44 protein-coding genes and 2 pseudogenes (1 of these 46 only partly in view) are annotated in these 57,671 nt (G+C 61.4%); 12 read left to right on the top strand and 34 right to left on the bottom strand.

Annotation, left to right across the window (positions count from 1 at the left end; translation table 11 throughout):
* The first annotated feature begins 5 nt into the window (after positions 1 to 5).
* Positions 6 to 401: an acyl-CoA thioesterase gene (locus B0G76_RS37070; protein WP_120297667.1), complete on the top strand. Its 396-nt coding sequence runs from the start codon at positions 6 to 8 to the stop codon at positions 399 to 401.
* A 161-nt stretch (positions 402 to 562) separates the two neighbouring features.
* Here the strand turns inward: B0G76_RS37070 and B0G76_RS37065 are convergent, their stop codons facing one another.
* Positions 563 to 898, bottom strand: coding sequence for a DUF4148 domain-containing protein (locus B0G76_RS37065; RefSeq protein WP_120297666.1), 336 nt, complete (start codon positions 896 to 898; stop codon positions 563 to 565).
* Between the two features lie 214 nt (positions 899 to 1,112).
* Entirely contained in the window at positions 1,113 to 2,018 is a 906-nt protein-coding gene (locus tag B0G76_RS37060) for a LysR substrate-binding domain-containing protein (protein WP_120297665.1), read from the bottom strand.
* A 176-nt stretch (positions 2,019 to 2,194) separates the two neighbouring features.
* On the opposite strand from B0G76_RS37060, the gene B0G76_RS37055 reads away from it, so the two are divergent.
* The gene (locus B0G76_RS37055) at positions 2,195 to 2,791 is read left to right on the top strand and encodes a glutathione S-transferase (RefSeq protein WP_120297664.1); all 597 of its coding nucleotides are present in this window, start codon (positions 2,195 to 2,197) and stop codon (positions 2,789 to 2,791) included.
* Positions 2,792 to 2,839: 48 nt separating this feature from the next.
* Here the strand turns inward: B0G76_RS37055 and B0G76_RS37050 are convergent, their stop codons facing one another.
* Positions 2,840 to 5,950, bottom strand: a complete 3,111-nt coding sequence (locus tag B0G76_RS37050; protein WP_120297663.1) for an EAL domain-containing protein — start codon at positions 5,948 to 5,950, stop codon at positions 2,840 to 2,842.
* A 192-nt stretch (positions 5,951 to 6,142) separates the two neighbouring features.
* Positions 6,143 to 6,619 (bottom strand): nitrate reductase associated protein, encoded by a 477-nt coding sequence (locus B0G76_RS37045; protein ID WP_120297662.1) that lies wholly within the window; start codon positions 6,617 to 6,619, stop codon positions 6,143 to 6,145.
* A gap of 158 nt (positions 6,620 to 6,777) precedes the next feature.
* Here B0G76_RS37045 and fdhD point away from each other — a divergent pair, with 158 nt between their 5' ends.
* Complete coding sequence (gene fdhD, locus B0G76_RS37040) at positions 6,778 to 7,617, top strand: formate dehydrogenase accessory sulfurtransferase FdhD (RefSeq protein WP_120297661.1); 840 nt, start codon at positions 6,778 to 6,780, stop codon at positions 7,615 to 7,617.
* Positions 7,618 to 7,676: 59 nt separating this feature from the next.
* On the opposite strand, the gene B0G76_RS37035 is transcribed toward fdhD, so the two are convergent.
* The 19 genes and pseudogenes from B0G76_RS37035 to B0G76_RS36945 form a co-directional block, all read right to left on the bottom strand.
* Positions 7,677 to 8,447: an enoyl-CoA hydratase gene (locus tag B0G76_RS37035; RefSeq protein WP_120297660.1), complete on the bottom strand. Its 771-nt coding sequence runs from the start codon at positions 8,445 to 8,447 to the stop codon at positions 7,677 to 7,679.
* 124 nt (positions 8,448 to 8,571) lie between these two features.
* Positions 8,572 to 9,772 (bottom strand): annotated as a pseudogene (locus tag B0G76_RS37030) (acetyl-CoA C-acyltransferase).
* A gap of 26 nt (positions 9,773 to 9,798) precedes the next feature.
* Positions 9,799 to 12,234 (bottom strand): 3-hydroxyacyl-CoA dehydrogenase/enoyl-CoA hydratase family protein, encoded by a 2,436-nt coding sequence (locus B0G76_RS37025; RefSeq protein ID WP_120297659.1) that lies wholly within the window; start codon positions 12,232 to 12,234, stop codon positions 9,799 to 9,801.
* A 124-nt stretch (positions 12,235 to 12,358) separates the two neighbouring features.
* Complete coding sequence (locus B0G76_RS37020; RefSeq protein WP_120297658.1) at positions 12,359 to 14,146, bottom strand: acyl-CoA dehydrogenase C-terminal domain-containing protein; 1,788 nt, start codon at positions 14,144 to 14,146, stop codon at positions 12,359 to 12,361.
* Positions 14,147 to 14,243: 97 nt separating this feature from the next.
* Positions 14,244 to 14,843: a TetR/AcrR family transcriptional regulator gene (locus tag B0G76_RS37015; protein ID WP_120297657.1), complete on the bottom strand. Its 600-nt coding sequence runs from the start codon at positions 14,841 to 14,843 to the stop codon at positions 14,244 to 14,246.
* Positions 14,844 to 15,070: 227 nt separating this feature from the next.
* On the bottom strand, positions 15,071 to 16,330 hold the full coding sequence (gene clsB / locus B0G76_RS37010; RefSeq protein WP_120297656.1) for a cardiolipin synthase ClsB: 1,260 nt from the start codon (positions 16,328 to 16,330) through the stop codon (positions 15,071 to 15,073).
* Complete coding sequence (gene nudB / locus B0G76_RS37005) at positions 16,327 to 16,827, bottom strand: dihydroneopterin triphosphate diphosphatase (RefSeq protein ID WP_120298075.1); 501 nt, start codon at positions 16,825 to 16,827, stop codon at positions 16,327 to 16,329. The genes clsB and nudB overlap by 4 nt, the downstream gene beginning before the upstream one ends.
* Positions 16,828 to 17,019: 192 nt before the next feature.
* The gene (gene aspS / locus B0G76_RS37000) at positions 17,020 to 18,819 is read right to left on the bottom strand and encodes an aspartate--tRNA ligase (protein WP_120297655.1); all 1,800 of its coding nucleotides are present in this window, start codon (positions 18,817 to 18,819) and stop codon (positions 17,020 to 17,022) included.
* A 76-nt stretch (positions 18,820 to 18,895) separates the two neighbouring features.
* Entirely contained in the window at positions 18,896 to 19,549 is a 654-nt protein-coding gene (locus B0G76_RS36995; protein ID WP_120297654.1) for a DUF502 domain-containing protein, read from the bottom strand.
* Positions 19,550 to 19,624: 75 nt separating this feature from the next.
* Positions 19,625 to 20,029: an FmdB family zinc ribbon protein gene (locus B0G76_RS36990; protein ID WP_120297653.1), complete on the bottom strand. Its 405-nt coding sequence runs from the start codon at positions 20,027 to 20,029 to the stop codon at positions 19,625 to 19,627.
* Between the two features lie 162 nt (positions 20,030 to 20,191).
* Positions 20,192 to 20,842, bottom strand: a complete 651-nt coding sequence (locus B0G76_RS36985; protein WP_120297652.1) for a methyltransferase domain-containing protein — start codon at positions 20,840 to 20,842, stop codon at positions 20,192 to 20,194.
* Between the two features lie 39 nt (positions 20,843 to 20,881).
* Entirely contained in the window at positions 20,882 to 22,459 is a 1,578-nt protein-coding gene (gene ubiB, locus B0G76_RS36980) for a ubiquinone biosynthesis regulatory protein kinase UbiB (protein WP_120297651.1), read from the bottom strand.
* Positions 22,460 to 22,474: 15 nt separating this feature from the next.
* Positions 22,475 to 23,119 (bottom strand): SCP2 domain-containing protein, encoded by a 645-nt coding sequence (locus B0G76_RS36975; protein WP_120297650.1) that lies wholly within the window; start codon positions 23,117 to 23,119, stop codon positions 22,475 to 22,477.
* A gap of 152 nt (positions 23,120 to 23,271) precedes the next feature.
* Positions 23,272 to 24,264 carry a Tim44 domain-containing protein gene (locus tag B0G76_RS36970; protein ID WP_120297649.1) on the bottom strand — a complete coding sequence of 331 codons (993 nt, stop codon included), beginning with the start codon at positions 24,262 to 24,264 and terminating at the stop codon, positions 23,272 to 23,274.
* A gap of 38 nt (positions 24,265 to 24,302) precedes the next feature.
* Positions 24,303 to 25,034, bottom strand: coding sequence for a bifunctional demethylmenaquinone methyltransferase/2-methoxy-6-polyprenyl-1,4-benzoquinol methylase UbiE (gene ubiE, locus B0G76_RS36965; RefSeq protein ID WP_120297648.1), 732 nt, complete (start codon positions 25,032 to 25,034; stop codon positions 24,303 to 24,305).
* 67 nt (positions 25,035 to 25,101) lie between these two features.
* Entirely contained in the window at positions 25,102 to 25,515 is a 414-nt protein-coding gene (locus tag B0G76_RS36960) for a gamma-butyrobetaine hydroxylase-like domain-containing protein (RefSeq protein WP_120297647.1), read from the bottom strand.
* Between the two features lie 44 nt (positions 25,516 to 25,559).
* Positions 25,560 to 25,988 carry an HIT family protein gene (locus B0G76_RS36955; RefSeq protein WP_120297646.1) on the bottom strand — a complete coding sequence of 143 codons (429 nt, stop codon included), beginning with the start codon at positions 25,986 to 25,988 and terminating at the stop codon, positions 25,560 to 25,562.
* A gap of 34 nt (positions 25,989 to 26,022) precedes the next feature.
* Entirely contained in the window at positions 26,023 to 30,117 is a 4,095-nt protein-coding gene (locus B0G76_RS36950; RefSeq protein WP_120297645.1) for a DUF3683 domain-containing protein, read from the bottom strand.
* A gap of 238 nt (positions 30,118 to 30,355) precedes the next feature.
* Complete coding sequence (locus B0G76_RS36945; RefSeq protein WP_120298074.1) at positions 30,356 to 31,456, bottom strand: IS5 family transposase; 1,101 nt, start codon at positions 31,454 to 31,456, stop codon at positions 30,356 to 30,358.
* Between the two features lie 471 nt (positions 31,457 to 31,927).
* On the opposite strand from B0G76_RS36945, the gene ilvA reads away from it, so the two are divergent.
* From ilvA to B0G76_RS36915, 5 genes and pseudogenes are all read left to right on the top strand, one after another.
* A complete protein-coding gene (ilvA, locus tag B0G76_RS36940; protein ID WP_120297644.1) occupies positions 31,928 to 33,496 on the top strand; it encodes a threonine ammonia-lyase, biosynthetic in 1,569 nt (522 codons plus the stop codon).
* 23 nt (positions 33,497 to 33,519) lie between these two features.
* Positions 33,520 to 34,422 carry a 5'-nucleotidase gene (locus B0G76_RS36935; RefSeq protein ID WP_120297643.1) on the top strand — a complete coding sequence of 301 codons (903 nt, stop codon included), beginning with the start codon at positions 33,520 to 33,522 and terminating at the stop codon, positions 34,420 to 34,422.
* Positions 34,419 to 35,243 carry an NADPH-dependent 7-cyano-7-deazaguanine reductase QueF gene (gene queF, locus B0G76_RS36930; protein WP_120297642.1) on the top strand — a complete coding sequence of 275 codons (825 nt, stop codon included), beginning with the start codon at positions 34,419 to 34,421 and terminating at the stop codon, positions 35,241 to 35,243. Before B0G76_RS36935 ends, queF begins: the two co-directional genes overlap by 4 nt.
* 1,254 nt (positions 35,244 to 36,497) lie before the next feature.
* Positions 36,498 to 37,805, top strand: a complete 1,308-nt coding sequence (gene ltrA, locus B0G76_RS36920) for a group II intron reverse transcriptase/maturase (protein WP_120293190.1) — start codon at positions 36,498 to 36,500, stop codon at positions 37,803 to 37,805.
* Positions 37,806 to 37,919: 114 nt separating this feature from the next.
* A pseudogene (locus B0G76_RS36915) lies at positions 37,920 to 39,468 on the top strand (IS3 family transposase).
* A 72-nt stretch (positions 39,469 to 39,540) separates the two neighbouring features.
* Here the strand turns inward: B0G76_RS36915 and ltrA (B0G76_RS36910) are convergent.
* The 4 genes from ltrA (B0G76_RS36910) to B0G76_RS36890 form a co-directional block, all read right to left on the bottom strand.
* Positions 39,541 to 40,848: a group II intron reverse transcriptase/maturase gene (gene ltrA / locus B0G76_RS36910; RefSeq protein WP_120293190.1), complete on the bottom strand. Its 1,308-nt coding sequence runs from the start codon at positions 40,846 to 40,848 to the stop codon at positions 39,541 to 39,543.
* 658 nt (positions 40,849 to 41,506) lie between these two features.
* Positions 41,507 to 41,893, bottom strand: coding sequence for a RidA family protein (locus B0G76_RS36900; protein WP_028200605.1), 387 nt, complete (start codon positions 41,891 to 41,893; stop codon positions 41,507 to 41,509).
* A gap of 69 nt (positions 41,894 to 41,962) precedes the next feature.
* Complete coding sequence (locus tag B0G76_RS36895; RefSeq protein WP_120297639.1) at positions 41,963 to 43,444, bottom strand: amidohydrolase family protein; 1,482 nt, start codon at positions 43,442 to 43,444, stop codon at positions 41,963 to 41,965.
* Positions 43,445 to 43,447: 3 nt separating this feature from the next.
* Positions 43,448 to 44,338 carry a MurR/RpiR family transcriptional regulator gene (locus tag B0G76_RS36890; protein WP_120297638.1) on the bottom strand — a complete coding sequence of 297 codons (891 nt, stop codon included), beginning with the start codon at positions 44,336 to 44,338 and terminating at the stop codon, positions 43,448 to 43,450.
* Between the two features lie 146 nt (positions 44,339 to 44,484).
* On the opposite strand from B0G76_RS36890, the gene B0G76_RS36885 reads away from it, so the two are divergent.
* Positions 44,485 to 45,762 (top strand): amino acid deaminase, encoded by a 1,278-nt coding sequence (locus B0G76_RS36885; protein WP_120298073.1) that lies wholly within the window; start codon positions 44,485 to 44,487, stop codon positions 45,760 to 45,762.
* Between the two features lie 153 nt (positions 45,763 to 45,915).
* Here B0G76_RS36885 and B0G76_RS36880 read toward each other — a convergent pair whose 3' ends face one another.
* Together B0G76_RS36880 and B0G76_RS36875 are read right to left on the bottom strand one after the other, a co-directional pair.
* A complete protein-coding gene (locus B0G76_RS36880; RefSeq protein ID WP_120297637.1) occupies positions 45,916 to 46,413 on the bottom strand; it encodes a MarR family winged helix-turn-helix transcriptional regulator in 498 nt (165 codons plus the stop codon).
* Positions 46,414 to 46,445: 32 nt separating this feature from the next.
* Entirely contained in the window at positions 46,446 to 48,041 is a 1,596-nt protein-coding gene (locus tag B0G76_RS36875) for an MDR family MFS transporter (protein ID WP_120297636.1), read from the bottom strand.
* Positions 48,042 to 48,182: 141 nt separating this feature from the next.
* On the opposite strand from B0G76_RS36875, the gene B0G76_RS36870 reads away from it, so the two are divergent.
* On the top strand, positions 48,183 to 49,025 hold the full coding sequence (locus tag B0G76_RS36870) for an EcsC family protein (RefSeq protein ID WP_120297635.1): 843 nt from the start codon (positions 48,183 to 48,185) through the stop codon (positions 49,023 to 49,025).
* On the opposite strand, the gene B0G76_RS36865 is transcribed toward B0G76_RS36870, so the two are convergent.
* The 3 genes from B0G76_RS36865 to B0G76_RS36855 form a co-directional block, all read right to left on the bottom strand.
* On the bottom strand, positions 48,995 to 49,960 hold the full coding sequence (locus tag B0G76_RS36865) for an alpha/beta hydrolase (protein ID WP_120297634.1): 966 nt from the start codon (positions 49,958 to 49,960) through the stop codon (positions 48,995 to 48,997). The genes B0G76_RS36870 and B0G76_RS36865 overlap by 31 nt on opposite strands.
* 118 nt (positions 49,961 to 50,078) lie before the next feature.
* On the bottom strand, positions 50,079 to 50,513 hold the full coding sequence (locus B0G76_RS36860) for a CHRD domain-containing protein (RefSeq protein ID WP_120298072.1): 435 nt from the start codon (positions 50,511 to 50,513) through the stop codon (positions 50,079 to 50,081).
* Between the two features lie 185 nt (positions 50,514 to 50,698).
* Positions 50,699 to 51,826: a porin gene (locus tag B0G76_RS36855; RefSeq protein WP_120297633.1), complete on the bottom strand. Its 1,128-nt coding sequence runs from the start codon at positions 51,824 to 51,826 to the stop codon at positions 50,699 to 50,701.
* A 490-nt stretch (positions 51,827 to 52,316) separates the two neighbouring features.
* On the opposite strand from B0G76_RS36855, the gene B0G76_RS36850 reads away from it, so the two are divergent.
* Positions 52,317 to 53,267 (top strand): LysR family transcriptional regulator, encoded by a 951-nt coding sequence (locus tag B0G76_RS36850; RefSeq protein WP_310793969.1) that lies wholly within the window; start codon positions 52,317 to 52,319, stop codon positions 53,265 to 53,267.
* A 911-nt stretch (positions 53,268 to 54,178) separates the two neighbouring features.
* Here B0G76_RS36850 and B0G76_RS36845 read toward each other — a convergent pair.
* Positions 54,179 to 55,504: an arylsulfatase gene (locus tag B0G76_RS36845; protein ID WP_120297631.1), complete on the bottom strand. Its 1,326-nt coding sequence runs from the start codon at positions 55,502 to 55,504 to the stop codon at positions 54,179 to 54,181.
* Between the two features lie 24 nt (positions 55,505 to 55,528).
* The gene (locus B0G76_RS36840; RefSeq protein WP_409076775.1) at positions 55,529 to 56,839 is read right to left on the bottom strand and encodes an MFS transporter; all 1,311 of its coding nucleotides are present in this window, start codon (positions 56,837 to 56,839) and stop codon (positions 55,529 to 55,531) included.
* A gap of 100 nt (positions 56,840 to 56,939) precedes the next feature.
* Between B0G76_RS36840 and B0G76_RS36835 the strand changes: the two genes are divergently transcribed.
* Positions 56,940 to 57,671 carry the 5' portion of a LysR family transcriptional regulator gene (locus tag B0G76_RS36835; RefSeq protein ID WP_120297630.1) on the top strand. 198 nt of this gene lie beyond the right edge of the window, so the window shows 732 of its 930 coding nt (coding positions 1-732); the start codon lies at positions 56,940 to 56,942; the stop codon falls past the right edge of the window.

Genomic DNA, 57,671 nt, shown 5'->3' with positions numbered 1-57,671 from the left:
CCCCGATGACCAATCTCCTTCAACTTCCGCAAAAGCATTGCGCACTGCGCGTCGTGCCGCAACCGTCGGACGCGAATGTCCACGGCGACGTGTTCGGCGGCTGGATCATGGCGCAAGTGGATATCGCCGGTTCGATTCCGGCAAGCCGCCGTGCCAATGGGCGGGTGGCGACCATTGCGGTCAATTCGTTCGTCTTCAAGCAGCCCGTGTTCGTCGGCGATCTGCTGAGTTTTTACGCGGATATCGTCAAGACCGGCAACACGTCGGTCACGGTGGCGGTCGAGGTTTACGCGCAACGCATGAGCCTGACCGAAGACGTCGTGAAGGTCACCGAGGCGACCCTGACCTACGTCGCAACCGATAGCGACCGCCGCCCGCGCGCGCTGCCGGTACTGGACTGAGCAGCAGCGGACCTTGAATGAAAACGAGGCGCCTGAGCGCCTCGTTGAGCTTCATACCTTGTGCTTGCCGGGTTGCATTGTCCAGGTTGCATTGTCCAGATCGAATCTGCCTGGCTCCCCAGCGCAAACCTAACCAGTCCGGCACCCTCCAGCCGTAGCCGTTACTGACTCGCCGCAGCGCCTATCCCTGCCTTCTTCTGCGCGTTCTGGAGGTCCGTCGGATAGTTCGGATCGTTACGCGACGGGTTATACCCGTTGCTCTCCAGTTGCTTCAGCTCGGCGTTCTTTTTCGCGCGCGCTTCCTTGCGGGCGGCCTTGCGTTGCGCCTTGGCGGCTGCCTTGGATGCGGCCGACGGCTTGGCGGCCATGGCGGCATTGGCTTCATCGCCCGCCGGCGCACTTGCGCCGCTTTGCGCGAACGCCGCTGCAACAGAAGCCACGCTCAGTACAACCGATGCCAGCAGCACAGCCCATTTTTTTGTCGGTGAAGTCGTCATTTTTCTCTCCAGTCGTATTGGCAGATATTCGACGGCGAAACGCCCATAACAGAGTGCAAGCAGCGAAAGGCGGGCGCAACGCCACGTGAATCGATGCTTCGTGGTTCCCGGTGAAGTCTGAGATGGGAATCCCGAATATATACGACTGCCACCCGCCCGGATACCGGTAATCCCCCCCGCCAGGCGGCCTGCGCGCGCCAATCGGCCCAGCATCTCAAACGCCGCTGCGCAAGTACACCTCGACCTGCGCGTCGATCCACTGTGCGAAATGCGCCTGTTTCGCGTTCAGGATCTCGCGTTGCTGCCACACCAGCCAGTACGGATAGCGATACGGCACGCGGATGTCGGTGATCTGCACCAGGTCGCCCCGCGCCAGCGCATGCGCGACCAGGCTGCGCCGCTCGAGCGCGACGCCCTGCCCGAGCAACACGGCGCCAATCACGATGTTCGAATCGTTCGCCGACAACACCCAGGCTTCAGCGGCCGGCTCGGCCACTTGCGCCGCCCGGCACCATTCGCTCCACGGCGCATCGGGGCTCGAGATCAGCGGACACGCGAGCACATCCTCGGCCGTGCGCGGAAAACGACCGTGCGGCCCGAGCGCGAAATGCGGTGCCGCAACCACGAGCATGTCGTCGTCGAACAGTTTTTGCTGCGCGACATCGGGCCAATACCCCTGCCCCATGCGAATACCGATGTCGCTTATGCTCTGACGAAAGTCGTCGATCTGCAGATTGGTCACGAGGCGCACGCGATAGTACGGATGCGCCTCGCGGAAGCTCGCGAGGCGCGGCACGAGCCAGTGCTGCGCGAACGACGGCAAGGTCGCGATCACCAGCTCGCTTTCGAGTGGGCGCGCCTGCACACGGCGGGTCGCCTGACTGATGTCGTGCAGCGCCGCGCGTATATCGAGGGCGTAGAACCGGCCTTCGTCGGTGAGCCGCAAGCCACGCGCTTCGCGCAGGAACAATGCGACGCCCATCGACTCTTCCAGCACCTTGATCTGCTGACTGACCGCCGAATGGGTGACATGCAACTCCCGCGCTGCCGGCGTGACACCGCCGAGCCGGGCGACGGCCTCGAAGCAGCGCAGAGCGGTCAGCGGCGGAATGGGCTTCATGTAAGAAATTCTGACGCAAACCGTCGATTAATGTTGCTTTTTTTGCCACGGCAAGCCGGTTAGTCTATTGTTTCAATGCTCTACAAGCACCACCCGGCAAGCAAGCCGCCGCCCACTCGCCCGCTCGGGCCAGCCATATAGATCTTCTAACGGGAATGAGATGAAAACTGATTGGAATGCTGGATTCGCCCTACGTGCGCCGCGTCGCTATCTGCCTGAAGTTGCTGAAACTCGACTTCGAGCACCAGTCGATTTCCGTGTTCCGCATGTATGACGCGTTCGCGAAGATCAACCCGGTTGTGAAAGCGCCGACCCTGATCCTCGACAACGGCCAGAGCGTGATGGACTCGACGGTGATCTTGCAGTACGCCGCCACGCTAGCGCCAGATCAGCGGATCTTCCCGTCACAACCGCAACACTGCATGCGCGCCGCGCGCCTCACGGGCCTCGCGCTGGCCGCTTGCGAAAAGAGCGTGCAGATCGTGTACGAACGCAATCTGCGTCCGGCGGAGAAACAGCATGAGCCGTGGGTCGATCGCGTGACCGAGCAATTGCACGCCGCTTACCGCGAACTCGAAGAGGAACTCGCGGCGGCGGCGCTGCCGGTCGAACCGAACCACTTCGGTGCGGTGGACGTAGCGGTGGCCGTCGCGTGGAATTTCACGCAGATGTTCCTGTCGGAGATCGTCACCAAGGCAGCGCATCCCCACCTGCAGGCGTTTTCGGAAGCGGCCGAACAGTTGCCGGTTTTCCTCAGCACACCAGCGAAGTAAGCAGCCCGCGGGCGAAGCGGTCGCACGGGGTGGCGCGGGGTGGCGCGCTTAAACCGCCTCCACGGTGCGCCCCACCCCGCCTTGCAGCAGCGCGGAGATCGCGTCCGTCGACAACGGCTTGGCAAAGTAGTAGCCCTGCATTTCGTCGCAAGCGCGTTCTTTCAGGAAGTCGAGTTGCGCCAACGTCTCCACGCCCTCGGCGATCACCTGCAATTTCAGCGAATGCGCGAGCGCGATGATCGCCGAGGTGATCGTTTCGTCGTCGCCCGACACGCCGATATCCGACACGAACGAGCGGTCGATCTTCAACCGGTCCACCGGGAAGCGCTTCAGATAGCTGAGACTCGAATAGCCGGTGCCGAAGTCGTCGATGGCAAGGCCGATGCCGAGCGCGTGCAGTTCGTTGAGCATCGACACCGCCTCCTCGGCATTGCGCATGATGGTGCTTTCGGTGAGTTCGAGTTCGAGGTACTGCGGCTCGAGCCCCGTCTCGGCAAGCACCTGCATGACGAGCTTCGCGATATCGCGCTGCTGAAAAACCCGCGCCGACAGATTGACCGAGACTCGCGCCGGCGGCAAGCCTTCGTCCTGCCACGCCTTGTTCTGGCGACACGCCTCACGTAGCACCCATTCCGACAGCGGGCCGATCAAGCCGCTCTCCTCGGCAACCGGAATGAACAACGACGGCAGCACCAATCCGACTTCCGGATCCCGCCAGCGCACCAGCGCCTCGGTGCCGACGATCTGCCCGCTCCCGATATCGACCTGCGGCTGGTAGTGCAGCAGGAATTCGTTGTCACGCAACGCGCGGCGCAAACGCCGTTCGAGATTCAGGCGCGCACCCGCGCTCGCGTTCATCTCCGGCTGGTAGAACTGGAACGTATTGCGGCCCATGTCCTTCGCGCGATACATCGCGAGGTCGGCCTTTTTCACCAGCGTTTCCGCGTCTTCGCCGTCCTGCGGGAAGAGGCTCGCGCCCATGCTGCAGCCGACATACAGCTCGGTGCCGTCGAGCCACACCGGCTCGGAAATCGACGCGCGCACTCGCTCCATCCACGCGATCAGCGACTGCTCGTCGACGGTATCGGTCATCACGATCACGAACTCGTCGCCGCCGTGCCGCGCGACCGTGTCGCTGGTTCGCGTGCAGCGTGCGAGCCGCTCCGCCACCACGCCCAGCAAGCGGTCGCCGACGCTATGGCCGAGGCTGTCGTTGACGTTCTTGAAGCCATCCAGATCGATGAACACCACCGCGACGCCCTTGTGATGCCGCTGCGCGACAATCAACGCGTGCTGCAGGCGATCGCGCAGCAGGTTGCGATTCGGCAGCCGCGTGAGACTGTCATAGTTGGCCTGGTATTCGAGCTGCTCCTGATAGCGAATCAGATCCGTCACATCATTGATCACGCCAATGTGATGCGTGATCACACCCTCTGCGTTCGGCACCGGTGCGATGAACAGCTGATTCCAGAACAGCGCGCCGTCCTTGCGATAGTTGCGCACCACGGCGCTCACCTCGCGGTTCGCGGCCAGCGCCTGGCGGATCAGCGCGACGCCTTCCTGCTCGCGATCGTCGCGTTGCAGCACCCGGCAATCGTGACCGATCACTTCGGCGGGATCGTAACCGGTGATGCGCATGAACGCGGGGTTCACGTATTCGATCAGATTGCCTGACGGCGACGGCGCGGTAATCAGAATCGCGTTGACGCTGGCATCGAGCGCGCGGCTTTGCAAACGCAAGGCCAGATCGGCGCGCTTGCGCTCGGTAATGTCCGTGTAGGACCCGAGGACGCCGATCACGCGGCCGTCGCTGTCGGTAAACGGCAGCTTGCTCGTGACCGTGGTGCGATGCACGCCGTCGATCACCAGGTCGACCTCGAAATTCATCTTCGGCACGCCGGTGGTCACCACCTCTTTATCGTGCTCGTTCAGCAGGCCGGCGAAGGCGCGCCAGGGCATATCGCTGTCGCTCTTGCCGACCACCTGCTCAGGGTAGGAGAGCCCCGCATCGCGCGCGAACGCCATATTGCAGCCAAGATAGCGCGATGCCTGATCCTTCCAGAAAATCCGCTGCGGAATGTTGTCGATCACCGTCTCGAGCATCTGGTTCGAACGCTGCGCTTCGGCTTCGGCGTTGATCTGTTCGGTGACGTCGTCGGCCAGCACGAAGAAGGCGGCGCGGCCCATGAAGTTGAGCGCGTGATACGAAATGTCGGCGCTGATCATCGACCCGTCCTTGCGCCGGTGATGCCAGACACCCGCCATCGTGCGGCCCTGATGCGGGATGTCGCTGCGCTGCAGATGCGATTCGAGGCGCGAGATTTCGCCATTTGGCCGGATCGCGCGAATCGTCATGCCGAGAAATTCGCTTTCCGAGTAACCGTATTGCTGGATCGCGGCCGCATTGACCGCGAGAAAGCGCAGCGTCTCGCGCTCGAAGATGTACATCGGCACCGGATGATCGTCGAACAGGCCGCGAAAACGCTCGTCGTGGCGGCTGAGCGCGCGGACGGTCCGCAGTTTCTCGCGCGCACGGCTTTCGCGGGCGCCGAACGTGAAGATCAGAAGTGCGCTGCCGGCAAGCATCGTCACGATCAGCAGAAACATGGCGCGCTGGGTTTCGTTCGCGGAGGCCGCAAGCGACGCCTGCAACACCTCATTCTCCTGCTTGCGCAACACCGTCAGACCGGCTTCCACCCGGCCGAGGCCCAGCCCGAGATGCGTGTAGGTCGATGCCGCCCACGCGCGCGATTCGTTCGGCGTCGCGCGGGCGCTCTTCAACAGCGCATCGTCGATATCGTGTTGCAGCGCGTGACTGTCCGTACTCAGTTTGGCGAGCGTGTCGAGCAGGACCGGTTCGTCCGCGAGTTCTTTGCGCAACTCGCGCTCCAGACCGGTCAGCGAGGTCGCCATGGCAGCGGCCTCGTTGACCGGTGCGGCCTCACCCGAGGCTTCGAAACGGCCGAGCGCGGCTAGCCCGCTATCCAGCGCCGTATGGTAGGCGTCGAGATGCTGACGCACGCTCGTCGAGCGCAACATGCGCGCGTCAGCGTCGCGCTGGCCGCAAATCTGCGTATAAGCGACGAACGCGTTCGCGCCGACCGCAGCGGCGACGACTGCCAGATTGATCAGCAGCCGCTTCGATAAAAAAGGAGTCATGGGTTCCGAACGTCAATCGTTCTGAGGGCGGGAGCACGGGGTCGCGTTCGGTGCGTCGGGTCGCATCGATTCGAGTCTTTTTACGCGCCAACCCATGGATAACGGCAGGGTTCGGAACAGATTAAGGGTGTGAGGTGAAAAAATTCGTGCCTGGCCGGTCGCACCTGGCCGGTCGCACCTGGCCGGCCGCGCCTAGCCGGCCGCTCCAAATTCCTTCATCGCGGGGATGAAGTCGTGGTTGCCTTCCGGCTTGCGCGACAATTTGGCGAGCACGTAGCGCTTGAACGGCCCAAGTTCGGCCCATTGGGCGACGCCCGGCGTGGGCAAGCCGGCGAGTCCCGCCTGGTGTGCAACATCTTCCGGTACGGCATCGGTGCGGCGCCAGGCAGGTGCTTCCTCAGGCGTAAACCAGTCCGGCTCGACATTCGCATGCGTGCGCAGCATCTCGAACAGCGCGTGGTCGAAATTCGGCTCGATTTCCGCGTCTTCCTCGACCGGAAATCGCGCCAGCAGCTTGCGGTCTTCGAGCGGCAGCAACTGCCACTGCGCGAGCGTGATGCGCAGCCCGAAGCGGTCGAGATTGAAGCGCACCGACATCGGGATGTAGGTGAAATTCTCCGACGACGCGACTTCGAAGTTGAACAGCAGCGGTGCTTCGTTGAGTGCCATGACAGTCATCCTCTTTGGTGGCGGGCAACGCTCAAGCCCAGCTTGAGGTATTTTAGAACCTTATTTGCGCGATAGCAGCGTGGTCTGGCACCGCTTCGCGTTGCCGGACAAGGCTGCAAGCCGCTCAAACGCGCGCCGCATGAAAGGAGTGAAGTAGCTTGAACGAACTGGAAACCGCCGGGCAGCCGGGCGCCGTGGAGCGCCAGGTGCACCGGCATCGCGGCGCGGCGGTCGAAACCGTCACCGATCACGTCGGTCAGGAGTGGCCGGTGGCGCTCGTCTTCAACGGCATCTCGCACGCGGTGATGATGTGCACGCCGCGCGATCTGGAAGCGTTCGCGGTCGGTTTTGCGATTTCGGAAGGGATCGTGGAACGCGGCAGTGACATTCAGGACATCGAGGTCGAGCTGCACGACGATGACGAATTGCCGCATGCCGAAGTGCAATTGAAAGTGGTGCAGCAAGCGTTCGTCGCGCTGAAGGAAAAGCGCCGCGCGCTCGCCGGGCGCACCGGCTGCGGCGTATGCGGGATCGAAAGCATCGATCTGCTGGATCTCAAACCGGAACGTGTGCCCGACACCGGCTTTCTGCAACGGCTCGCGCCGGATGCGATCGCGCGTGCCGCGCGCGAGTTGCCGGAACACCAGGCCCTGACGCGCCTGACCGGCGGCCTGCACGCCGCCGCATGGTGCGACGCGGCAGGCGCGATTCGCTACGCGTTCGAAGACGTCGGCCGTCACAACGCGCTCGACAAGCTGATCGGCCAGCTGGTGCTCGACCGAGCGGATACCAAAGAGGGGTTCGTGTTTTTGTCGAGCCGCGCCAGCTACGAGCTGGTGCGCAAAGCGGCGCGTGTCGACGTGCCGATGGTCGCGACGATTTCGGCGCCGTCGTCGCTGGCGATTGCGATTGCCCGCAAAGCGGGGGTGCGCCTTGTCAGCTTTTGCCGGGAAACCAGCTACGTCGACTACGACACCTTGCAGCCGGCGCAACCTTGAGCGCTTCGGGCGCCTGAAATATTTTCAGGCGCCTGAGCCTTACAGCAGCCAGAGCCAGATCAATCGAACTGCCGGAAGTCCGGCTTGCGCTTCTCGAAGAACGCCTTGAACGCCTCGCGCGCTTCCGGCGCGAGCAGCATCTTGCCGAAGTGAACTGCCTCTTCGGCCATCTGCGTCTGCACTGCCTGTTGGCTCGCTCGCTTCATCAGGCTCTTCGTCACCCGCAGCGACGACGCCGGCAGCGCCGCCAGCTTCGCCGCTTGCGCGGCGGCGAACGCATCGACTTCAGCCGCGGGCAGCACGCGGTTCACGAAGCCCATGCGTTGCGCTTCGGCGGCGTCGAAAGCTTCGCCGAGCAGCAGCTTTTCCGCTGCGGCCTGATAACCGCCCACGCGCTGCAACAGCAAACTCGACGCGGCTTCCGGACACAACCCAAGTTGCGTGAACGGCAGCGAAAAGCTCGCTGTATTCGCGGCATAAACCAGATCGCAGTGCAAGAGAAGCGTCGTGCCGATGCCGACCGCCGGCCCCGCCACCGACGCCACTACCGGCTTTTCCGCCGAACTGATGGCACGCAGGAACTGGAATACCGGCGCGTTTTCGCCGTCCGGCGGCGTCTTCATGAAGTCTTCGAGATCGTTGCCGGCACTGAAGATACCGGCGCTGCCACGAATCAGAATCGCCCGAATCGATGCATCGCCATGCGCTTCGACGAGTGCGTCGGCCATCGTCTGATACATCGCGGCCGTAATCGCGTTTTTCCTGTCGGGCCGGTTGAAGGCAATCGTCAGCACGCCGTCGGCGCGCTCGACCAGAATATCCATTGTCATCTTCTCGTACTCCTGGTTGCTGCTGAATGAAAAAACGGTTCGCAAGCCAAGCGGCCTGCGAACCGTTTCGGCGGTCCCTGGGTGGTCACTACGAGGATCACTGCGGGGACCCCGGCAAACACGATTACAGACGTTCGATGATGCCCGCCGCACCCATGCCGGTGCCGACGCACATGGTCACCATGCCGTACTTGAAGTTGCGACGGCGCAGGCCGTGCACAACCGTCGACGCACGGATCGCGCCGGTCGCGCCCAGCGGGTGGCCGAGTGCGATCGCGCCGCCCAGCGGGTTGATCTTCGACGGATCGAGACCGAGGTCCTGAATCACCGCCAGCGATTGCGCGGCGAACGCTTCATTCAGTTCGATCCAGTCCATGTCCTCGATCTTCAGGCCGGCAGCCTTCAGTGCGGCCGGAATCGCTTCCTTCGGACCGATACCCATGATTTCCGGCGGCACGCCGCGCACGGCGAAGCTGACGAAACGGGCGAGCGGCGTCAGGTTGAATTCCTTCAGCATCTTTTCCGACACGACGATCAACGCGCCCGCGCCGTCCGACGTCTGCGAGCTGTTGCCCGCCGTCACCGAACCCTTGTTGGCGAACACGGTGCGCAGCTTGGCCAGGCCTTCCATCGACGTGTCGCCACGCGGACCTTCGTCGAGCGAAACTTCACGCGTCTTGATGCGCACTTCGCCGGTGGCGAGGTCGGGGAAAACGCTCGGTGATCGTGTACGCGGCGATTTCGTCGTTGAATTCGCCAGCTTGCTGCGCGGCGATGGCGCGACGGTGCGATTCGACCGAGAACGCGTCTTGCGCTTCGCGGCTGATCTTCCAGCGCTCGGCGACCTTCTCGGCCGTCAGGCCCATGCCGTAGGCGATGCCGATGTCTTCGTTGCGATCGAAGATGTGCGGCGACATCGACGGCTTGTTGCCCATCATCGGCACCATGCTCATGGATTCGCAGCCGCCCGCGATCATCACATCGGATTCACCTACGCGGATACGGTCAGCGGCCATCGCCAGCGCCGTCAAACCTGACGCGCAGAAGCGGTTCACCGTGACACCGCCGACCGAGTTCGGCAGTCCCGCCAGCAGCGCGCCCATCCGCGCGACGTTGAGGCCTTGCTCTGCTTCCGGAATCGCGCAGCCGATGATGGCGTCTTCGATCACCTTGGTATCGAGGCCGGGCACTTGCGCCACGGCCGACCTGATCGCGTGCACCAGCAGTTCGTCCGGGCGCGTGTTCTTGAACATCCCGCGCGGCGCCTTGCCGATCGGCGTACGGCTCGCGGCGACGATGTATGCGTCTTGCAATTGCTTTGTCATTTGAGGCTCCTGTCTCGCGTCGCCGCTTAATTACGCACCGGCTTGCCGGTTTGCAGCATGCCCATGATCCGTTCCTGCGTCTTTTGCGTGCCGAGCAGATCGACGAACGCCTGACGCTCGAGTTTGAGCAGCCATTCTTCGTCGACGAGGCTGCCGGCTTCCACGTCACCGCCGCACACCGCTTCCGCGATACGGCTGGCGATCAGGAAATCGTGCTCGCTGATGAAACGGCCGTCGCGCATGTTGACGAGCGATGCCTTGATGGTCGCAATCGCCGAGCGGCCTGCCACCGACACTTGCGTGACACGCAGCGGCGGACGGTAACCCGCGGCGAACAGCGCGCGCGCTTCCTTCTTCGCGATGTCGAGCAGTTCGAATACGTTGAAGACGATCGTGTCGGACGGCTTCAGGTAGCCCATTGCGCGGGCGTCGAGTGCTGAGGCCGAGACCTTCGCCATTGCCGCGTTTTCGAACGACTTCTGCACGAACTTCAGCAGGTCGTTGGTCGCACCGGCCGCGGTCGCGGCTTCCGCCGCGCGCAGTGCCGCTTCCTTCAGACCGCCGCCCGCGGGCACGAGACCCACGCCGACTTCCACCAGACCGATATAGCTTTCGATGTGCGCGACACGCTTCGCGCTATGCAGCGCCAGCTCGCAACCGCCGCCGAGCGCGATGCCCGACACAGCCGAGATGACCGGCACGCTCGCATACTTCACGCGCAGCATGCCTTGCTGGAATTTCTTCACGAACGGCTCGATGCCCTTCGCGCCGCCCATCATGAACGCAGGCATGGCTTCTTCGAGGTTTGCACCTGCGGAGAACGGGCCGCCCGGCGTGCCGAGTTTCAGCGACGTCGGCTGCCACACGACCAGCCCCTTGTATTCCTTCTCGGCCAGTTCGATAGCCTGCGTCAGACCGTCGATCACCGACGGTCCGATCGTGTTCATCTTGCTCTTGAACGACACGATCAGGACGTCGTTCTCGCCTGCACGGTCGTCGACCCATGCACGCACGGCGTCGGTTTCAAACAGAGTCTTGCCGTAGGTCTTCGGGTCAGCCGAGGTTTCGCCGACCAGCGGTGCACGGAACACCTGCTTGTCATAGACGGAGAGAGAAGAACGCGGCACGAACGTCTTCGAAGCCGGCGACCACGAACCTTCGTTCGTATGCACGCCGCCCTTTTCAGCAACCGGACCTTCCAGCACCCACGACGGCAACGGCACGTTCGACAGCGCCTTGCCGGCCGCGATGTCTTCCTGCACCCATTCGGCGACCTGCTTCCAGCCTGCCGTCTGCCAGCCTTCGAACGGACCTTCGTTCCAGCCGAAGCCCCAGCGAATGGCCAGATCGACGTCGCGCGCGTTGTCAGCGATCGATTCCAGATGCACGCCGATGTAGTGATACACGTCGCGGAAAATCGCCCACAGGAATTGCGCCTGCGGATGCTCCGATTCGCGCAGGAGCTTCAGCCGTTCTGCCGGCGGGCGCTTCAGAATACGGCCGACCAGTTCGTCCGCCTTCGCGCCGCCATCGACGTACCCGCCCGTGTTCGGGTCGAGCACCTTGATGGCTTTGCCTTCCTTCTTGTAGAAGCCGCCGCCGGTCTTCTGACCGAGTGCGCCCTTCTTCACGAGTTCGGCGAGCACGGCCGGCGTTTCGTAGACCGGGAAGAACGGGTCGTCCTTCAGCGTGTCCTGCATCGTCTTGATGACGTGCGCCATGGTGTCGAGACCGACCACGTCCGCTGTACGGAACGTTGCCGACTTCGCGCGGCCCAGACGCGAACCCGTCAGGTCGTCCACTTCGTCAAAACGCAGGCCGAACTTCCCGGCTTCGGTGATGACGGCGAGGATCGAGAAAATACCGACGCGGTTGGCGATGAAGTTCGGCGTATCTTTTGCCCGCACGACACCCTTGCCGACCACGCTCGTGAGGAACGATTCGAGTTGATCGAGAATTTCCGGGTGCGTCGTCGCGGTCGGAATCAATTCGACCAGGTGCATGTAACGCGGCGGATTGAAGAAGTGGACGCCGCAGAAGCGCGCCTTCAGCTCATCCGAGAAACCGTTCGACAGCTCGGTGATCGACAGACCCGACGTGTTGGTCGCGAAGATCGCATTCGGCGCGATGTGCGCCGACACCTTCTTGTACAGGTCGTGCTTCCAGTCCATGCGTTCGGCGATCGCTTCGATCACGAGGTCGCACTCGGCGAGCTTCTCGATGTCGTCGTCGTAGTTCGCGGGCTGGATGTATTGCGCGTCGTCCTTCACGCCGAACGGCGCGGGCGACAGCTTCTTCAGATTCTCGATCGCCTTCAGCGCGATCGCGTTCTTCGGGCCTTCCTTCGCGGGAAGGTCGAACAGCAGCACGGGCACCTTGGCGTTGATCAGGTGCGCTGCGATCTGCGCGCCCATCACGCCGGCGCCGAGCACGGCTACCTTGCGAATGATCAGATTGCTCACGTCGTTCCTCCGGGGAGTTGTGCGGTGTCGCGAATGTGTCTCTTACGTTTCGCGATGTGTGGCTTGTGGCGGTGGAAGGCGCCGCGCCTCTCAAGGGCGTGGCGCTTGCCGTCAGGAATGTGCCTTAGAACAGCGACTCTTCAACATCCATCATCGACTTCGAACCGGCGCGCGCCTGACGAATCGTCATCGCGGTTTCCGGCAGCAGCTTCGCGAAGTAGAAGCGTGCGGTCGCGAGCTTCGCCTTGTAGAACGGATCGCCCGATGCTTCGTTGTCCAGCGCGATACGTGCCATGCGTGCCCAGAAGTACGAGAACACCAGGTGGCCGACGGTGCGCAGATACGGCACGGCGGCGGCGCCGACTTCGTCCGGGTTCTGCATCGCCTTCATGCCGATTTCCATCGTCAGCTTCTGCACCTTGTCGCCGATGTCGGCGAGCGGGTTGACGAACTCCTGCATTTCCGGCTTCACGCCTTCGGCTTCGACGAAATCCGACACCAGCTTGCCGAACTTCTTCATCTTCGCGCCCATGTCGCCGAGGATCTTGCGGCCGAGCAGGTCGAGCGCCTGAATCGCGTTGGTCCCTTCGTAGATCATGTTGATACGCGCGTCGCGCACGTATTGCTCCATGCCCCACTCGGTAATGAAACCGTGGCCGCCGTAGATCTGCATGGCATGGTTGGTGCTTTCGAACGCGTTGTCCGAGAGGAACGCTTTCAGGATCGGCGTGAGCAGCGCGACGAGGTCGGCAGCTTCCTTGCGCACCGATTCGTCGGCGTGCGACAGTTCCCTGTCGATGTGCAGCGCGGACCAGTACGAGAATGCGCGAGCGCCTTCGGCATAGGCCTTCTGCGTGAGCAGCATACGGCGCACGTCCGGGTGGACGATGATCGGGTCAGCCGCTTTTTCCGGTGCTTTCGGGCCAGTGAGCGAACGCATTTGCAGACGCTCTTTCGCGTACGTGAGCGAGTTCTGGAAACCGATTTCGGTCAGGCCCAGGCTCTGCATGCCAACGCCCAGACGCGCGGCGTTCATCATCACGAACATCGCGTTCAAGCCCTTGTTCGGCTCACCGACCAGCCAGCCCTTCGCGTTGTCCAGATTGATCACCGCGGTCGCATTGCCGTGAATGCCCATCTTGTGTTCGATGGAACCGCACTTCACGCCGTTGCGCTCGCCCGGCTCGCCGGCTTCGTTCGGGATGAACTTCGGCACGATGAACAGCGAAATGCCCTTGGTGCCGTTCGGTGCGTCCGGCAGACGCGCCAGCACCAGGTGAACGATGTTCTCCGCGAGATCGTGTTCGCCGCTGGAGATGAAAATCTTCGTGCCGCTGATCGCGTACGAGCCGTCGCTGTTCGGTTCGGCCCTGGTGCGCAGGATGCCGAGGTCGGTGCCGCAATGCGGCTCGGTCAGACACATCGTGCCGGTCCAGACGCCCGCGACCAGCTTCGGCAGATAACGTTGTTGCAACTCCGGCGTGCCGTGTGCGTGCAGACATTCGTACGCACCGTGCGACAGGCCCGGGTACATCGTCCACGCCTGGTTCGCCGAGTTCAGCATTTCATACAGCGCGTTGTTGACGAACGCGGGCAGGCCCTGGCCGCCGTATTCCGGATCGCAGCCGAGTGCCGGCCAACCGGCTTCAACATATTGCTTGTAGGCTTCCTTGAAGCCCTTCGGCGTGGTCACGACGCCGTCGCCGACGTACGTGCAACCTTCCTGGTCGCCGCTGTGATTGAGCGGGAACAGCACTTCAGAGCAGAACTTGCCGGCCTCTTCGAGCACGGCGTTGATCGTGTCCGCATCGAGATCCGCGTGCTTCGGCATCTGCTTGATCTCGGCTTCGACGTTAAGCAGCTCGTGCAAGACGAATTGCATGTCGCGCAGCGGCGCGGCGTACTGTCCCATGACTCTCTCCAAAGTTTGACAAGGAGCCAGGCTATTAGCTCGGTCCGTGGAAACGGACGTTCAGCGCCGCTGAATCTGCTTAAGTTCGACGGCTTTGCTAACGGCTTTCGCTCTGATACGAAACAATCAATTTTTCCAGCGCGGCCCACGTAAGACGGACAGCATCCGGCAAGTGCAGGAAGCGCGCGTCGTGATGCAGGCCGAGCGTGAAGCTGTACAGTTCGAACAGCATCAGCTGCGGATCGGTATCGGCGCGCAAATGCCCTTCTTCCATTGCCTGCGAAATTGCACGCGTGAGCGCCGCACGCCAGATCGTGACGCTCGACACCAGCTGCTCGCGCACCGGGTTGTCTCCGCGGTCGTCATACTCGACCGCGCCGCTGATGTAGATGCACCCAGTAGTGACTTCCTGAATGCGCTTCTCAATCCAGCGGGAGAGCATCGCGCGCAAGCGCGGCAATCCACGAGGCTCGCGCAAGCTCGGGAAAAACACCTCGTCTTCGAAACGACGGTGATATTCGCGCACGACTTCAACCTGCAAGTCCTCGCGCGACCCGAAATGCGCGAACACACCGCTTTTGCTCATTTGCATGCGCTCGGCCAGCAGCCCAATCGTCAGACCTTCCAGTCCGTCGCGGCTTGCCAGATCAAGTGCTGCTTCGAGAATCGCGACTCGTGTTTGTTCGCCTTTTCGCATAGCTTTTTTACCGTTCTAATGTGACCGAAAGAAAATCGAACGGCCGTACTATTATTGTGCGCTGCCGTCCGCGAAACAAGGACTTTATTAGAAACCGGTTTCTAACCTGGGTCCAATTCTGCGGCATCCGTCAATCAGCGGAAGGAGATTTTTTAGAGGCGTTTGCCTTCTCTTGTTTCCGTCCATTGACACCGCGCCCTCGCGCCTATGTGAGAGAGGAGGATCTGCTAGTCATAGCCGCCCACCGTCAACAGCTTCATGGCCGCCCGGTAAGCGGTGTAGGCCAGCCAGTTGAGCAGCCGTTCGCCGGCCGGACGGGCCTCGTAGCGCGCCTCGTCGATCCGGCGCGAATCCTTGAACGCGGCGAGGATCGCTTCGCGCAGCGCGCCGATTGACGGGTCGTTCACCAGCACCACGTTGGCTTCGTTGTTGAGCATCAGGCTCAATGCGTCGAGGTTCGACGAGCCGACAGTTCCCCAGTTCGAATCCACCACCGCGACCTTGCCGTGCAGCATGGTTTTCTCGTACTCGGCGATCTGCACGCCGGCTTTGAGCAGCGAACGATACAGGAACGGCACGGCGTAATCGAGCGCCCGGAACTCCTTGCGCCCGATGATCAACTTCACGTCGACGCCGCGCTGGGCCGCGAACATCAGCGCACGCCGCAGCTTGCGGCCCGGCATGAAGTACGGGTTTGCCAGCAGGACTTCGCTGCGCGCCTGACCGATCGCGGTCAGATACGCCTTTTCGATGGCGCGGCGGTTGATCAGGTTGTCGCGCGCGACGAACGCCACGCAGGGTTGTCCGCCGGCCCAAAGCGCCTCGTTGCGATTGCGGCGGCGCCGGCGCAGCGTGCCGAGCGATGCATACGACTTCGGTTCGAGATCGGGCGCTATGGACTCCAGCGGCCGATGGCCAAGTCGAATCCGCCGCCATTGCACCTCGAACGCCTGGCGGATATCGGCGACCACCGGTCCGTGCAATTCCACCGCGAAATCCCAGCGCCGGAACGGCAGCCTCTCGCCGTTGTTCTCGTAATCGTCGACGATATTGATGCCGCCGCAGTAGCCGAATTGATCGTCCACCACCGCGATCTTGCGGTGCGTACGCGAAAAGCCGAAGCGGCCGAACAGATGCGGGTTGTAGATGCGATGGTCGATGCCGGCGAGCGTCCATTCGTTGAACATCTCGAGGCGCTCGGTGCCGATGCCGTCGGTAATCACGCGCACCTTCACGCCGCGCGAGACCGCGCGCAACAAGGCCGCGCTGACGGCCTTGCCCGCGCTGTCGTTACAGAAAATATAGGTTTCGAGAACCACGTCGCTCTGCGCCGCGTCGATGCGTTCGATCAGCGCAGAGAAATACTCGTCGCCGGAACGCAGCAGCTTGACGTCGTTGCCGCTGGTGAAGCGGTAGCGCTGCCAGTAGCGGCGGCCGAGCAGCGATTGCCGGAGTCGCGCGAAACGGCGCGCGCCGCCGACGCTCACCGGGCACGCTCCCTGGGCTGGCCATTCAGGCTCCCGGCAAGCCGCTTCGGCAATTGCAGGATCGCGTCGGCATTCGACGACGAAAAGCAGCGAGAGGCCGCCTCTTCAAAGGGCAGCCACAGAAACGCGGTATGTTCGCGCGGCGCGAGCGTCACCTCGAGCTGCTCAGGCACTTCCAGGCTGAACCAATGCTCGGTGTTGTGGATCACGCCCTCGGCATAGCGATGCCGGAACTGCGGGTAGATTTCATACTCGATCGCGTACTGCCAGTCGAACAGCGCGCTGTGCGGCACGAGCGTACTGCCGACCACGATGCCGGTTTCCTCGGCCACTTCGCGGGCCGCCGTCTCGACGAAGGGTTCGTCGAACTGGTCTTTCGAACCGGTCACCGATTGCCAGAAATCCGCGTGATCGGCGCGCCGGATCAACAGCACGTCGAGCGCGGGTGTATGGATGACGACGAGTACGGATTGCGGGATCTTCGGCGGTTTCGGCATGGCGTAAAAACTGGGCGCAACGCTTGCGCGGTACATGTCGGCGAGTGGTCCTGGAATCGGTCGAGACCGGTTGCTTCGACTGTAACGCAAAAAACGAAAAAGGCGCATCACGCGCCTTTTTCGATTGCTTTTTCGTCACGCTTTTTCGTCACTTCCTACTGTCGTTTTCAGACAGCTTCAGTTTGATCCGGCTTAGACCTTCGGTTCCGGCGTACGCAGACGGATGTGCAACTCGCGCAACTGGCGCTCGTCCACTTCGCTCGGCGCCTGCGTGAGCAGACACTGCGCGCGTTGCGTCTTCGGGAACGCGATCACGTCACGGATCGAATCGGCGCCGGCCATCATCGTGATGATGCGGTCCAGACCGAATGCGATACCGCCGTGCGGCGGCGCGCCGTATTGCAGCGCGTCGAGCAGGAAGCCGAACTTGGCTTGCGCTTCTTCCGCGTTGATCTTCAGTGCACGGAACACCTTGCTCTGCACTTCTTCACGGTGAATACGCACCGAACCGCCACCGATTTCCCAGCCGTTCAGCACCATGTCGTAGGCCTTGGCGAGGCAGCGCGCCGGATCCGTTTCCAGATACTCGAGGTGCTCGTCTTTCGGGCTTGTGAACGGGTGATGCGCGGCGACGTAGCGGTTGTCTTCCTCGTCGTACTCGAACATCGGGAAGTCGACCACCCACAGCGGCTTCCAGCCGGATTCAACCAGACCGTTGGCCTTGCCGAATTCCGAATGGCCGATCTTCAGGCGCAGCGCGCCCAGGCTGTCGTTCACCACCTTCGCGCGATCCGCCGCGAAGAAAATGATGTCGCCGTCTTGCGCGCCGGTGCGCTCGATGATCGCCTTAACCGCTTCATCGTGCAGGTTCTTGACGATCGGGCTTTGCAGACCGTCACGGCCCTTCGCCACTTCGTTGACCTTGATCCACGCCAGGCCCTTCGCGCCGTAGATGCGCACGAATTCCGTGTAGCTGTCGATGTCGCCACGCGAGAGCTCGCCGCCCTTCGGCACGCGGATCGCCGCGACGCGGCCATCTTTCGTGTTGGCCGGCGTGCTGAACACCTTGAAGTCGACGTCCTTGACGGCGTCGGTCAGGTCCGTAAATTCGAGCTTGACGCGCAGGTCCGGCTTGTCCGAACCGAAGCGGCGCATGGCTTCCGAATACTCCATGACCGGGAATTTCTCGGCTAGCGTTACACCGATCGTTTCCTTGAACACGTGACGGATCATCGCTTCGAACAGATCGCGGATTTCCTGTTCCGACAGGAACGAGGTTTCACAGTCGATCTGCGTGAATTCCGGCTGACGGTCGGCGCGCAGGTCTTCGTCGCGGAAGCACTTGACGATCTGGTAGTAGCGATCGAAGTTAGCGACCATCAGCAACTGCTTGAACAGTTGCGGCGACTGCGGCAGCGCGAAGAACTGACCCGGGTTGGTACGCGACGGCACGAGGTAGTCGCGCGCGCCTTCCGGCGTGCTCTTGGTGAGCATCGGCGTTTCAATGTCGATGAAACCGAGTGAGTCGAGGTACTTGCGCACTTCGATCGCGACGCGGTAACGCAAGCGCAGGTTGTGCTGCATCTGCGGACGGCGCAGGTCGAGCACGCGGTGCGTGAGACGCGTGGTTTCCGACAGGTTGTCGTCGTCCAGCTGGAACGGCGGCGTGATCGACGGGTTCAGCACGATCAGCTCGTGGCACAGCACTTCGATCTTGCCGCTCTTCAGCGTGGCGTTCGTGGTGCCTTCCGGGCGAGCGCGAACCACACCCTTGATCTGCAGGCAGAACTCGTTCCGGACGCCTTCGGCCGTCTTGAACATCTCGGCGCGATCCGGATCGCAGACGACCTGAACGAGGCCTTCGCGGTCGCGCAGGTCGATGAAGATAACGCCGCCATGGTCGCGGCGGCGGCTTACCCAGCCACACAGCGAGACGGATTGGCCCAGCAGTTCTTCGGTCACCAGACCGCAGTATTCAGATCTCATCGACATGATGTTTGTCTTTCGTTTTGCATTAGTTGAACGGCGCGCCGCGATCAAACACGGCTTGAAACTCTATGCACCGGCATTACAGCGGAGGCTCGACTGTCGTGCGGCGCACCGGCGCCGGCGGCGCGGACGGCGCCACGACGCCCATCGAGACGATGTATTTGAGCGCAGCGTCGACCGTCATATCGAGTTCGATCACTTCGCTCCTCGGCACCATCAGGAAGAAGCCGGACGTGGGGTTCGGCGTAGTCGGCACATACACGCTGACGTGATCTTCTTTCAGGTGGTTGAGCACGTCGCCGCCTGGAATGCCGGTCAGAAACGCAATCGTATAGGAACCGCGGCGCGGGTACTCGATCAGGAGCGCCTTGCGAAACGCGTTGCCGCTGCTCGACAGCAAGGTGTCCGATACCTGCTTCACGCTGGTGTAGATCGGGCCGACCACCGGAATGTGAGCGACCACGACTTCCCACCACTTCACGAGCTTCTGCCCGATGAAGTTTTGCGTCAGCAGCCCGACGACAAAGATGAACGCGAGCGTCAGCACGGCGCCGAGGCCCGGCAAACGGAAGCCGAACACGCGCTCCGGCTGCCATGAAGTAGGCAGCAGCAACAGCGTCTGGTCCATCGTGCCGATGATCAGGCCGAGCACCCACAGTGTGATGGCCAGAGGCACCAGCACCAGCAGGCCAGTCAGGAACACCGATTTGAGCGTCGTTTTTTTCGTCGTCATGTGTACCGCCAGAAAGCCGCGCGAGCCGATATCCGGCGCGCGACGTGTGCGCCGCCCCTTAGGGCGGCAGTCCTACTAGGCGCTGCCGGAACCGCTCGAACTCGCCGATGCGGCGGGTGCGGGAGCAGGCGCGGCAGGCGTTGCGGCTGCGCCCGATGAAGCGGCGGCGGCCGTACCGTTGGCCGAAGCCGTGTCGGATTTCGCCGCGCCGTCATTCCCGGCCGCGGCGTTTTCGCCCGAATTCGCATTCGAGCTGCCATTCGCGTCGGGCTTGGCCGGCGCGCTCGCGCCACTGTTACCGCCGCGGAAATCGGTCACATACCAGCCGGAGCCCTTCAACTGGAAACCGGCTGCAGTGACCTGCTTGCGAAAGGTGTCTTTCCCGCACTCGGGACACTGCGTCAACTGGGGGTCGCTCATCTTCTGAAGCACGTCCTTCCCGAAGCCGCATGACTCGCAACGATAAGCGTAGATCGGCATGAACTTTTCCCTACTGAAATCTTGTAAACGCTTGCAAAGCCTTGAATTATAGCCGCAAACGACACCCCTCCCCCGGATTTTGGGGGCGAGCGCCAGACGCAGCCGCCGTCCACGTAAATGGGGGCGACGGCTATCGAATCAAGTGCGGCCCGCGCCCCAGTCTTACGCGGCGGTGGCGCGCTCGACCACGACGCCACGACGGCGCCAGGTCATCCAGCGTTCACGGCCGGCAAAGACGGCAATCGAGTCGCTCACGGCTTCGTCTTCGATCAGATCGAAGTTCGGTGCAAGCAACCCGTCGAGTTCGGTGCGCTCGATGCCGAACGGCGGCCCTTTCTGCGTTGCGCCGATGAAAAAGAAACCCGCCAGCAACGCACCGTCAGGCAACAACTCGGCCATCCGCCGCGCGTAGTCCGCGCGCCGCGCCGGCGGCAACGCGCACAGGAACGCGCGTTCGTAGACCCATGCGGGCGTGAACGGCGGCTCATACGCGAAGAAGTCAGCCTGCTCCACCAGTTGCGCATGCTGCGCACCCAACTGTTCGCGTGCCGAGGCAACGGCGGCGGGCGAAAAATCGATCGCCCGGACGGGATTGCCTTGCTGCGCCAGCCATAGCGCTTCGTAGGCACTGCCGCAACCCGGAACCAGTACCGCAGCATCGCGATGCCGCTCGGCAAATGACTGGAACGCCGCCGGCACACCCGCCTGATCCCACGGCATGAAATGGCGCTCGAAGCGTTCGTCCCAGAACTCAGGCGAATTGGGATCGCGGTTATCGAAATCGGGCGCGGAAGGTTGGGTCGGGTCGCTCATGAAATGCCTCGCAGGGATCGGGAACGGGCGGGAATGGGGTTAGCCGCCGTACGCGAACGCCAGAAACGCCCGCGCGAGCACCGCGCCGACGCCCACCGCCACGCCGAACAGCAACAGCCCTTGCAGCAACCGGTTGGTGCGCTTCTGCTCGAGCAGAATCTGGCGAATCATGTCGTCATTCGCGCCGCGCGTGTTGTCGTGCCGTGCCGCCAACACGTGATGAATCAGGCGCGGCAACTGCGGGAGCGTCTTGCTCCACTGCGGCGCTTCAATCTTCAGCCGCTCGTACCAGCCGCGCAGACCGATCTGCTCGTTCATCCAGCGCTCGAGATAGGGCTTGGCCGTCTTCCACAAGTCCAGTTCAGGATCGAGCGAGCGTCCGAGCCCTTCCACATTCAGCATGGTTTTTTGCAGCAGCACCAGTTGCGGCTGGATTTCCACATTGAAGCGGCGCGAGGTCGAGAACAGGCGCATCAACACCTGGCCGAGCGAAATATCCTTCAACGCGCGGTCGAAATAGGGCTCGCAAACCGCGCGGATCGCGCTTTCCAGTTCTTCGACCCGAGTGGTGGGCGGCACCCAGCCGGACTCCAGATGCAGCGTGGCGACACGGTGGTAGTCACGCTTGAAGAAAGCGAGGAAGTTCTGCGCGAGGTAGTTCTTATCGAAGTCCGACAGCGCGCCGATGATGCCGAAGTCGAGCGCGATATAGCGGCCAAAGTGTGCCGGATCGAGGCTCACCTGGATGTTGCCCGGGTGCATGTCGGCGTGGAAAAAACCATCGCGAAACACCTGGGTGAAGAAAATCTCGACGCCTTCGCGCGCCAGTTTCGGAATATCGACGCCGGCCGCACGCAGCGTCTCCACTTGGCTGATCGGCACCCCGACCATGCGCTCCATGACCAGCACCGTAGGCGTGCAGAACTCCCAGTACATTTCCGGAACCAGCAGCAGATCGAGCCCGGCGAAGTTGCGGCGCAACTGGCTGCCGTTGGCCGCTTCGCGCATCAGATCGAGTTCGTCGTGCAGATACTTGTCGAATTCGGCGACCACCTCGCGCGGCTTGAGGCGCTTGCCGTCGGCCCACAGGCGCTCGGCCCATACGGCGATGTCGCGCAACAAGGCCAGATCGGAGTCGATCACCGGCAGCATGTTCGGCCGCAGCACCTTCACGGCGACCGCCTTGCCCGCGTGCTGCCCTGCTTTCACCGTCGCAAAGTGAACTTGCGCGATCGACGCGCTCGCCACCGGCACCCGCTCGAAATCGTCGAACAGTTCGTCGACCGGCGCCCCGAGGGACTTCTCGACCAGTCCGATCGCCACCGCCGAATCGAACGGCGGGACCTGATCCTGCAGCTTGGCCAGTTCATTGGCGATATCGACCGGCAGCAGATCGCGCCGCGTGGACAGCACCTGGCCGAACTTGACGAAGATCGGCCCGAGGCTTTCGAGCGCGAGCCGCAAGCGCACGCCCGGCGGCGCGTCGAACTTTCGGCCGACGGTGGTGATACGCAGCAACAGACGCACACGCCGGTCGTTGACGCGGCTGAGCATCATCTCATCGAGACCGAATCGAATGACAGTGAAGAAAATCTTGAGGAAACGCAGAAAACGCATGGTTGTGCCCAGTGACTAGCGCGTGCCGCGCGACGTGGCGGCGCCGCCCGGCGCATGGGCGCCGTGGGCTTCGACCTTCTGTTCAAGACGTTCGATGCGCTTTTCCACGCGCGCCAAAGCGTCGCGGGCGCGGGCCAGTTCGACGTTGAAGTCCTCGAGCGCGGCGCGCCGCACCAGCTGCGGATTCTCGTCGAGAAGATATTCGGCGGCTGTGTCGAGCAGATTGCGCCCGGTACGCCGCGCATGTTCGCCGACCGTACGCACGACCGACGCAACCCGCCACGCCGGACCGTCGCCGATCAGTTTCGCCAGATCCTCTTCCGGTTCCCAGCGCAGATGCTCGGCGAGCTTGGCGATCACCGTCGCAAACTCGGCGTCGCCCTCGATCTTCACGTGCTTCATCACGGCAGCCTGGCCGCCTTGCACGAAGGCCGGCAGCGCATCGGACGGCACCGAGATGGTCACGTCGAATTGTTGCGCGTCGGTTTCGTCGACCGCACCCAGGTAGCCGTCCGGTTGCACCAGCAGCATCAGCACGACCGGCGGACAGGACAGCCTGGCGGTTTTGCCCGCGTACGGGGCGAGGCGCTCTCGAGCCCACGATTCGCGGGCGAGCAGGTGATTGACGGCAGCAGCGAAGGGCTTGGCGGCGAGGGTCATTGAAAGTGGCAAGAAAAAACCCGCGCGGGCAAGTGCCCGCGCGGGTTCCTATTGTAACGTCCGTTCGCTTCGCGGCTTGCTATGCCGAACGGCCAACGCTTTGAGCGAAGTCAGGGCGCGCAGTGTCGCCTCGGCTCCGTCTCGCTGCTGCCTCAGTGCTGCGCTACCTGCTGAATGCCGGCCAGCAACCAGCCTTCGCCGGGGCGGTTCGCCTTCGTCAGGTTCCAGACCTCGACGAACGGCTCAGCCACCGCACCCGCCGATTCGCGGATCAAGCCGGAGAAGCGCACGCTGGCAAAGTATTCAGTTGCGCGCTCTTCAACGCCCAGCAACTCCGCGTTCAGCTGCACCACGTCCGTCTGATTGGACTCGGTACCGCGTGACGATAGATCGACCCTCACTTCGGCGAACATTTCCGGCGTGGTGAATTCGCGTATGTCCTCCGTGTTGCCGACGTCCCAAGCAGCTTGCAGGCGCACGAAGTACACCTTGGCGTTGCGCAGGAACGCTTCCGAATCGAAGCCGGCCGGCACGGCCGGGGCGGCGTTGATGGACGGCGTGCTCAGCGGGTTGCCTTGCGGCTCGAGGTACGAACCGGTGGGCGGCGCGCTGTAACGCGGTTCCTGCGTGTAGCCGGTGCCGCCCGCATTCAACGAAGGCGAACCGCCCGCGTACGCCGGCTGCGCCGTATTGCGCTTGCGGCCCATGAAGCGGCGGATCAACCAGATGCCGATCATCGCGATGATCGCGATCACGATAATGTTGGCCATGGCGCCGGCAAACGCGCCGCCCAGACCGAAGTGCGACAACAACGCGGCGATACCGAGGCCGGCCGCGAGACCGGCGATCGGCCCGAGCCAGCGCGAACGGTTAGGCGCCGCGGCCGGCGTCGGCGCAGGCGCCGGAGCGGGCTGTGCGCGCTGCTGCGTGGCCTGATTGCTTGGGGAGGATTGCGACGGGGTCGACTGTTGCTGAACCGTGTTCGACTGACGGCCAATGGTCCGGCCGCCGCCCATGCGGCGGGCTTCCGCATCGAGCGAAGCGAGAGAGCCGGCCATGATCAGACCGACCACCGCGATCAGTCCGATTCTTCTCACCAACGACCGCTTAACCTTACGGGGAGATAACACACCTGAATCGGACATTTTCGTACTTTCCTTTAAAAATCGATGGGTTAGAGACCCTAGTATTTGGTCCCCACATGTAAAGCTACCACGCCAGCTGACAAATTGTAATATTTGACGCCGTCCAGGCCCGCTTGTTCCATCATTGTTTTTAAAGTTTCCTGATCCGGGTGCATCCGGATCGATTCCGCCAGGTAGCGGTAGCTCTCGGCGTCCTTCGCAAAGCGGTCGCCGAGCCACGGCAGCACCTTGAACGAATAGACATCGTAGACCTTTTTAAGCGGATCCCACACCTTCGAGAACTCCAGCACCAGCAGACGGCCTGCCGGCTTCAACACGCGACGCATCTCGGCCAGCGCCACATCCTTGTGCGTCATGTTGCGCAAGCCGAAGGCCACGGTCACCACGTCGAAGTAATTGTCCGGAAAGGGGATCTTTTCGGCGTCGCAAAGCAGCGCCGGCGTGATCACACCCTTATCCAGCAGACGGTCGCGGCCCACGCGCAGCATCGATTCGTTGATGTCGGTGTGCCAGACTTCCCCGGTGTCGCCCGCCTGTTTGGCGAACGCCTTCGACAGATCGCCCGTGCCCCCCGCAATATCGAGCACCTTGAAGCCCGGCCGGACGTTGGCCTGGGCGATCGTGAACATCTTCCACGCCCGGTGCAACCCGCCCGACATCAGGTCGTTCATCAAGTCGTAGTTGGAGGCGACCGAGTGGAACACGCCCGCCACCTTCTCCGCTTTTTCCTGTTCGTCGACCGATTGAAAGCCGAAGTGGGTTTTGCTCATCGCGCTCGTCCTTTCGCGTATTCTGAAATGTTGCGCCGCATCAGTGCGGCGACCAGGGCGAATCGTATCAGTGACAGTGCCCGTGCGCAGCACCGGCCGGCGTCATTGGCGCATCGCGGTCAACGCCGGCTGCTGCCAGTTTGGCGAGATAGTCGCGCCAGAGTTCATCCTGACGGACGGCCATGTCGTACAGCAGGTCCCAGGAATAGATGCCGGTGGCGTGTCCATCGGAGAAAGTAGGCTGCAAAGCGTAGTTGCCGACGCCTTCGATCATCGTGATCGTGACGTCGCGCTTACCGGTTTGCAGCACCTCCTGACCGGGCCCGTGGCCCATCACTTCCGCTGACGGCGAATACACGCGCAGCAGCTCAAACGGCAGGCGATACGTTTCGCCGTTCGCGTATTGCAATTCGAGTACGCGCGATTTGGAATGCACGACCACGTCGGTCGGCACCGGGGTATCGGGAGTCAGTCCGCTCATGTTGACCTCATAATGAAAACGCAGGGCCGTCAGAGCCGGGGCGCTCAGCCAAGCGCCTGTTCGATTTCCTGCCGCACCGCTTCGCGCAGCAACGTGGCTTGCGCGCGGCGCGACGACAGCATTGCTTCGGATACCGTGCGTTGGCGCGGCGCCCAGATCGGCAACGGGAAGTGAGCGTCGTTCGAAAAACGCGGAATCACGTGCCAATGCACGTGCGGCACCTGGTTGCCAAGGCTCGCCAGGTTGACCTTCACCGGCTGAAGAATGCGCCGGATCGCACGCTCGACCGCGTACACGGCCTGCATCACGCGATCCCGCTCAGTGTCGGCGAGATCGGAAAACTCGGCGATATGCGTGTTCCAGATCACCCGGCAAAAGCCGGGATAATCGTGTTCGTCGGCGAGGACGACACGCAGGGTGTCGTCCTGCCACAGCACATCGCCGCCATCTTCACGGCAAAAAACGCATTCCATTGTCGTCCTCAGGCAAAAATCGTCGGTCGTGCCATTAAACCAGCACGCGCTCGATTCCGCCATTGTTCGCCCGCTGGACGTAGTCCGCCATCCAGTCCTCACCCAGCACGTGACGTGCCATCTCGACCACGATGTAATCCGCTTCGGTGCCCGCGTCTTCGTTGTAGCGCGACAGGCCCTGCAGGCAGGACGGGCAGCTCGTCAGGATCTTCACGTCGGTGACGCCGTTCGGCTGCGGCCCGTCGCCCGCTTTGAGCACCGAACCGTTCGACGCACCCGCCGCGCCGGCCGATGCATTGGCCGTATTGATCGCATTCGCCCCGGCTTCGCCCACTAACGGAATACCACGCAGCTTCGCCGCGCCCTTGCGCATTTCCTCTTCCTTGCGGAAGCGGACTTGCGTCGAAATGTCCGGGCGCGTGACCGCGAGTGTGCCGGATTCGCCACAGCAGCGATCGTTCTTCTCGATCTTGTAGCCGTCGTTCTCCGACCCCATCAGCTGATTGACGAGCTTGACCGGGTCCATCGTCTTGATCGGCGAGTGGCACGGGTCGTGATACATGTAGCGCACGCCGTTCACGCCTTCGAGCTTGATGCCTTTCTCAAGCAGAAACTCGTGGATGTCGATGATCCGGCAACCCGGGAAGATCTTCTCGAATTCGTACCCGGCGAGCTGGTCGTAACACGTGCCACACGACACCACCACCGTCTTGATGTCGAGATAGTTCAGCGTATTCGCGACGCGGTGGAACAGCACACGGTTATCCGTGACGATCTGCTCGGCCTTGTCGAACTGGCCCGAGCCGCGTTGCGGATAGCCGCAACACAGGTAGCCCGGCGGCAGCACGGTTTGCACGCCCGCCTCCCACAGCATGGCTTGCGTCGCCAGACCCACTTGCGAGAACAGCCGCTCGGAGCCGCAGCCCGGGAAGTAGAACACCGCTTCCGTATCGGCGGTGGTCGTCTTCGGATTGCGGATGATCGGGACGATCTTGTTGTCTTCGATATCGAGCAACGCGCGCGCGGTCTTCTTCGGCAGATTGCCCGGCATCTTCTTGTTCATGAAGTGGATCACCTGCTGCGTGACCGGCGGCTTGCCGACGGTCGCCGGCGGGTGCGCCGTCTGCTTCCTCGCGAACTTCTTCAGCACGTCGTTGCCGAAACGCTGCGCCTTGTAGCCGATGCCCATCATCGCCGTGCGCGCGAGGTTGATGGTCTGCGGGTTGGTAGCGTTCAGGAAGAACATGCCGGCCGCGTTGCCCGGATTGAACTTCTTCTTGCCCATCTTGCGCAGCAGGTTGCGCATGTTCATCGTCACGTCGCCGAAGTCGATCTTCACCGGGCACGGCGTCACGCATTTGTGACAGACAGTGCAGTGATCGGCGACGTCGTTGAACTCGTCCCAGTGCTTGATCGACACGCCGCGGCGGGTCTGCTCTTCGTACAGGAACGCCTCGACCAGCAAGGAGGTCGCGAGAATCTTGTTGCGCGGGCTGTACAGCAGGTTCGCGCGCGGTACGTGAGTCGCGCACACCGGCTTGCACTTGCCGCAACGCAAACAGTCTTTGATCGACTCCGAAATCGCGCCGATGTCGGACTGCTGCATGATCAGCGATTCGTAGCCCATCAGGCCGAAGCTCGGCGTGTAGGCGTTGCGCAGGTCCGCGCCTGCGAGCAGCTTGCCGGCATTGAAGCGGCCATGCGGATCGACACGCTGCTTGTATGCGCGGAATTCGCCGATCTCTTCTTCGGTCAGGAACTCGAGCTTGGTAATGCCGATGCCGTGCTCGCCGGAAATCACGCCGTCGAGCGAACGCGCCAGCTTCATGATGCGCGCGACCGCCGTGTGGGCGTCCTGCAGCATCTCGTAGTTGTCGGAGTTGACCGGCAGGTTCGTGTGGACGTTGCCGTCGCCCGCGTGCATGTGCAGCGCGACGAACACGCGGCCACGCAGTACTTTCTTGTGAATCGCCTGAGCTTCTTCGAGGATCGGCTTGAATTCGCCGCCGTTGAAGATCTGACGCAACTCAGCCCGGATCTCTGCCTTCCACGACACACGCACCGTACGGTCTTGCGTGATATGGAACACGGTCGCATCCGGCTGCGCATCGACGCGGTCGGCGAACTTCTCCGCCAGCCCTTCGTAGCCGAGGCCGACCAGATAGTGCTGCGCCTCGCGCAAGGACAGATCGAGCTTGTCACGCAGGAATTCCCAGCGTGCGCGCACCTTCTTCAGCAGATCGAGCGCCTGTTGGACGCGATCTTCGAGCAACTCCGCGCTCGGGATTTCGTTGGCGTCGTCGCTCTTGCCGAGTGGCAGCTTGCCGCCCTTGAAGAACGTTTCGAGCGCGTCGACCAGTTGCAGCTTGTTCTTGATCGACAACTCGATGTTGATGCGTTCGATGCCGTCGGTGTACTCGCCCATGCGGTCGAGCGGGATCACCACGTCTTCGTTGATCTTGAACGCGTTGGTGTGCTTCGCAATCGCCGCGGTACGGCTGCGGTCGAGCCAGAAACGCTTGCGCGCCTCGGCGTTGACGGCGACGAAACCTTCGCCGCTCTTGCCATTGGCCATACGCACGACTTCCGAGGTGGCTTGCGCCACCGCGTCCGCATCGTCGCCGACGATGTCGCCAATCAGCACCATCTTCGGAAACGCGTTGCGCTTGCTCTTGGTCGCATAGCCGACCGCGCGCAGATAGCGTTCGTCCAGATGTTCGAGCCCGGCGAGAATCGCGCCGCCCTGCTTCGACGTTTCAAACAGATAGTCTTTAATCTCGACGATGCTCGGAATCGCTTCGCGCGCCTGGCCGAAGAATTCGAGGCAGACCGTGCGCGTATGCGCCGGCATCTTGTGCAGCACCCAGCGCGCCGACGTGATCAGGCCGTCGCAACCTTCCTTCTGAATGCCCGGCAGACCGGCGAGGAATTTGTCCGTGACGTCTTTGCCGAGACCTTCCTTGCGGAACACGCGGCCCTTGATGTCGAGCGCTTCTGTGCGCAGCAGCTTTTCGCCCGGGGCGTGGCTGCCGTCGAACCACTTCAGCTCGAAACGCGCGACTTCAATGTCGTGAATCTTGCCGAGGTTGTGTTCCAGACGCGTGACTTCGAGCCAGTTCCCTTCCGGGTCGACCATGCGCCACCAGGCGAGGTTGTCGAGCGCCGTGCCCCACAACACCGCCTTCTTGCCGCCCGCGTTCATCGCGACATTGCCGCCGACGCAGGACGCATCCAGCGAGGTCGGATCGACCGCGAACACATAGCCGGCCTGTTCGGCAGCTTCGGTTACGCGGCGCGTCACGACGCCGGCGCCGGAGAAAATCGTCGGCACCTTGCGATCGACGCCCGGCAGTTCGGTCAGCTCGACCGCGCCCAGCTGTTCGAGCTTTTCCGTGTTGATGACGGCCGAGAACGGCGTGAGCGGCACCGCGCCACCCGTGTAGCCCGTGCCGCCTCCGCGCGGAATCACGGTCAGACCGAGTTCGAAACACGCCTTGATCATGCCGGCGATCTCGGCCTCGGTGTCCGGCGTCAGCACGACGAACGGGTACTCGACGCGCCAGTCGGTCGCGTCGGTCACGTGCGAGACGCGGGACAAGCCGTCGAACTTGATGTTGTCTTTTTCCGTGACGCGGCCCAACACCTTGTTCGCGCGACGGCGCAGATCGAAGGTCTTCTGGAATTCGCTCTCGAAATCGTCGACGGCACGGCGGGCAGCCGAAACCAGCGTTTCGACGCGAGCGGCCCGATCGATGCCCGCTTCGTCGCCGTGCTCGACCAGATCGGCGCGGCGGCGCTTTTCGATCTCGGTCAGACGGTGGTGCAGCGCCTCGATCAGCAGCGCGCGGCGCTTCGGATTGTCGAGCAGGTCGTCTTGCAGGTAAGGATTGCGGCGCACGACCCAGATGTCGCCGAGCACTTCGTACAGCATCCGCGCCGAGCGGCCGGTGCGGCGTTCCGCGCGCAGTTCGGCCAAAGCCGCCCAGGCTTCGTCGCCTAGCAGACGGATGACGATTTCGCGGTCGGAAAACGACGTGTAGTTATAGGGAATTTCGCGCAGACGCGCTTCGGGATCGGCGGCCACCGCAGTGGCGGCCCCGTTCGGATCGAAAACTTGAGGTGCGTTCATGTTCGGACGACTCGGTGGATCAACCGGGCGCGCTCACAGGTGAGGCGTCGGCGGACGGTGCGCGTGGGGCGCAATGCTGGAAATCTTCTAGCAGGCTGTTGAAATATCCGTCGTTGATGCACTCAGGTGCATTGCGACGGATGCTGAGTTCGCACTTCTGAAACGCGGAACACGTTTCCGGGCGTTCGAGGCTGCTAACGGTTTCACCATATCGATGTTATCCATTGCATCCCGGCCCTCAACGGGCAAGTGTGCGCATACGCGTCAGGTTGTAGGCGACCTGCGTCAGCACGAAGAGCTGGTCCACGCGTTCAAGTCCTCGATACATCGCCTGTCGAATTCGTCCGACTGTCTTGCCCCATCCGAACACCTGCTCAATCCGCTTACGTTTTTGCTGGCTGACCGCGTAACCCGGCCAACGCGTGGTTCGCTCGTCAATCGCTGAGCCTCCTGGACGCCCATCGTTTTGCGCCACATGAGGCGTGACGCGATTTGCTCGACAGGTGGCGACAAAGCCGGCCGTGTCGTAGTTCTTGTCTGCCCCGACCGTAATGCCGCCCGGGGCCACCTTCGCGGCGTCAGCAAGCATTTGCGCGGCGCAGTCGCGCTCGGCGGTGCCCGTCGCCAGCGTCACCTGCGCGTTGACTACCAGGCCGTGCCGGTTGTCAGTCAGTACATGGCCCATGTAGCAAAGCATCGCACCGGTTCCTTTGCTCTTGCGAAACAGGCGCGCCTGCTCGTCGGTCGTGGACTGATGCGTCGCGTTACTGCGCTTCTGACCGTGCCAGTTGTCATTGGGCGCCGGCGGTTCGTCGGGCGGCGTATCGTCTTCGTCCGGACTTGCCTTCGGCACAAAGCTCTTGTGTCCCGCCCATGCCTGAATCAGGGTGCCGTCAACGCTAAAGTGCTCACCCGACAGATGCCCACGCTCGCGCGCAGTCTCAACCGTCTCGTTGAAGAGCAATACCAGCACATCGTGTTCAAGCAGTCGGTCGCGGTTCTTGCTGAATGTCGAGTGGTCCCACACCGTCCCATCCATCGGCAAGCCGACGAACCAGCGAAAGAGCATGTTGTAGGAAATCTGTTCCATCAACATGCGCTCGCTGCGAATCGAGTACAGCACCTGAAGCAGTAACGCTCGCACCAGCTTCTCCGGTGCAATGCTCGGCCGCCCACCTTTCGCATCAGCCTCGTACATCCGGGCAAACACGTCGTCCATGCGTTTGAGCGCATCGTTGAGCCACGTGCGAATCGGACGCAACGGATGGTCTTTCGGCACAAAATCATCCAGCTTCAACACCGTGAACATCGACTCCGTAAAACCATCGGCACCGCGCATCCGTTTCATCCCGCTCACATTCATGACATTACCTTCAACGTTTACCCCTTCGTCCCGGATGACGGAGAAACGAGGTATTTCAACAGCCTGCTAGGGGAGCGAAGCGCAACCGACGGCCTACCCACATCAGTCGCTTCACGGCGCTCAGAGACAGCTACACGATCGTGCCTGACGGACGTGACGCTCCGCCGCGGGGCAAGACTCACGCGGGACGGGCATCAAGTGGGCGATCCGAGGCTGCCAGTGCATCTTCCGATCCTTATTCCAAAATGGAATTCTACCCCATGATCCAGCCGCGCGTTGACGCCTGAAATCGGAGCTGCGGCGGGGCTTTGAGCGTTTTTGGGTTGAACGACGCCCGCAAGCGCTTGCGGTGAATTCTCCGACCGAACGGTCGGGTGGGGCCTTGCTGACGAGGCTCGGGCGTGCGCCGAGGGTTCGCTGAAGGCCAGAGCGAACACCGTTGGCGCTATGATTGACCCTTTCCCGTCTCACAAAGCGCACCGCGCCACCCGCATGGCTTCCCACGACTACCTGAAGAAAACCCTGACCGCGCGCGTCTACGACGTGGCCCGCGAGACCGAACTCGAACGCGCGCCAAATCTGTCGGCACGCTTGCGCAATCCGGTCTATCTGAAGCGCGAGGACAACCAGCCGGTGTTCTCATTCAAGGTGCGCGGCGCGTACAACAAGATGGCGCATATTCCGGCGGACGCGCTGGAGCGGGGTGTGATTACCGCGTCGGCGGGCAATCATGCGCAGGGCGTGGCGCTGTCGGCGGCCCGCATGGGCGTGAAGGCGATCATCGTGGTGCCGGTGACAACCCCGCAGGTGAAGGTCGACGCCGTACGCGCCCATGGCGGCGCAACGGTCGAAGTCGTGCAGTTCGGCGAGTCCTATAGCGATGCGTACGGGCATGCGGTGAAGCTGCAGGAAGAGCGCGGCCTGACCTTCGTTCACCCGTTCGACGATCCGTACGTGATCGCCGGCCAGGGCACGGTCGCGATGGAGATTCTCAGCCAGCACCAGGGCCCGATTCACGCGATCTTCGTGCCGATCGGCGGCGGTGGCCTGGCGGCCGGCGTGGCCGCGTACGTGAAATCGGTACGCCCGGAGATCAAGGTGATCGGCGTGCAGACCGATGATTCGTGTGCGATGGCCGCTTCTTTAAAGGCCGGCGAACGCGTCACGCTAAACGAAGTCGGGCTGTTCTCGGACGGCACTGCAGTAAAGCTCGTCGGCGAAGAAACCTTCCGCCTGTGCAGCGAATATCTCGACGACGTGCTGCTGGTGAATACCGATGCGCTGTGCGCCGCGATCAAGGACGTGTTCCAGGACACGCGCAGCGTGCTGGAGCCGGCTGGCGCGCTGGCCGTGGCCGGCGCCAAGCAGTATGCCGAGCGCGAAGGCCTCGAGAACCAGACGCTGATCGCGATCACGTCTGGCGCGAACATGAATTTCGACCGCATGCGTTTCGTGGCTGAGCGCGCCGAAGTCGGCGAAGCGCGCGAAGCAGTGTTCGCCGTGACGATTCCCGAAGAGCGCGGCAGCTTCCGCCGCTTCTGCGAACTGGTGGGCACGCGCAGCGTCACCGAATTCAACTACCGCATTGCGGACGCGCAATCCGCCCATATCTTTGTCGGCGTGCAGATCCGCAATCGCAGCGAATCCGCGCAGATCGCGGGGGCATTTGAGGCACACGGCTTCGCCACCGTCGATCTGACCTTCGACGAACTGTCCAAGCAGCACATCCGCTACATGGTCGGCGGGCGCTCGCCTCTGGCGCATGACGAACGTCTGTTCCGTTTCGAGTTTCCGGAACGGCCGGGCGCGCTGATGAAGTTTCTGTCGTCAATGGCGCCGAACTGGAATATCAGCCTGTTCCACTATCGCAACCAGGGCGCGGACTACAGTTCGATTCTGGTCGGCATTCAGGTGCCGGAGAGCGAGAACAGCGGGTTCGAACGTTTTCTCGCGACGCTTGGGTATCCGTACTGGGAAGAGTCGCAGAACCCCGTGTACCGCTTGTTCCTCGCTTGATCTTTCAGGACTGAAACGCGCAGATGGCTTTTTCGCTTGTCGACAAACTGGTGGTGGCAATCTCGTCGCGCGCGCTGTTCGACTTCGAGGAAGAGAACTGCGTGTACGAAGCCGGCAACCTGCAGGCGTATGAAGCGTTGCAGCGCGAACGGCTGACCGTGCCCGCCAAGCCGGGCGTTGCGTTTCCGCTGATCCGCAAGCTGCTGGCGTTGAATGCAGGCGGCCACCGGGTCGAAGTGGTGATCCTGTCGCGCAGCGATCCGATCAGCGGGTTGCGCGCGTTTCATTCGTGCAGGGAGTATGGGCTGGCGATCGAACGCGGCGTGTTTACGCGTGGGCGGGCGCCATTCAGCTATCTGAAGCCGTTGAACGCGTCGCTGTTTTTGTCCGCGAATCAGGACGATGTACGCGACGCGTTGGCCGCCGGATTTCCGGCCGCGCGCGTCTTGCCCGAATCGGCGAAAATGGCGAGTAAGTATCCGGATGAAATCCGGATTGCCTTCGACGGCGACGCCGTACTGTTTTCCGACGAAGCCGAGCGCATCTTTCAAAAAGATGGCTTGCGGGCGTTCGTCGGCCATGAGATTCACAACAAGGATTTGCCGCTCGCGGATGGGCCTTTGAAGCCGTTGCTCGAAGCGCTGCACCGGCTGCAGAAACTCGCGGATGAAGCCGCGCCGATGCATATTCGTACGGCATTGGTGACGGCGCGCTCGGCCCCGGCGCATGAGCGCGCGATCCGCACATTGATGGCGTGGAACATCGAAATCGACGAAGCGATGTTCCTCGGCGGCCTCGACAAGAGCGCGTTTTTGCGCGAGTTCGAGCCGGACTTTTTCTTCGACGACCAAATTGGCCATTGCGAATCGGCCCGCGTCGTGACGGCGACGGGGCACGTGCTGAGTGGCATCGTGAACGCATCATGACACCCGAACAATCACCGCTGGGTAAGGCTTCCGCTTACACCGAACAATATGACGCTTCGCTGCTCTTTCCGATTGCCCGGAAGAATGCACGCGAGGCGATTGGGATTGGCGCGCAGTTGCCGTTTTTCGGCACGGACATCTGGAATGCTTACGAGCTTTCCTGGTTGAATGCGCGCGGCAAGCCTCAGATTGCCGTGGCGACTTTCTTTGTGCCGGCTGATTCGCCGAATATTGTCGAGTCGAAGTCGTTCAAGCTCTATCTTGGGTCGTTTGCGCAGACGGCGTTCGAGTCGATGGACGTTGTGCGGGATACGATCAAGCGGGATGTTTCCGCTTCTTGCGGCACGACGGTTTCTGTTCATCTGGCTGCGCCGTATGAGTTCGGCAAGCTGCAGATGGAGGAGTTTGAAGGTTTGTCGCTGGACCGGCTCGATCTGGATACGGATGTTTATCAGCCGGATGCTTCGTTGCTTAAGGCTGCGCTTGATGAAGCGCCGGTTGAGGAGACGTTGATCTCTAATTTGTTGAAGTCGAATTGTCCGGTGACCGGGCAGCCTGACTGGGGCAGTGTGCAGATTCATTACGTCGGGCCGCAGATCGATCATGCGGGTTTGCTGAGGTACATCATCTCCTATCGGAATCACACCGGATTTCATGAGCAGTGTGTCGAGAGAATTTTTATCGATGTTCTTAAGGCCTGCCGGCCGGTGAAGCTTGCTGTTTATGCGCGGTATACGCGGCGTGGTGGGTTGGATATTAATCCGTTTCGCACTAACTATAATTTGCCGATGCCGGATAATTTGCGGTTGGCGCGGCAATAAGGTTTGGTGTGTGTTTTTGCCTGCGGCGGGCTTTGTCTGTATGCCTGCGGCGTTGGCCTTTCCTTGTTTTGTTAGTGGTTTATTAGCGTTGCCCCTGTGCGGGGCGGCACTTACTTTCTTTGCCGCCGCCGCAAAGAAAGATAAGCAAAGAAAGCGGCTTCACACCGTTAGCTCATAAGCGGGTCCCCCGCGCAGCCACGGTAGTGGTGCATCTGGAATCTGTGTTCTCGCACATTCGGCCCTGGTGACAAGGCAGTCATACTTCCGGCGGCGCTACGCGCGCCGACGCGGTACTTCATTGAACCACCCGTTGTTTTTACGCTCAGCGGCGCTTCGTTGAAGCAACGGCCATTTTTTCGCTCAGCAGCATTTCGCCAAGCATCCTGCCGTAATTGATGTCCACAGCACTTCAAAGGGCAACCTGCCGTTTTTAGTACCCAGCTGCATCTCGTATTCCGTTAGCTATGCCTGGTGTCGAGGGCGATTCCGAAACGCCGGGTCCGCAGGCATTTCCGCGAGGCGAAGCCGATGCCCCCACCGTTCACGCCCGAAGCCCCTGGTTTCCCATGCAGCCCCATCCGCGACGCACGCAGTGCGGAGTGGGAGCTGATGAGCCCTTGGTCACTCACGCTGAATGCGCGGGGGCACGGATTCCAGATGCACCACTACCCCCTCCAAGCCAGGGGACCCGCTTATGAGCTGGCGGTTTGAGCCGCTTTCTTTTGCCTACTTTTCTTTGCGGCAGGCCCTCCATGTCAGCCTAGTTGTCGGTGTGCCAAGAAGGAAAGCGACAGTACGTCGCTGTACATGCTGTATCCGTGATGAGGGCCGGCCCCTCGGTGTCGCCGATCAGGCGGTGATACCAAACCACCCAGAGCTGCACTCGTTAAGAGCGGGTGTGGTGAGCGTCTGTGGAAAAGGCGGGATGAATCCCGTCAGGTGTGCAGTAAGGAGGCGAACGAAAGTGAACCATCGAAGAAGTGTCGATAATTGCAATGATGTCAAAACCGAGGACTCGACAACGCCTCGGGATCAGTCAAACGGCAACCTGAAGGTGGGTTTGACGGCATCCGGCATAGAGGTGGCGCGACCTTTCTGCAGGCGTGGATATGGAACTTGGGAACCTGTCGTCTCGATGTCAAGGGAGAAACTCAAGCGGAGAACCCGTGAGAGTGAGAGTACCGATGCGAGGCACAGGGGCGGAGTCATGCGTAGTAGCGTTGAAGGGGTTGTAATGACTTCCGGAGCGAAGGCATGACCTTGTCTGGTGGAGATCATGGAACAACTGCGACGCGGGATGATTCCGGGGTTGACGCCAAGTCGTTCGAGATACCCAAGCGATTGATCTGGGAAGCCTGGAAACGCGTGGCTGCCAATCAAGGCGGTCCGGGCGTGGACCGGGAGAGTATTGAAACCTTCCGCAATCGTTTGGCGAGAAATTTGTACGCTCTGTGGAATCGAATGAGTTCGGGGAGTTACTTTCCTCAACCGGTCAAGGAGGTGCTGATTCCGAAGGGGGACGGGTTTCGTCCTCTCGGGGTACCGACCATCACTGACCGAGTGGCTCAGATGGCAGTCAAGTTACTGGTTGAGCCGGGAATCGATGCGATATTTCATTCATCATCGTTCGGCTATCGTCCTAACAAATCGGCGAAGCAAGCTGTGGCGCAAGCGAGAAGGAACTGTTGGCGCTACGACTGGGTAGTCGATATTGACTTGAAATCCTTCTTTGACACCATCGACCACGGGCTTCTCAGACGTGCGGTCGAAAAGCACGTTTCGGAGCCATGGGCACGACTCTACATCAGACGCTGGCTAGAGAGTCCGGTACAGAAGCAAACCGGGGAGCTGGTTGCTCGGGATCGAGGCACTCCGCAAGGTGGAGTGATCAGTCCGCTATTGGCTAACCTCTTTCTTCACTACGCGTTTGATCGATGGGTTCAGACTGAGCATCCGGATGTGCCGTTTGAACGGTATGCCGACGATGTTGTCTGTCATTGCAGGACGAAGCAGCAGGCGGAAAAGTTTTTGTCTGCCTTGCGGGAGCGGCTTACCGCATGTGGGCTTTTGCTACATCCGGAAAAGACGCGCCTAGTTTACTGCAAAGATGGCCGGCGTCGAGGGGAACATACCCACACCAAGTTCGATTTCCTTGGTTTCAGCTTTCATGCTCGGACAGTCCAAGACCGAGCGGGAAACCTGTTCACCGGATTCGGACCTGCGGTAAGTCAAAAGGCGCTAACGCGAATGTCTCTGGCCATTCGAAGCCTGAGTCTCAATCGAAGTACCTCATTGACGCTGTCCGAACTGGCGCGGCGCATAAACCCGATGGTCAGGGGATGGGTGAATTACTACGGTGCCTTCTATCCGGAGCCGTTGAAACGGTTCTTGGTCAGAATAGACTTGCGGCTTGGCGGGTGGGCGCGAAATAAGTACAAGCGACTGAGAGGACACAAACGACGATCTTGGGCGTGGCTCAAACGATGTCGGGAAAGTCTTCCCCAGCTGTTCGCGCACTGGGATTTCTGTTTCGAAGAACGGCGGACAAGAGGAGCCGTATGAATCGAGAGATTCACGTACGGATCTGTGAGAGCCTGAGGGGGCAGGTCCCTCGGGCCACTCGACCGTCGCCCGAACCGATCGATGTAAAGATGGAGGGCGGACAGCGAATGGAAGATGAGACGCTATTCAGCAGAGACGCGGCAATGGGTAGTCAGACAGATGATGCCGCCGTTCAATCGTGCGGTGATCGAGCTGGCGGGGGCGACGGGCATCACGACGGTGACGCTGCGCGCCTGGCGGCAGAGCGCAAGACAGGCTGGGGAATACATGCCGGGTAATGGCAAGACAAGTGATCGATGGTCGAGCGCCGACAAGTTCAGGGTCGTGCTGGAGACGGCGTCGCTGAGCGAGGTGGAGACGTCAGAGTACTGCCGCAGGAAGGGCATTTATCCGGAGCAGATCCTGCAGTGGCGCGAGGCGTGCGAGCGGGCCAACGCGCCGGAGGTAAAACTGACGGCGGCCCAGCGCAAGGAAGTGAAGGCTCACGAGAAACGCATCCGTGAACTGGAGCGCCAGCTCAAGCGCGCCGATGCCGCACGTGCGGAGGCGGCGGCGTTGCTGAACCTGCGAAAAAAAGCCGACGCGATCTGGGGCAAGGAAGAGGAAGACTGATCAGCCGCCCGGATCGCGATGAAGCCATGCAACTGATCGATGAAGCGGTGCAGCAGGGGGCACGCCGTGCGCAGGCGTGTGAGCAGTTGGGAGTCAGCGTGCGCAGTGTGCAGCGCTGGCGTGAAACCCCAGAGGACGGCCGTACGCAGGCCATTCGTGATGCGCCGCCGAACAAACTGGATGAGGCCGAGCGTCAGGCCGTGCTGGAGGCCGCCAACCGCCCGGGTTACGCGAGCCTGACACCGCACCAGATCGTGCCGAAGCTGGCTGATGAAGGGGTGTATCTGGCATCTGAATCGACGTTCTACCGGATCCTGAAAGCAGCAGGTCAGGGGGGCAGCGGCGCGGCCGTGCGCAGGCCCCACAACGGCGAGCGCTCACGACGCACTGTGCCCGAGGCCCGAACCAGGTGTGGTGCTGGGACATCACGTGGATGCCCACCACGGTCCGGGGACGGTACTTCTACTGGTACATGATGAAGGACATCTACAGCCGCAAGCTGGTGATGAACGAGGTGTGGGAACAGGAGTCGGCCGAGCACGCAAGTGTGCTGCTGGCCAAGGGATGTCTGCGTGAAGGTATTGCGGGTCGTCCGCTGGTGCTGCACGCGGATAACGGCAGTGCGATGAAAGGCGCCACGATGCGCGCGGCCATGATCGATCTGGGCGTACAGCCTTCGTTCAGCCGGCCGCGCGTGAGCAACGACAACGCGTTTGCCGAGTCGCTGTTCCGCACGGCGAAGTACTGTCCGCTGTGGCCCGAGCAGCCGTTCGACACGCTGGAGGCTGCCCGCGCCTGGGTACAGCGCTTCGTGCAGTGGTACAACGAGGAGCACCGTCACAGCGGCCTGAAGTACGTCAGTCCGGTGCAACGGCACCGCGGAGAAGCCAACGAACTGCTGGCCCGACGGCATGCGCTCTATGAGGACGCGCGCATGCGAAACCCCGCACGCTGCTCAGGCGCCATCCGCAACTGGCATCTCGCGGATTCGGTCTATCTGAATCCGGAGAGAGTCCACGCCTCGGCCGGAATGTTTAAGCACGCAGCGTAACGGTTCATGGTCGAGTGGCCCGAGGGACCTGCCCCCTCAGGCTCTCACAGATCCGTACGTGAATCTCTCGATTCATACGGCTCCTCTTGTCCGCCGTTCTTCGAAACAGAAATCCCAGTGCGCGAACAGCTGGGGAAGACTTTCCCGACATCGTTTGAGCCACGCCCAAGATCGTCGTTTGTGTCCTCTCAGTCGCTTGTACTTATTTCGCGCCCACCCGCCAAGCCGCAAGTCTATTCTGACCAAGAACCGTTTCAACGGCTCCGGATAGAAGGCACCGTAGTAATTCACCCATCCCCTGACCATCGGGTTTATGCGCCGCGCCAGTTCGGACAGCGTCAATGAGGTACTTCGATTGAGACTCAGGCTTCGAATGGCCAGAGACATTCGCGTTAGCGCCTTTTGACTTACCGCAGGTCCGAATCCGGTGAACAGGTTTCCCGCTCGGTCTTGGACTGTCCGAGCATGAAAGCTGAAACCAAGGAAATCGAACTTGGTGTGGGTATGTTCCCCTCGACGCCGGCCATCTTTGCAGTAAACTAGGCGCGTCTTTTCCGGATGTAGCAAAAGCCCACATGCGGTAAGCCGCTCCCGCAAGGCAGACAAAAACTTTTCCGCCTGCTGCTTCGTCCTGCAATGACAGACAACATCGTCGGCATACCGTTCAAACGGCACATCCGGATGCTCAGTCTGAACCCATCGATCAAACGCGTAGTGAAGAAAGAGGTTAGCCAATAGCGGACTGATCACTCCACCTTGCGGAGTGCCTCGATCCCGAGCAACCAGCTCCCCGGTTTGCTTCTGTACCGGACTCTCTAGCCAGCGTCTGATGTAGAGTCGTGCCCATGGCTCCGAAACGTGCTTTTCGACCGCACGTCTGAGAAGCCCGTGGTCGATGGTGTCAAAGAAGGATTTCAAGTCAATATCGACTACCCAGTCGTAGCGCCAACAGTTCCTTCTCGCTTGCGCCACAGCTTGCTTCGCCGATTTGTTAGGACGATAGCCGAACGATGATGAATGAAATATCGCATCGATTCCCGGCTCAACCAGTAACTTGACTGCCATCTGAGCCACTCGGTCAGTGATGGTCGGTACCCCGAGAGGACGAAACCCGTCCCCCTTCGGAATCAGCACCTCCTTGACCGGTTGAGGAAAGTAACTCCCCGAACTCATTCGATTCCACAGAGCGTACAAATTTCTCGCCAAACGATTGCGGAAGGTTTCAATACTCTCCCGGTCCACGCCCGGACCGCCTTGATTGGCAGCCACGCGTTTCCAGGCTTCCCAGATCAATCGCTTGGGTATCTCGAACGACTTGGCGTCAACCCCGGAATCATCCCGCGTCGCAGTTGTTCCATGATCTCCACCAGACAAGGTCATGCCTTCGCTCCGGAAGTCATTACAACCCCTTCAACGCTACTACGCATGACTCCGCCCCTGTGCCTCGCATCGGTACTCTCACTCTCACGGGTTCTCCGCTTGAGTTTCTCCCTTGACATCGAGACGACAGGTTCCCAAGTTCCATATCCACGCCTGCAGAAAGGTCGCGCCACCTCTATGCCGGATGCCGTCAAACCCACCTTCAGGTTGCCGTTTGACTGATCCCGAGGCGTTGTCGAGTCCTCGGTTTTGACATCATTGCAATTATCGACACTTCTTCGATGGTTCACTTTCGTTCGCCTCCTTACTGCACACCTGACGGGATTCATCCCGCCTTTTCCACAGACGCTCACCACACCCGCTCTTAACGAGTGCAGCTCTGGGTGGTTTGGTATCACCGCCTGATCGGCGACACCGAGGGGCCGGCCCTCATCACGGATACAGCATGTACAGCGACGTACTGTCGCTTTCCTTCTTGGCACACCGACAACTGGCTTGACACACACCGCAGGCAAAGAAAAGTAGGTGCCGCCCCGCACAGCAACGCTAATAAACCAAAAAAAACAAGGAAAGGCCAACACCACAGGCAACAAGACAACAAGCGCCGCATGCACAACCAAACCCCAATCACTGCCTACACGGCAAACAGAAAAATCAACTAGGCCGAAGGCTTCTTATAAGCAACGCAATCAACCTCAACCCGACAATCAATCACCATCGAAGAAACCACACAAGCCCGAGCCGGCGGATTCTCGCCAAAATACTCCCGAAACACCTTATTGAACGAAGCAAAATCCCGCGGATCGTCGAGCCACACACCGCACCGAACGACATGCTCCGCCCCATACCCCGCTTCCTTCAAGATAGCGAAAACATTCTGAATCGCCTTGTGCGATTGCTCAACGATGCCACCGTTGATCACCTCACCGTTTTCCATCGGCGTCTGCCCGGAAACGAACAACCAGCCATCTGCTTCGACCGCCCGAGCAAAGGGCATATGTTGACCACCGGTACCCTTGCCGCCTTCAACGCCATATCGCTTCATCATCCAACTCCTTAAAAAGTCAGGCACGCGCCAACACATACGCCTGCCGTGTCAATCAGAAAACCAAAATCAAAACGCGCCGTGCGCGTCACCCTTCGACGCCGCGCCACGCGCCACAAAATGCCCTGCCCGTTCGCCGGTCACGGCGCCATCGCGGTAAGTCAACACACCGTTCACCCACACCGCGTCGATGCCGTCAGCCGCCTGTTGCGGATTCTCGAACGTCGCCGCGTCGCGAACCCTGGCCGGATCGAACAACACCAGATCCGCGTGATAACCGATATGCACCTCGCCTCGCTGCGCCAAACCAAACCGGTGCGCCGACAAACTGGTCATCTTGCGCACCGCCTCTTCAAGCGGCAGCAACTTCGCATCGCGTGCGTAGTGGCCAAGCACGCGCGGAAACGCGCCCCACAACCGCGGGTGCGGCAGCGGATCATTCGGCAAACCATCCGAACCAACCATCGTGGCGGGATGCGACAGAATCCGCCGCACGTCCTCCTCGGACATGTTGTGATACACCGCGCCCGCCGGCTGCAAGCGCTTGCCCGCCTCCTGCTGCGTGACGCCCCACTCAGCGGCAATATCCTTCACCAGCTTGCCCGCCATCTCGGAATGCGGCTCCGACCACGTAATCGTGATGTCGATGTCGCCCGTCACCTGCTTCAGATCGAGCGTCGACGAACTGCGGTTGTACGGATAGCAATCGCAACCGATCGGCTGCAACCGCCGCGCGCCTTCCAGCGACTTCAGCACCTCTTCGCTACGCCCCCAGTTCGACGGCCCCGCGCACTTCAGATGCGAAATCACCACCGGCACATGCGCGTGACGGCCCACCCGGTACGCTTCGTCCATCGCGTCGAGAATCGCGTCGAACTCGGTGCGCATGTGCGTCGTGTAAAGCGCGCCGGCGGCCGCGAGCGGCTCGGCCAGCGCCATCACTTCTTCGGTGGGCGCGGAAAAGGCGGAACCGTACGCGAGTCCAGAACTCAGGCCCAACGCCCCGTTCGACAACGCCTCTTCAAGTTGCGCGCGCATTCCGTCGATTTCCTCGGCCGTCGCCGCACGATCGAGCCGGTCCATCTGATTGCTGCGCAACGCCGTGTGCCCGATCAGCGCGCCGACATTCACCGCGGGACGCGCCGCGTTCACCGCTTCGACGTACGCAGCGAAAGTCGGGTACTGGAACGCGTCGCGCTCGCCAAGCAGGTTCATCGGATCGGGCGGATCGCCCTTCAACGAAACCGGCGACGCGCTGATCCCGCAATTGCCGACGATCACCGTCGTCACGCCCTGCGTGATCTTCGGCAGCATTTGCGGCGACTGGATCACGTGCGTGTCGTCATGCGTGTGAACGTCGATGAAGCCTGGCGCCAGTGCGCGGCCATTGGCCTCGATCACCTCTTCGGCGAGCCAGTTCGACAGATTGCCGATTGCAACGATGCGGCCGTCACGGATCGCGACGTCGCGCTCGACCGGCGGCGCGCCCGTGCCGTCGTAAAGTTGCGCGCCGACGATCAGCGTATCGGCGGCTTCGGGATGCGAATGCATGGATCAGTCTCCTAACGGTTGTCGATCGCCGCCGCCGCGGTGCGCGTCGAGCGCGTGCTTCATGCGGCGCAGCAATTCGCGGCTCTCGTCACCCTGACTGACGGCAAGTTCGGTGACGAGCACATCGAGCGCCATCATCATCGCGTAACGGGACGACGACGGCTTGTAAATGAAATCGGTTTCGAAGGCGACAATCGGAATCACCCAGTCGGCCAGTTTGGCCAGAGGCGAAGCCGGCGCGGTCAGCGCGATCACGGTCGCGCCGTAGCTGCGCGCAATCTTGCAGTTCTCGACCATCTCGGGCACGCGCCCGGTGGTGGACAACACGATCACGACACACTCGCGCGATACGGTGCTCGCCACCATGCGCTGCAACAAGCCGTCCTGATACGTCGCGACGGGCCGGCCCAGACGCACGAGCCTGAACCGCATTTCGTCAGCCAATGCAGTCGAACCGCCACCCATGCCGAAGACATAGATCATTCGCGCAGCGCGCAATGCGGCTGCGGCACCGGCTAAAGGCGCCTGGCGAAGCAGTTGATGGTTATGCGCAAGCGCGGTTTGCAGTTCGTCGAATACGCGGGTGGCGATGGGCTCGGGCGCATCGGCGGGTCCGCCCGTTTGCAGGAAGCGCTGACCGACCGCCGCGGCCTGCGCGAGCCGCAGTTTCAACTCCCGCACGTCGCGGCAACCCACCGCCTTCGCAAAGCGCGTCACGGTCGCGACGCTCACCTCGGCCTGCTGGGCCAGCGCGCCAATACTGGCACGCGACGCACCGGTCAGATCGTCGAGAATCAGCGCGGCGACCTTCCGTTCGGCCGAACGCAGTTCCGGCGCGCATTCGGCGATGCGCGCGACGATGTCGAAAGCTAGCGGTTCGGCGGTTGAGTTCATTGCAGGCTGTGGGGTGCCCCGGAAAGGCTTACAAACAGCCTCCGGCAAGCCGTGGTACTAAATAACATTTCTTCAGGCATCGTACTTTCGGTAACATAGTAAAGTCAACTTTGATTCAATTTAACTGGACGATGGAGCAGGGCGACATGAAAGTTACAAACTATCAGGGCGCAACGATTGATCCTTATAGCAAGGGCTTGGGCATGGTTCCGGGCACCAGTATCCAACTCACGGATGCCGCGCGCCTCGAGTGGAATCTGCTGAACGAAGACGTGAGCCTCCCCGCCGCCGTGCTGTACGCGGATCGTGTGGAACACAACCTGAAGTGGATGCAGGCGTTCGTCGCAGAATACGGTGTCAAGCTCGCGCCGCACGGCAAAACCACCATGGCGCCGCAGCTGTTTCGCCGTCAGCTCGAAACCGGCGCATGGGGTATCACGCTCGCCACCGCGCATCAGGTGCGCGCGGCGTATCACGGCGGCGTTTCGCGAATCCTGATGGCTAATCAGCTGGTCGGCCGCCGCAACATGATGATGGTCGCCGAATTGCTGAGCGACCCTGATTTCGAGTTCTTCTGCCTCGTGGATTCGGTCGAAGGCGTCGAGCAATTGGGGCAGTTTTTCACGTCGGTACGCAAGCCGTTGCAAGTATTGCTCGAGCTCGGCGTGCCGGGCGGCCGCACCGGCGTGCGCGACGAAGCGCAGCGCAACGCGGTGCTCGAAGCGATCGCACGCTATCCGGACGTGTTGAAGCTGGCGGGCGTCGAGTTATATGAAGGCGTGCTGAAAGAAGAACACGAGGTGCGCGAGTTCCTGCAGAGCGCCGTCGCCGTGACGCGCGCGCTGGTCGAGGAAGGACGTTTTGCCCGCACGCCGGCCGTTCTGTCAGGCGCCGGCTCGGCCTGGTACGACGTGGTCGCGGAAGAATTCGTGAAGGCATCGGAAACCGGCAAGGTCGAAGTCGTGCTGCGGCCCGGCTGCTATCTGTCACATGACGTCGGCGTCTACCGTAAGGCGCAAACTGACATCTTCGCGCGCAATCCGGTCGCAAAGAAAATGGGCGAAGGACTCTTGCCGGCGCTGCAACTATGGGCGTACGTGCAGTCGATCCCGGAACCGGATCGCGCGATCATCGGTCTCGGCAAACGCGATTCCGCTTTCGACGCGGGCATGCCGGAACCGGCGCGCCACTATCGTCCGGGCACGGAGGCACCGCGCGATATCGCGGCGAGCGAAGGCTGGGAGATTTTCGGCTTGATGGATCAGCACGCGTATTTGCGGATTCCCGCGGGTGCCGATTTGAAAGTGGGCGACATGATTGCGTTCGACATCTCGCACCCCTGCCTTACTTTCGACAAGTGGCGTCAGGTGCTGGTGCTCGATCCGTCGTATCGCGTGACTGAAGTGATCGAAACGTTCTTCTGATCCTGATGCAAACGGCGCGCTTCACGGTGAAGTGGCGCGCCGTTCGGGATGTTCGTGGCGCTCATGACGTTCACGCCCTTCGTGACCTCGGTTCAGGTCGTGTCGTTCACCGCGGCTGCGGCGCTGAATCGGCAGCTCTTCCGTCTGCAGGGTTTAACGTGCCGTGGCCGTTTCGGGAGCTTGCGCAGAAGCGGCGGAATCCGCGCCTGCCGGGTTAGCCGTCGCCGCCACTTCGCCGATCCGCACTTCTAGCAACTTCAACGCCCCCGACAGCGCGTTCAGCGCATCGTCGGGCAATGCCGCTATCGTATCGTGCAAAAAAGCGTTGCGGGCAGGCAAGCTGGCTTCGATCGCCGACTGCCCCGTTTCGGTCAACCGCACATTGGTCACGCGGTTATCGCGCGTATCCATGCTGCGAGCAATCCAGCCCAAACCCTCGAGCGTTTTCAACTGCCGCGTGAGCGCGCCCGGATCGACGCGCAAGCGCTCGACCAGCCGCTTCTGCGACGACTCGCCGGCCTGCTCATGCAGCGCGAGCAGAATGCGCCAGCGCGGCAACGGATGGCCGACCTGGGACTCGAACGCCGACATGAACGCCCGATAAGTGCGGCCGAATTGCTGCATGACGGCGACGCGGTCCTGTTCTTCCATGATCTGTCAGTAAAACGGTAAGGCTAAAAAAATCAATCTGCGTGAATCACCGGCTCGAGCTTGCGCTGGAGCTTGATCGGCGGCACACGGCGGCTTTGCCACACGGACACCACGGCGATGATCGCCGCCAGCGCGAGACCCAGATGAATCGCCGCGACGAGCGCCTCGCGCGCACTCTCGAGCAACATCGCGCCGTTGTGGCCCGCCTGCGTCAACTGCCCAAGCAAGGTGGTTTGCGCGTCGCGATTGATCAGAATTTGCGGGTCGCCGAGATCGGCGAACCATTGCGAAGCGTGATCGTTGTCCAGCGCGCTGCGCACGCCGCTCGCGTACATATGGCTAATCAACGTGCCGGTCAGCGCCGTGCCGATCATCCCGCCGATCATCCGCAGCGACTGCAGCAGCGCGGTAGCGATACCGAGGTGTTCGCGGCCGGCTGTCTGCTGCGCGAAGATCGTCAGATTGGGCATCACGAAGCCGAGACCGAGTCCGCCGGCCACCATGAACGACATCAATAGCCATTGCGGCATGGAGCGCGTCGCGATCACCACACCCAGGCACGACAGCGCCAGCAGCGCGAAGCCGACGTACAGCATCAGATTCGGATTGCGCACACGCGAGACGATACGGCCGTTGGCAATACTGCCAATCGTGATGAACACGACGAGCGGCGTAATGACGAGCCCCGCTTCTTTCGGCGACATCCCGAAACCGCCCTGAAAGAGCAACGGCGCGTAGAACAGCAACGAGAACATCGTGAAGCCGCCCAGCACGGCGAGCGTGAAGAGCGCCGCCAGACTGCGATTGCGGAACATATCCACCGGCAGAATCGCCGTCGGGCAACGCTTTTCCCACTGCCACAACGCGTATGCCGAGGCGACGCTCAGCGCGAGCAGCGCGAAGGCGCCCAACGTCACGCCGTGTTTTGGTAGCAACTCGACAAACAATTGCAGCGAACCGAGCGCCACCGCGATCAGTAGCGCACCCGGCCAATCGAGCCGCATCTTGCTCTTGTGCTCGACATGCCGCAGATGCGGCAGGAAGCGCCAGACGAAAAACAGCGACAGCAAGCCCACTGGCAGATTCACGTAGAACACCGAGCGCCAGCCGTAATACTGCGTGAGAAAGCCACCTAGCGACGGCCCCACCGCGTTCGCAATGCCGAACGCCGAACTCATTAGCACCTGCCAGCGCAGCCGCACGACCGAGTCGGGGAAGAGATCGGGAATGCACGCGAAGGCGGTGCCGACCAGCATGCCGCCGCCGATGCCCTGCAAGCCGCGTGCGAGCACGAGGAACAGCATGTTGTTGGCAGCGCCGCACAGCACCGAAGCCCCCGTGAACACGACGATGGACGCGATGACGAACGGCTTGCGCCCGTAATAGTCGCCGAGTCGGCCAAAGATCGGTACGGTAATCACCGAGGTCAGCAGATATGACGTGGCGACCCACGCGTAAAGCTCGAATCCCTTAAGCTCCGCGACGATAGTGGGCAAGGCGGTGCCGACCACCGTCTGGTCGAGCGCGACCAGCATCGTGACGAAGGAAATGCCGAGCATCGCCAGCAGCGACTCACGGAAAGGCAAAACTTGCCCACTCGAATGGTGGGCCGCGGTATGGACAGCCATTTTTGATAGCGCAACAGTTGACTCGTCAAACAATGGGGGAATCATACCACGGGGTCACGCTCTAAGCTGGAGCCCGCCGGCGCGGCTCACTGCCCCGGCAATCAACTGAAGAATGGACAACACATGACGCCAGGGAGGCACATGGAGCCGAGTTCGCTCGCTGCACAATCGCTATCGGACAACGATCTGAGCGCCCTGCGGCGCGCGAAACACGAACTCGAGAGCCCCGCGCTGGCGATGAAACTCGCCAGCATCGTCGGCTCGCCGCTCGAAAAGCTGCTCTCGCGCATGCCGGCTTTTGCTAACGAAAAGGTCACGGACGCGACGGAACTGGCGTTGCGCAAGTGCCTCTCGATCGCCCTCCGCACGCTTGGGCGGCAGAGCGGCGCCTCGCCCCTGATCGTGCCCGACAAGCCGAGCAACCTGCTGCACAAGTTCGCCGTGGCTACCACCGGCGCGGCCGGCGGCGCATTCGGTTTGTTCGCGCTGCCCGTCGAGTTGCCGCTCACGACCACGCTCATGTTTCGCTCGATCTGCGACATCGCGCGCAGCGAGGGCGAGGATCTGACGTCGATCGACACGCAGTTGCAATGTCTGACGGTGCTCGGCATGGGGGGCACCTCGAAAGCCGACGACGACGCCGACTTCGGCTACTTCATCATGCGCGGCGCGCTGGCGCAGGCCGTATCGAACGCTTCATCCGAAATCGCGACGAGAGGCTTCACTGCGCATGGTTCTGCGGCATTGCTGCGCCTGCTCAACACGATTGCCGCTCGCTTTTCGGTGCAGGTGAGCGAGCAGATCGCCGCCAAGTCGATCCCGGCGATCGGCGCGGTACTCGGCGCGATGGTCAATACGGTGTTCATCGACCACTTCCAGCAGGTCGCGCACGGCCACTTCACCGTGCGACGGCTGGAGCGGCAATACGGCCAGGAAACGGTCGAGGCCGCCTATCAGGCGATAGATGTGACACTGGACGGCTGAGCGGCCCTCGCTGCGTCGCTCGTCACGCGCCGCACAAAGGCCGCGGCGCGGTCGAGCGCGCGGTTCGCTTCGGGAATGAACGGAGCGAATATCGGCCAGACGTGCGGCATCTCCTTCCACACTTCCAGTTCGCAGTCGACGCCCGCCGCGTGCGCCTTGTCGGCAACGCGTTGCGAGTCGTCCAGCAAGACCTCGGTGCTGCCGGCTATGATGAAGAGTGGCGGCAAGCCATACAGGTCCGCATAGACCGGCGATGCATAGGGATGCGTCGCGGGCGTTTCGCCGAGATAAACCCGGGCGGCGGGTCCAATGGCGGGACCGCTGAACATGGGATCGAGACCGTCGTTGGTGCGGATGGTGGCGCCGGTCGCGGCCAGATCGGTCCACGGCGAGAACAGCAGGCAGCCTGCCGGCAACGGATCGCCGGCATCGCGCAGGGCGACCAGTGTCGCGAGCGCCAGGCCGCCGCCCGCGGAATCCCCCGCAATCACGATCGATTCGGGCGGCGTGCCAGTCGCGACAAGTTGACGGTACGCCGCGGCCGCATCGTCGAGCGCGGCCGGAAAACGGTGCTCCGGTGCGAGCCGGTAGCATAGGGAGAAGATCGGCGCATTCGCACGCATGGCCAGGCCGAACACGATTGAGCGATGCGTCCGCGGCGAACAGAAGTAGTAGCCGCCGCCATGGCAATACAGCACGGTCGGGCTGTTCGAGAAAGTCGATGCGCCATCGACGCGCTCGATCCACTCACCTTGCAACGGCCAATCACCCGGTCCGTACAGTTCGCGCAGACGCCAGCCGCCTGGCACGCGCGGCGACCAGGCACGTTTGGCCGTCAGCGCACGCGCGCTCTCGACATTCACGCCCGACTTGAGGGTTTGCGGTCGAAACTGCCTACGCAGATACCAGCACGCGAGTGCGCTTTGCCAACTCATCGGGACACGCTCCTTGAAAAGTGTCCCGTCATGGTACGTGCGTTCATCGCTGCGCCGGTGGACGACGACTTCTAATCTCAAAAAGCGCCCGCGTCACCGGGCACGGCTTGCCTCCTGTTTAGTTCGCCGGCAAAACCTGCCCACGAATCTCGCCCATCGGGTTCTGCGCGGTATGGACATTGAAGTACCACTGCCCCGCCATCAGGTCGGTCACCTGCTGGTCGGTGAGCGCCGCCGATCCTTTGATCGGGCTCGCGAGCTCGTCCTTCCCGATCGGCACCTGGACCTTGGCGTTCTGCCCAACCGGCGCGGGACCGTGGAAATGCGCGGCCGTAGCCGGACCGCTCAGCCCTTCGTAAGTGATCGTCCATTGCAGGGACTTGGTCGACGTATCGAAGGTGGCGTTCAACATGCCGTGCCCGTGACTCACGCGCGGCGGCACTTCGCTCGACGGTTCGAGATCGGCCTTCAACGCCACCGTATCCGCAAAGGCGACGCCCGACGCCAACGCCCACACCACCACGGCAAAATTCAGTTTTCGAAGCGCAATCATGGTCTTCTCCGGACTTTGATGCATCGCCGCACCGACATTTCGGCCACGCGCGAAGCAAACACATACTAGTGCAAATCCGTCGACGCTGTTTGCGCCTGGGGCCATATGGCGAGGCCGCCTTCGCCAGGGGCACGCCAACGAAAAAAGCACCGCTCGCGGTGCTTTTTTCTTCTTGCCGTAATGCTTTAGAAGCGGTGACAGATACCCGTCGTCACGACCACCTGATTCTTGCTCGACGACGGTGCATCGGTGCCGAACACTTGCGTGCCGCCCGCGTTGCCGTTTGCGCCGATATGCGCGACGCCTTCAGCATACAGATCGGTGCGCCTCGACAGCGCGTAGTCGGCCTGCAGACCGAACTGGTTCCAGTGGCTCGACCCATTCGACGTGCCGGGCGTGTGCTGCAGCGCTTGCGTGTACGTGTAAGCCGCACCGAATGCCAGCGCCGGCGTCAGGTTATAGCGCGCGTTGACTTCGTAGTTGTTGTAACGCACGGACGCGTCGTTGTTCACGAATTCAAAACGGCTTTGCGTGTAGACGAGGCCGACCGTTGCCGGGCCGAATGCATAGCTGCCGCCGGCGCCCCACGTACGCTGCCATAGACGTTCGCCCGCCACGCCGATGTTCGGTGCGCCGTCCTGGATCGCGCCGTTCGCGTTGCCGCCGGCACCGTGAGCCTGCAAGTAGCCCGCGGCCAGCGTCAGGCCAGCGTTCGAGTAGCCCATGCCTGCGCTGTAGGCGCGATTGTTCGCGAAGGCGCCTGCCTGATTCGAGAAGCCATACAGGCCGCTGAACGAGAGACCGCCGTAATTCACACTCTGATACTTCACCGAGTTGTTGATGCGCATGGACGCATTGGCATTGTCGTTATCACCGCGATGGGCGAAGTACGTGCCACCCCAAGTGCCGGTCGCCGTCAGCGGGCCGAGATAGTCGACCACCGAGTCGTACTGACGACCCAGGGTAACCGTGCCGTAGTCGCTCGAGATACCTGCGAATGCCTGGCGGCCGAAGCTGCGGCCACCTTGCGCGGCGGCACCATTGGCCACGTTAAAACCGTTTTCCAACGTGAAAACTGCCGCGTAACCGGCGCCGAGATCTTCACGGCCGCGCATGCCCCAGCGGCTGCCCGACAGATTGCCGCTTGTCAGACCGTATGCGGCGCCGTGCTTCGACGCATCGCTAGCGGACACTTCATTGTTCACATACGTGAATCCGGCATCGACGACGCCATACAGCGTCACGCTGCTTTGCGCATTGGCGGCGCTAGCGAACGTCGCGGAGACCGCCGCGAGAATCAGAATCTTTTTCATGCTGTTCCAAAAACGTGTGGTTATTGAGTCTTCGACTCGATGTAATTGCACAGTGCGATTGAAGGCTGAGGACGGGCTGCATCCAGCGGCGCTCAGGGCGCACCGGCTTGATCTGCAGCGCGGAGTTTAGGTGTCCAACTTTCAGGGACACCACGCGCATTCGCACAAAAGCTTTTTTGAATTATTCGAAAAATCGACTCAGCAATATCGGCAAGCCTTGAGCCATAAGGCAGTCCGTTTATCTCCTTTTTTATTTAGCGATACTTATCTAACCAAAGCGTTGCAACCTCGCCACATCGCGTATTCGGAAGTCTCTCAATGACTATTCGGCCGGTTCTCGTGCTGGGATGTTTGTGCGACAACTACCATGCTCACCTCGTACGTGCAGCGTTAGCGCTTTCTCGCTACACGCCCCTGCTGCAATCAGCGTGAGTTCACCTCACGCTCGACCGAACACTGGCAGTTCCACATACCCAAGCGTGTCCCGCTCTTGTCCACTACCACGATGAACCAGCTGCAAGCCATGCGCGTCTTTCTGAAAGTCGCTGAAAACGGTTCTTTTGGACGCGCGGCCGCGAGTCTGAATCTCTCGAATGCAGTGGTGACGCGCTATGTCGCTTTACTCGAAACGCACCTTGATACGCGGTTCGTCAACCGGACCACACGCAGCCTGTCGCTGACCGAAGCGGGACTCGCCTATGCCGATGGCTGCCGGCAACTTCTCAATCAACTGGAAGCGATTGAGTCCACCGTTTCCCAAAGTGCGAACGATCCGTCCGGCACGCTGAAACTCGTGGCTGTCGCGTCATTCTCGCTATTTGGGTTGACACCGCTGCTGCAGCGTTATCGATTGCATTGCCCGCGAGTCAAACTCTCGGTCACGCTGCTGCATCGGCCAGTGGATCTGATTGAAGAGGGTTTCGACGTCGGGATCGTGGTCCCGGGGCAGGTCAGCGGTGGCACGTTGATCAAGCGAGTGCTATTCAGGGTCCGTTCGGTGGCGGTTGCCTCGCCGGCCTATCTCGCCGCGCGCGGTACGCCCGCCGCCCCGGCGCAACTTGCCGCGCACTCGTTTCTGGCGCCATCGGCCAATGTTCGCAGCGCGGAATGGTGTTTCGTCGACGCTAACGGCATAGAGGAAACCGCAAATATGGAAGCCGCCTACACGGTCAACAACGCGGTGATGTTGCGCCAGGCGGCGCTCGCCAACATGGGCATCACCATCCTGCCGGAAAATCACGTTTCGACTGATCTAACGAGCGGCGCGCTCGTGCAGGTGCTGCCGGACTACCGAATCAAGGGTGCGGACAAGGAAGTTTCGCTGGTGTATCCCGGGCGCCGGCACGTGTCTGCCAAGACGCGCTCTTTTGTCGAATTCACCGTCGACTACTTTCGAAACAGAGCCGGAACGACGCTTTCATCGAAAATTCCAAACAGTTAATTGCGCTTTTTGCAATGAATCTTTTGCGCCATCCCGGCTATGCTTCTGAGTGCGAGAAGTGACTCCTTCATCGAGGGATGTCTCCAAATCTTTAACGCGGCTTCGGCCGCGTTTTTTTTCGTCCTCTCGGTTCACCGCCTGGATTCACGGCCGAACGCGCGCCAAGGCGACCATTCGAGCAAGAAGCTTTAAGGCGCGCCACGCTGCTGCGCGGCGCAACGTCATCCGAGCAATGCAGCCTGCTCCTCGATTCCGTCCAGCATCGCATTGCACTTGCGCGCCAACGCCACTCCATCGCTGCGCATATGTCCAAGAATGCGGAAAGTGGACAAGCTATATTTCTGTAAATTCAAGTGCTTAGTTCAAATCGTCCTGTCCATCAAAATTTTTGAAAAATGGACTAATCGAGCCGCTGATGTCCATTTTTTTGTTGGGCGCGCAAATCCGAGAATGAGCCGTATCGGGAGTCTGCTTCCTAAATCCAACAGAGACCGGGCGGAAGACCGTAGGATGCCAAGGCTATTGCACCGCTGCACGCGGCAATTTAAAGACTACCCGCAGTCGCGCCATAGGTGCGCGCGGATGCGTCAGATTTGGTGCGACTGACCTACATTCGCGCCAAAGTTGTAGCATTTCGCCGGAAGCGCCTGGCCATAGCTGACCGACTGACGCCTATGCGGCCGGCCGCAGCCGACCCAACCCGGTCAGACAACGTCCTACGAACCGGTCATTCAGCCAAATCCTGATCTTTTGACCTTGGAAGCCATAAAGCGGCCCGTGGCGAGCTCACCCAATCGGCCATCAAGAGACACTGGCTTGACGGCAACGAATGGCTGGATTGTGGCTAAGATGAGTCACAGATGCGAACAACGAACACCAGTGTCTTTAAGCCGTAGCTGGTTGAGGCAAGGTCAGTCCAGTTCACCCGGAGGCGTATTCGGATGAGCTTTTGCGCTATCTTTGAACGCCTTGACCATTTTCAGCATGGGACCGAGCACCCAGGTGTTACGGACGAGAACGTCCGTCTCCTCCTTCGGATCTTGGATCAGATGGAACAGGTATGGCGATTCGAGTTTGTTTGCCCCCGCATTGACGTACGGTTCCCAGACGAAATGGAGCTTCCAGTCGCGCCACTTCACGGCGCGAAGTTCATCCTTGATGTAGAAAAGAAATCCCTCGCGATTGGATACCGGTTTCGCACCGGTGAAAAAATCGAGTTGTGAGACTCCATCGATCGGCCGGTCATCAGGCACCTTGCCACCGATCACTTCCGCAATCGTCGGCAAAAGATCGACGACGTGAACAATCTGATTGTTCACGTCGACCGGAATCCTGCCGGGCCAGCGCGCAATAAAAGGCACGCGCAGGCTGCCTTCCATCGCAGTATGGTAGGTACCTGTCCAAGGGCCCGCCGTACCCCGATACGGCGCGCGAAATTCGGGACCGTTGTCGCTACAGAAAATGAACAGCGTGTCCTCAGCGAGACCAAGTTCGTCGATTTCATCGATGATCTGGCCCACGCGGAAGTCCATTTCCGCGAGTGAGTCGGCAAATTCACCCATGCCCGTCACTCCCTCGAAATCCTTGTGTGGCAGAGTGGGAAAGTGCAGGTGGACCAACGGCAGGTAGAGAAAGAACGGCTTCGACGCGTGCCCGTTGCGCCGCATGAACGCTTTTGATTTTTCTATGAGTTCTTCGTCGATGGTGCGTCGCGTCTCGAGGTCATAGACCTTCACGTTTGCCGAAGGCTCACCTCTTTTCCCCGCCATGATGTAGGGAATGTCGGCGACTTCCGGGTCGAAGCCGATCGACGTCGTGAACTGCGTCTCGTCAGTCGTGCGCGGGATGCCATACCACTCGTCAAAGCCCCGGTCCGACGGATAACGGCCATCTACGTCACCCAGGTGCCATTTCCCGAAATGGGCGGTCGCGTAGCCGGCATTCGAAGCCATCTCGGCAAGCGTCCATTCGGTGCGCTTCAACCCTTGAGGTAGCCCTGGCGGAACCGACTGAAACGCGCCCGTGCGTATGGGGTGCCGTCCTGTCATGAGCGCGCTGCGCGTCGGGACACAGTCGCTTTCGACGTTGTAGTTGAGCAGGCGCATGCCGCTTTGCGCCAAGGCGTCGATGCGTGGCGTCGCAGCGCCGCGGATCAACTTGCCGCCGCCGTAGCATCCCAGTTCACCCCAGCCGAGGTTGTCGGCGACGATCAATACGATGTTGGGCTTGGTGCTCATGTTTCTACTCACTTATCAGGTGTGTTATTCGGTGGGCTGGCGATCGCCGAACTTGCGCAGGCAAACCACCACACAAATGATGCTGATACATGCGGCAGTCGCGACGTAGGCGGCAGGAACGAGCCTGCTGTGGGTCGTACTGACGGCCCAAGTGATGATCAGCGGTGCGAACCCGCCAAAAATAGCAACCGCGAGGTTATGGGTGAGCGCGAGGCCAGTCGTCCGTACCCGGCTCGGGAACAGCTCGCTGAGTACGGCCGGCATTGGCCCCTGGTAAGCACTGATCGCAACGCCTAGCAGCGCGCATGCGACGATGAAAGTCGACGACGCGGGCTTCGCAGTCAGCCATGCGAACACTGGCAACACCACGGCGCCCACGCCGAGCGCAGCTACAAGAAGCACTCGCTTGCGCCCGCGCCGGTCCGCGAGCGCGCCCGCCAACGGGCATGCAAACATCTGTATCGCGCCCATCAGAAGGGTTCCTGCAAATGCGACCGAGGGATTCAGATCGAGCTGCTTGATTGCAAAGGTCGGCATGTACAACACGATCACGTAGGACGAAGCGGTCACGAGGACGTAGATGCCAATCGCCAGCAACAGACGATTCTTGTTGTCTGCGAACGTTTCCTTCACAGGGCTGCCGGCATGCGTGTCGTGCGTGAAGACTGGAGTTTCGTCTACATGTCGACGGATAACATACGCGACCGGGATGATCAGCAAGCCAAAAAGGAAGGGAATCCGCCAGCCCCAGCCCAACAGCTGCTCGGGAGTGAGAAAGCGTGTCAGCAGGGCGCCGAAAAGAGACGCCAGAACGGCGGTGCCGCCTTGGGCCGCCATCTGGAAGCTTGCATAGAAGCCACGCCGGCTCCGAGGCGAGTGTTCGACGAGAAAGCTCGTGGACGCACCGAATTCGCCGCCGGCAGAAATGCCCTGAATCAGCCGGCCCGCGACGACGATTATCGGGGCGGCGATCCCGATCGACGCGTAGGTGGGTGTCGCGGCGATCATCAGCGTACCCAGTGCCATCAGTGCGATACTCAGCGTGAGACCTTTCTTGCGACCGTAACGGTCGGAATAGGAGCCAATTGCGAGCGCGCCGAGCGGCCGCATTAGATACGAGCCGCCGAAAGTCCCCAGCGCAACCAGCAGAGATGTCAGTTCATGTGTCGACGGAAAGAACAGCTTCGCGATCACTACTGCAAAGAAGCCGTAGACGACCAGATCGAACCACTCGAGGGCCGTGCCTATCGTCGCGGCTGCCACAACGAGGCGCAGACGCCGCCGCGCGGCAAGGCCAGCCTCCGTGGCCTCGTGCGCCATGTTTGCCATTTCCATGCCCTGTCCGTCTCCGCTATAAGAAGTATGAGAGCAGTATTGACAGCAAAAAATGACAGAGCAAGCATGTTGCTTTCGCATTCAATAACCATCGGTTATCGTGAACCTGGACGATCTGACGTATTTTCTGGCGATTGCGGAGACGGGGCTGCTACATCGCGCCGCGCTCAAGGTGGGTATCAGCCAGCCCGCGCTGACCAAGGCCGTGCGCCGGCTGGAAGCGGAGCTGGGGGTTCCCCTGTTCGAGCGCTCTCCAAAGGGAATGCAACTGACCCGCTATGGCATCGAATTCGAGCGCAATGCCGTGAATCTGCGCGCGGCCTACGAAGACACGTTATGCAAGATTGCCGAACTGCATTCCGGAGATCTCGCCAAGGTCAGGCTCGGCGCGACGCCGGCAACCGAGTCGCTAGTCAATCGCACGTTCCTCGCTTTGCTGAAGCGCCGTCCCGCCCTGCGGCTTGATCTGAACGTACAACTGTCAGACGCACTCATGCAGGCGCTGCTGGAAGGCGAGATCGATCTGGCCGTCGCCCCCATGCCTGTAGAACTGCCCGAGGGTCTGCTTGCTGTGCGACTTTTGAGAGAATCGATCGAGATCGTATGCCGGAGCGGTCATCCGTTGAGCGTACTCGATAAACCGGCATCGCCCGAACAGTTGTCGGGCTTTACCTGGATACTGCCAGGGCAAAGCGTGTCAGCGAGACAGCAGATCAATGCCTATTTTGAAAGACACCATATCGAAGGTCCCAACGTCCAGGTCCAGAGCAACTATAGTTCGCCTGTCGGCGTGTTTTCGTTGATCGCGAGCACGGACATGTTGGGCATTTGC

Source organism: Paraburkholderia sp. BL23I1N1 (assembly GCF_003610295.1).
In the GTDB taxonomy this organism is placed as follows: Bacteria; Pseudomonadota; Gammaproteobacteria; order Burkholderiales; family Burkholderiaceae; genus Paraburkholderia.
Note: the sequence above shows the minus strand (reverse complement) of the source record. Positions and strands in the feature narration are given on the sequence as shown.

Excerpts from the sequence above, each read along its gene's own strand:
- B0G76_RS36975 (WP_120297650.1), bottom strand. The coding sequence starts at position 23,119 with ATGACCCTCGCCGCCAAGCCCTTCGCTGCTGCCGTCAATCACCTGCTC.
- B0G76_RS36840 (WP_409076775.1), bottom strand. The coding sequence starts at position 56,839 with ATGGAAATGGCAAACATGGCGCACGAGGCCACGGAGGCTGGCCTTGCC.
- B0G76_RS36955 (WP_120297646.1), bottom strand. The coding sequence starts at position 25,988 with ATGGAATGCGTTTTTTGCCGTGAAGATGGCGGCGATGTGCTGTGGCAG.
- ltrA (WP_120293190.1), bottom strand. The coding sequence starts at position 40,848 with ATGACCTTGTCTGGTGGAGATCATGGAACAACTGCGACGCGGGATGAT.
- B0G76_RS36945 (WP_120298074.1), bottom strand. The coding sequence starts at position 31,456 with ATGCGCGGTGCCGATGGTTTTACGGAGTCGATGTTCACGGTGTTGAAG.
- B0G76_RS36855 (WP_120297633.1), bottom strand. The coding sequence starts at position 51,826 with ATGAAAAAGATTCTGATTCTCGCGGCGGTCTCCGCGACGTTCGCTAGC.
- B0G76_RS37070 (WP_120297667.1), top strand. The coding sequence starts at position 6 with ATGACCAATCTCCTTCAACTTCCGCAAAAGCATTGCGCACTGCGCGTC.
- B0G76_RS36890 (WP_120297638.1), bottom strand. The coding sequence starts at position 44,338 with ATGAACTCAACCGCCGAACCGCTAGCTTTCGACATCGTCGCGCGCATC.
- queF (WP_120297642.1), top strand. The coding sequence starts at position 34,419 with ATGACACCCGAACAATCACCGCTGGGTAAGGCTTCCGCTTACACCGAA.
- ltrA (WP_120293190.1), top strand. The coding sequence starts at position 36,498 with ATGACCTTGTCTGGTGGAGATCATGGAACAACTGCGACGCGGGATGAT.
- ubiB (WP_120297651.1), bottom strand. The coding sequence starts at position 22,459 with ATGCGTTTTCTGCGTTTCCTCAAGATTTTCTTCACTGTCATTCGATTC.
- B0G76_RS36865 (WP_120297634.1), bottom strand. The coding sequence starts at position 49,960 with ATGAGTTGGCAAAGCGCACTCGCGTGCTGGTATCTGCGTAGGCAGTTT.
- aspS (WP_120297655.1), bottom strand. The coding sequence starts at position 18,819 with ATGTCGATGAGATCTGAATACTGCGGTCTGGTGACCGAAGAACTGCTG.
- B0G76_RS36860 (WP_120298072.1), bottom strand. The coding sequence starts at position 50,513 with ATGATTGCGCTTCGAAAACTGAATTTTGCCGTGGTGGTGTGGGCGTTG.
- B0G76_RS36985 (WP_120297652.1), bottom strand. The coding sequence starts at position 20,842 with ATGAGCGACCCGACCCAACCTTCCGCGCCCGATTTCGATAACCGCGAT.
- B0G76_RS37050 (WP_120297663.1), bottom strand. The coding sequence starts at position 5,950 with ATGACTCCTTTTTTATCGAAGCGGCTGCTGATCAATCTGGCAGTCGTC.
- B0G76_RS36970 (WP_120297649.1), bottom strand. The coding sequence starts at position 24,264 with ATGTCCGATTCAGGTGTGTTATCTCCCCGTAAGGTTAAGCGGTCGTTG.
- B0G76_RS36895 (WP_120297639.1), bottom strand. The coding sequence starts at position 43,444 with ATGCATTCGCATCCCGAAGCCGCCGATACGCTGATCGTCGGCGCGCAA.
- B0G76_RS37065 (WP_120297666.1), bottom strand. The coding sequence starts at position 898 with ATGACGACTTCACCGACAAAAAAATGGGCTGTGCTGCTGGCATCGGTT.
- B0G76_RS36960 (WP_120297647.1), bottom strand. The coding sequence starts at position 25,515 with ATGAGCGGACTGACTCCCGATACCCCGGTGCCGACCGACGTGGTCGTG.
- B0G76_RS36885 (WP_120298073.1), top strand. The coding sequence starts at position 44,485 with ATGAAAGTTACAAACTATCAGGGCGCAACGATTGATCCTTATAGCAAG.
- B0G76_RS36900 (WP_028200605.1), bottom strand. The coding sequence starts at position 41,893 with ATGAAGCGATATGGCGTTGAAGGCGGCAAGGGTACCGGTGGTCAACAT.
- B0G76_RS36995 (WP_120297654.1), bottom strand. The coding sequence starts at position 19,549 with ATGACGACGAAAAAAACGACGCTCAAATCGGTGTTCCTGACTGGCCTG.
- B0G76_RS36950 (WP_120297645.1), bottom strand. The coding sequence starts at position 30,117 with ATGAACGCACCTCAAGTTTTCGATCCGAACGGGGCCGCCACTGCGGTG.
- B0G76_RS36935 (WP_120297643.1), top strand. The coding sequence starts at position 33,520 with ATGGCTTTTTCGCTTGTCGACAAACTGGTGGTGGCAATCTCGTCGCGC.
- nudB (WP_120298075.1), bottom strand. The coding sequence starts at position 16,827 with ATGCCGAAACCGCCGAAGATCCCGCAATCCGTACTCGTCGTCATCCAT.
- B0G76_RS36990 (WP_120297653.1), bottom strand. The coding sequence starts at position 20,029 with ATGCCGATCTACGCTTATCGTTGCGAGTCATGCGGCTTCGGGAAGGAC.
- B0G76_RS37045 (WP_120297662.1), bottom strand. The coding sequence starts at position 6,619 with ATGGCACTCAACGAAGCACCGCTGCTGTTCAACTTCGAAGTCGCGTCG.
- B0G76_RS37060 (WP_120297665.1), bottom strand. The coding sequence starts at position 2,018 with ATGAAGCCCATTCCGCCGCTGACCGCTCTGCGCTGCTTCGAGGCCGTC.
- ilvA (WP_120297644.1), top strand. The coding sequence starts at position 31,928 with ATGATTGACCCTTTCCCGTCTCACAAAGCGCACCGCGCCACCCGCATG.
- B0G76_RS37020 (WP_120297658.1), bottom strand. The coding sequence starts at position 14,146 with ATGGGACAGTACGCCGCGCCGCTGCGCGACATGCAATTCGTCTTGCAC.
- B0G76_RS36875 (WP_120297636.1), bottom strand. The coding sequence starts at position 48,041 with ATGGCTGTCCATACCGCGGCCCACCATTCGAGTGGGCAAGTTTTGCCT.
- B0G76_RS36880 (WP_120297637.1), bottom strand. The coding sequence starts at position 46,413 with ATGGAAGAACAGGACCGCGTCGCCGTCATGCAGCAATTCGGCCGCACT.
- ubiE (WP_120297648.1), bottom strand. The coding sequence starts at position 25,034 with ATGAGCAAAACCCACTTCGGCTTTCAATCGGTCGACGAACAGGAAAAA.
- B0G76_RS37055 (WP_120297664.1), top strand. The coding sequence starts at position 2,195 with ATGCTGGATTCGCCCTACGTGCGCCGCGTCGCTATCTGCCTGAAGTTG.
- B0G76_RS37015 (WP_120297657.1), bottom strand. The coding sequence starts at position 14,843 with ATGCGAAAAGGCGAACAAACACGAGTCGCGATTCTCGAAGCAGCACTT.
- B0G76_RS36845 (WP_120297631.1), bottom strand. The coding sequence starts at position 55,504 with ATGAGCACCAAGCCCAACATCGTATTGATCGTCGCCGACAACCTCGGC.
- B0G76_RS36870 (WP_120297635.1), top strand. The coding sequence starts at position 48,183 with ATGGAGCCGAGTTCGCTCGCTGCACAATCGCTATCGGACAACGATCTG.
- B0G76_RS37035 (WP_120297660.1), bottom strand. The coding sequence starts at position 8,447 with ATGACAATGGATATTCTGGTCGAGCGCGCCGACGGCGTGCTGACGATT.